The organism is Streptomyces sp. NPDC101152, assembly GCF_044768275.1.
GTDB lineage: Bacteria > Actinomycetota > Actinomycetes > Streptomycetales > Streptomycetaceae > Streptomyces.
The window spans coordinates 169,465-223,946 of record NZ_JBIWPO010000008.1 but is presented as its reverse complement, the minus strand read 5'-3'; the positions used below and the strand labels follow the sequence as shown (position 1 = coordinate 223,946).

Sequence of the window (54,482 nt, the reverse complement as noted above, 5' to 3'; positions counted from 1 at the left end):
GCGGGCCGGGCGTCGCTGCTGTTGGCGGGGGGCCCGGAGCAGCCAACCGCAGGGGACGCCCCCGTAGGGGGCGCGGGGCTGCATCACCTTGCGGCTCCTCAACACGCGGCAGACCTCGTCCGCGGTCCTTCGGACCTGATGCCGGCAGTCCGCCGCCTCCTCCACGGCATCGTCGTCGTCCCCACCCTCGAAGACGCCGAGGAACTGGTCTACTCGCGCCCCCACCTCACCGCCGTCACCGCCGAAGGCGACCTTCTCGGCGCCCACTTCGCCCACGGCGGCTCCGCAGGCGCCCCCAGCCTCCTCGAGGTACAGGCCTCCGTCGACGAGGCAGCCGCAGAACTCGAGGAACTGGCCCTCCGCTGCGAGGAGCTGACCGAGGCCCAGCACGCCGCCCAGGAGCACCGCAGGGAATGCGCCGCCCGCGTCGAGGAGCTGGCCGACCGCCGCCGAGCCGCCGACCGCGAGAAGTCGGCCGTGGCCCAGCAGCTCGGCCGCCTCGCGGGACAGGCCCGAGGAGCCGCCGGCGAGGCCGAACGTTCCGTCGCGGCAGCGACCCGCGCCCAGGAAGCCCTCGACAAGGCCCGCCAGGAGGCCGAGGAACTCGCCGAACGACTGGCCGTGGCCGAGGAGATGCCCGTCGAGGAGGAACCCGACACCTCCGTGCGCGACCGCCTCGCCGCCGACGGCGCCAACGCCCGCCAGACGGAGATGGAGGCCCGCCTCCAGGTCCGTACGCACGAGGAACGCGTCAAGGGCCTCGCCGGCCGCGCCGACTCCCTCGACCGTGCCGCCCGCGCGGAGCGCGACGCACGCGCGCGTGCCGAGCAGCGGCGGGCCCGGCTGCGCCACGAGGCGGCCGTCGCCGAAGCCGTAGCGGCCGGCGCCCGCCAACTGCTCGCGCACGTCGAGGTCTCGCTCACCCGCGCCGACGAGGAGCGCACCGCCGCCGAGGCCGCCAAGGCGCAGCGCGAGCAGGAGCTGACCGCGGCCCGCGCCGCCGGCCGCGACCTGAAGGCCGAGCTCGACAAGCTCACCGACTCCGTGCACCGCGGCGAGGTGCTCGGCGCGGAGAAGCGGATGCGGATCGAGCAACTGGAGACCAAGGCGCTGGAGGAACTGGGCGTCGAACCGGCGGGTCTCGTCTCCGAGTACGGCCCGCACCAGCTCGTACCGCCGTCGCCGCCCGCCGAGGGCGAGGAGCTGCCCGAGGACCCGGAACACCCGCGCAACCAGCCGAAGCAGTTTCACCGGGCCGAACAGGAGCGGCGGCTCAAGGCGGCCGAGCGGGCCTACCAGCAGCTCGGCAAGGTCAACCCGCTCGCGCTCGAGGAGTTCGCCGCGCTGGAGGAGCGGCACAAGTTCCTCAGCGAGCAGTTGGAGGACCTGAAGAAGACCCGCGCCGACCTGCTTCAGGTGGTGAAGGAGGTCGACGAGCGCGTCGAACAGGTCTTCACCGACGCCTACCGCGACACCGCACGCGAGTTCGAGGGCGTCTTCAGTCGCCTTTTCCCCGGCGGCGAGGGCCGGCTGATCCTGACCGACCCCGACAACATGCTCACCACGGGCGTCGACGTCGAGGCACGGCCGCCGGGCAAGAAGGTCAAGCGCCTGTCCCTGCTCTCCGGCGGCGAGCGGTCGCTGACCGCCGTGGCGCTGCTGGTGTCGATCTTCAAGGCGCGCCCGAGCCCGTTCTACGTCATGGACGAGGTCGAGGCCGCCCTCGACGACACCAACCTCCAGCGGCTCATCCGCATCATGCAGGAGCTGCAGGAGGCCTCGCAGCTGATCGTGATCACGCACCAGAAGCGCACGATGGAGGTCGCCGACGCGCTGTACGGCGTCTCCATGCAGGGCGACGGCGTGTCGAAGGTCATCAGCCAGCGGCTGCGCTGACCTCTCTCGGACTCCGCCGCGCTCTGTCAGTCAAACGGTCACGCGATCTTCAAGAAGTGAACACATTTCCCTTAATCACGTCTCAAAGGTCACACAGACGGCCCCCTTGACTTCGAAACTTGAAGGCATAGTCTCGGCAACGTTGCCTTTACCTTCAGATACCACCTATCTGGAGGCGCGGACCCGTCCGGCAGCGTTGCCGGTGCCCGAGGAGTTGAACGTGACCAGCACAGCGCAGGCACAGAAGTCAGGAGCCGGCACGGCTCATCCCGATCATCTCGGGCACGTCATCTTCATCGCGGCGGCGGCCGCGATGGGCGGTTTCCTCTTCGGCTACGACAGCTCCGTGATCAACGGCGCCGTCGAGGCCATCCGGAGCCGCTACGACGTCGGCTCCGCTGCCCTGGCCCAGGTCATCGCCATCGCCCTGATCGGCTGCGCCGTCGGCGCCGCGTACGCCGGCCGGATCGCCGACCGCATCGGCCGCATCCGGGTCATGCAGATCGCCGCCGTGCTGTTCACCGTCAGCGCCGTCGGCTCGGCGCTGCCCTTCGCGCTCTGGGACTTCGCCCTCTGGCGTGTGGTCGGCGGCTTCGCCATCGGCATGGCCTCCGTCATCGGCCCCGCCTACATCGCCGAGGTCGCCCCGCCCGCCTACCGCGGCCGCCTCGGCTCCTTCCAGCAGGCCGCGATCGTCATCGGCATCGCCATATCCCAGCTGGTCAACTGGGGCCTGCTCAACGCGGCCGGCGGCGACCAGCGCGGCAAGCTGATGGGCCTGGAGGCCTGGCAGGTCATGCTCGGCGTGATGGTCGTCCCGGCCGTGCTCTACGGCCTGCTCTCCTTCGCCATCCCCGAGTCCCCGCGCTTCCTGCTCTCCGCCGGCCGGCGGGAGCGCGCCAAGGAGATCCTCGCCGAGGTCGAGGGCGACATCGATCTGGACGCCCGCGTCGCCGAGATCGAGCAGGCGATGAGGAGCGAGCACCGGTCCACGTTCAAGGACCTGCTCGGCGGTGGGTTCTTCTTCAAGCCGATCGTCTGGATCGGCATCGGCCTGTCCGTCTTCCAGCAGTTCGTCGGCATCAACGTCGCGTTCTACTACTCCTCGACGCTGTGGCAGTCGGTCGGCGTCGACCCGACGGACTCCTTCTTCTACTCCTTCACGACGTCGATCATCAACATCCTCGGCACCGTGATCGCCATGATCTTCGTGGACCGGATCGGCCGCAAGCCGCTGGCCCTGATCGGCTCGGCCGGCATGGTCGTCGGCCTGGCACTGGAGGCCTGGGCGTTCTCGTACCACCTGGTCGACGGCAAGCTGCCGGCCGCGCAGGGCTGGACCGCGCTGATCGCCGCGCACGTCTTCGTGCTCTTCTTCGCCCTGTCCTGGGGTGTGGTCGTCTGGGTCATGCTCGGCGAGATGTTCCCGAACCGGATCCGCGCCGCCGCGCTGGGCGTGGCCGCCTCCGCCCAGTGGATCGCCAACTGGGCCATCACCGCGAGCTTCCCGTCCCTGTCCGACTGGAACCTCTCCGCGACCTACGTGATCTACACGGTCTTCGCCGCGCTCTCCATCCCGTTCGTCCTGAAGTTCGTGAAGGAGACCAAGGGCAAGGCGCTGGAGGAGATGGGCTGAGCGCCCGTACGACCCGGGGAGAGGGGCCCATCCCCCCCGCCGCCCCTCTCCCCGTGACCGTCACCGCGGGACGTACCGCCCCGGCTCACTCATCGAGCCGGGGCAGTACGTCCTCGCAGAACAACCGCAGGCTCCGCCATCCCTCCGCCACCGGCATCCCGCCCGACAGCGGATGCAGGACGAGGTTGTCGAGCCCCTGGGCCACGCACTCGTTGGGCGTGAGGATGCGGTAGACGCCCTCGGCGCGCAGTTCGTCGACGGTCGTGGCGGCCGACTTCACCGCCGAGGCGATGTCCCCGGACTGCCAGGAGGCGTAGGTGCGGGCCTCGTGCAGGAAGTGGGAGCCGTACTCGGCCCAGGCCCGGTCCGGGTCCTCGGCGATGTGCAGCAGCGGGGTCTCGGCGGTCGGCATCATGGTCCAGCCCTCGGTGCCGTACTCGACGAGCCGTTCCTTGTAGTACGCCTCCAGCTCAGGGAGGTGGGCGCTGGGGAAGAAAGGGAGGCCGAGGCGGGCGGCCCGGCGGGCGGCGGCCCGGGAGGAGCCGCCGACCAGGAGCAGGGGGTGCGGCTCGGTGAAGGGGCGCGGGGTGATACGTACGGTACGGCCGCGGTAGGTGAAGGGCTCGCCGGTCCAGGCCTTCAGGAGCGTCTCCAGCACCTCGTCCTGGATCCTCCCGCGGCGCTTCCACTCCACGTCGAACAGGGCGTACTCCTCCGGCCGGTACCCGATCCCCGCGACCGTGACCAGCCGGCCGCCGCTGAGCAGGTCCAGGACGGCGATCTCCTCCGCCAGCCGCAGCGGGTCGTGCAGCGGACCGATGATCGCGGAGACGGTCACGGCGATCCGCCGGGTCGCGCCGAAGACCGCACCCGCGAAGGCGAACGGCGAGGGCAGCCAGTTGTTGTCGACGCCGTGGTGCTCCTCGGTCTGCACCGTGGTGACGCCGTGCTCGTCGGCGTAGGCCGCCATGTCCACGGCGGCCCGGTAGCGGGCACCGAGGGTTGCGGGGGTGGCACCGGGTTCGACGAGGTTGAAACGGACGACCGTGACGGCCATGGGAGTCCCCTTCGGCGGGCGGCTGCTGCGGGGGGAGGTTAGCTGACGGTATGTCAGATCACCATGCCGAGGGGCGGGCCGATAGGGAGAGAGGGACGCCCCCGCCGGGCTTTAGGCCGACGTGAGGCCGGATCGCGGGCCGGCCCGACCCGGCGGGACCGCATCCCACGCACGAGAAACGAAGGTGCGAGGCCGGGTCACGCCATACTGGACGAGTTATGGAAACCGTCATCCTTGCTGTAGTCATCGCCGTGGTCGTGCTCGCTGCGCTCGGCGGGCTCGTCGTCGGCAGCCGCCGGAAGAAGTCGCTGCCCCCGCCGCCCCCCTCCGCGCCCGACATCACCGCCCCGCCGGCCGAGCCGCACGTCGGCGACGAGGCCGAGACCCCCCGCGACGAACCGCGCCGGACGATAGAGGAGGTGGATCTCCCGGACGGCTCGGCGCCGACCACCGTCGCGGAACCGCCGGCTCTGGAAGTCCCCGAGATCGAGGTGCCCGAGCCGACCGCCGGCCGGCTCGTCCGCCTCCGTGCCCGCCTGTCCCGCTCCCAGAACGCGCTCGGCAAGGGGCTGCTCGCGCTCCTGTCGCGCGAGCACCTCGACGAGGACACCTGGGAGGAGATCGAGGACATCCTGCTCACCGCCGACGTCGGCGTGGCCCCCACCCAGGAGCTGGTCGAGGGCCTGCGGGAACGCGTGAAGGTGCTCGGCACCCGTACCCCCGAGGAACTGCGCGGCCTGCTGCGCGAGGAGCTGCTCAAGCTGGTCGGCACCGACATGGACCGCACGGTCAGGACCGAGCCCGAGACCAGCAAGCCCGGCATCGTGATGGTCGTCGGCGTCAACGGCACCGGCAAGACCACCACCACCGGCAAGCTCGCCCGCGTCCTGGTGGCCGACGGGCGCACCGTGGTGCTGGGCGCCGCGGACACCTTCCGCGCGGCCGCCGCCGACCAGCTGCAGACCTGGGGCGAGCGGGTCGGTGCCTACACCGTGCGCGGGCCCGAGGCCGGCGACCCCGCCTCCGTCGCCTTCGACGCGGTGAAGGAGGGCAAGGAGATGGGCGTGGACGTGGTGCTCATCGACACCGCCGGGCGACTGCACACCAAGACCGGCCTCATGGACGAGCTGGGCAAGGTCAAGCGGGTCGTGGAGAAGCATGCCCCGCTGGACGAGGTGCTGCTGGTGCTGGACGCGACCACCGGGCAGAACGGCCTGGTGCAGGCCCGCGTCTTCGCCGAGGTCGTCGATATCACCGGCATCGTCCTCACCAAGCTCGACGGCACTGCCAAGGGCGGCATCGTCGTGGCGGTCCAGCGCGAGCTGGGCGTTCCGGTCAAGCTGGTGGGTCTGGGCGAGGGCGTGGACGACCTGGCGCCCTTCGAGCCGGAGGCGTTCGTGGATGCGCTTATCGGTGACTGAGCACCGGGTAGATTTACCCACTGGGTTTCGAGAAGCCCGGGCTTCAAGAAGCGCCCGCCCCAAGGTGCAGTTGGGAGCGGGCGCTTCGCTGTGTGCGCCGGGTGGGTACGGCTAGGCGCGCGAGCGGTGGGCGACGTACGCCAATGTTCCCAGCAGGAGGCGGGCGGCCGGTGGGCTGGTCGCCGAGTCCAGGGCCGGGGGGCGCAGCCAGCGGACCGGGCCGAGGCCGCCGCGGTCCGAGGGCGGGGCCGTGATGTGGGTGCCCGGGCCCAGGCCCCGCAGGTCCAGGGAGGTCGGGTCGTCCCAGCCCATGCGGTACAGGAGCTCGGGCAGTTCGGCGGCGGCGCCGGGGGCGACGAAGAAGTGGGCGCGGCCCTCGGGGGTGGCAGTGACCGGGCCGAGGGGGAGGCCCATGCGTTCGAGCCGGACGAGGGCGCGCTGCCCGGCGGGCTCGGCGACCTCGATGACGTCGAAGGCCCGGCCGACCGGCAGCATCACCGCGGCGCCGGGGAACTCGCCCCAGGCCCTGGACACTTCGTCGAGGGTGGCGCCGGCCGGCACCCGGGGCGCGAAGTCGAGGGGGTGCGCGCCCGGCGCGGGGCAGTCCCCGCGGCCGCAGGAACACGCGCCGCCCGCGGCCCGCGCGCCCGCCACCACGTCCCAGCCCCAGAGTCCGGTGTACTCGGCGACGGCGGTGCTGCACTCCGAGGAACGGCCGCGCCTGCGCGCGCCGGAGCGGATCTCCCGGATGCCGCCGATCGTGAAGCCCATGCCCCCTCCAACGTGTCCGACGCGTCGATGGTTACGACACGAATCCGGAACGTCACCCTCTGTGGTGTCGACTCACCCGCTCCGTGCGGTCCGGGCGGCGCTCCGAGGTGCCCCGGGTGGTGAACTCGGCGACGTGCGCCCCTGAGTGCATCGCTCCGCCTACTCCCGGCCGTCCTATGTCAAGTGAATCGCGTGTCGGCGACCGTGAGTTCATTCGAAGGGGTGGCGAATGGTGGCGTTTCGGGGATCGCCATGGCCGGACGCGTGATCGTAGGATTACTTTGAGTGCACGAGTCCTGGGGGCACATGCACTCGTGGGTATGCCGGAGGCAACTCGGCATCCCGTTCTAAGGGTGAGAACCGGCGGACGGGCGGCCGTATTTACCGGCATTCTGATAGGGCTTGGCGCACTCAGCGACAAGTGGTCTCAGGAATGGGGGCGTTCCAGTGAGCGGCAACGGCGGAAGCGGGGCGACCGCGACCAGCACGGACAAGCGCCCGAACGAACTGCTCGCGTCATGGTTCGTGCGCAGCGGCTGGTCGAAGGGCGAACTCGCCCGTCAAGTCAACCGCCGGGCCCGCCAGTTGGGCGCCAACCACATCTCCACGGACACCTCCCGGGTGCGCCGCTGGCTGGACGGCGAGAACCCCCGCGAACCCATCCCCAGGATCCTGTCCGAGCTGTTCTCCGAGCGCTTCGGCTGCGTGGTCTCCGTCGAGGACCTCGGCCTGCGCGCGGCACGCCAGTCACCGTCCGTGTCCGGCGTCGACCTGCCCTGGACGGGCCCGCAGACAGTGGCCCTGCTCAGCGAGTTCTCGCGCAGCGACCTCATGCTGGCGCGGCGCGGCTTCCTCGGGAGCTCGCTGGTGCTGTCGGCGGGCCCGTCCCTCATCGAGCCGATGCAGCGCTGGCTGGTGCCCGCGCCGCAGTCCACGCAGCCGGAGCCCGAGCCCGCCAGCCGCGCCCGCGGCCGGCTCTCCAAGCCCGAGCTGGAGCTCCTCGAGTCGACCACGGTGATGTTCCGACAGTGGGACGCCCAGTGCGGCGGCGGTCTGCGCCGCAAGGCGGTCGTCGGCCAGCTGCACGAGGTGACCGACCTGCTTCAGGAGCCCCAGCCCGAGCAGACCACCCGCAAGCTGTTCAAGGTCGCCGCGGAGCTCGCCGAGCTGGCCGGGTGGATGTCGTACGACGTGGGACTGCAGCCCACCGCCCAGAAGTACTTCGTACTCGCCCTGCACGCCGCCAAGGAGGCCGGCGACAAGCCGCTCGGCTCGTACGTCCTGTCCAGCATGAGCCGCCAGATGATCCACCTGGGCCGGCCCGACGACGCGCTGGAGCTGATCCACCTCGCGCAGTACGGCAGCCGGGACTGCGCGAGCCCGCGCACCCAGGCGATGCTGTATGCGATGGAGGCCCGCGCCTACGCCAACATGGGCCAGCCAGGCAAGTGCAAGCGGGCGGTCCGGATGGCCGAGGACACCTTCGCCGACGTGGACGAGTGGGACGACCCGGACCCCGACTGGATCCGCTTCTTCTCCGAGGCCGAGCTGTACGGCGAGAACAGCCACTCCTTCCGCGACCTCGCCTATGTCGCCGGCCGCAGCCCCACCTACGCCTCGCTGGCCGAGCCCCTGATGCAGCGGGCCGTCGAGCTGTTCGCCGCGGACAGCGAGCACCAGCGGTCGTACGCACTCAACCTCATCGGCATGGCCACCGTGCACCTGCTGCGGCGCGAGCCGGAGCAGAGCGCGGTGCTGGCCAAGCGGGCCATGCACATCGCGAAGAAGGTCCGCTCCGAGCGCGTCAACACTCGTATCCGAAAGACGGTCGACACGGCCGTACGCGACTTCGGGGACCTGGCCGAGGTCGTCGACCTCACCGAGAAGCTCGCCGTCGAACTCCCGGAGAACGCCGAAGCGGTCTGAAACGCCCAGGAAAACCCGCGAACCCCGGCTGCGGCCGGCCCTCCCGAACTGCCCGACTCGGCTCCCCCATGCCAGGTCGTCGGAAGGCCGCCCGCGGCCGGTTTCGGCCCCTCTGTGCGCCTGAACCGGCGCCGCTCTCGCGGACGTGGCTGATCGCCGCGGGGGTTGCTCAATCGATGGTTGCGGCCGCCGTCGCGGAGATTGCGTCACCATAACGATCGGCATGCGCAGATTCCGGCAGTTCATCTATGCGTAACACGGCAGGCGTCTTCGTCACTCCGGTGAAACAAGCAGGGGCTTCCACCGAAACCGCGCTGCGTCAATCTCATGGCGCATAACCGGCCCACCCCTCATGACCGGACCGCTCACACGCTCCGACCCGCACGGGGCCGTACAACCGACGAGGAGACGCCGATGGCATCAGCCGCCATCACGCTTGCCGCGGAGGCACCCAAGCTGTCATCCGCGAACACGGGCTTCATGCTCATCGCATCCGCCCTTGTACTGATCATGACCCCGGGTCTTGCCTTCTTCTACGGAGGCATGGTCCGCGTCAAGAGCACCCTGAACATGCTGATGATGAGCTTCATCAGCCTCGGCATCGTCACCATTCTGTGGGTGCTCTACGGTTTCTCCCTCGCCTTCGGCACGCACAACGGCCTGATCGGCTGGGACTCCGACTGGTTCGGACTGCGCAAGATCGGTCTGACGGAGCTCTGGCCCGGCTACACCATCCCGATCTTCGTGTTCATGGTCTTCCAGATGATGTTCGCGATCATCACGCCGGCCCTGATAAGCGGCGCCCTCGCGGACCGCGTCAAGTTCTCGGCCTGGTCGCTCTTCATCGCCCTGTGGCTGACGATCGTCTACGTCCCGATCGCCCACTGGGTGTGGGGCGCCGACGGCTGGGCCTTCAAGCTCGGTGTGATCGACTTCGCCGGTGGTACCGCGGTCCACATCAACGCCGGTGCCGGCGCCCTCGGCGTCATCCTGGTCATCGGCAAGCGCGTCGGCTTCAAGAAGGACCCGATGCGCCCGCACAGCCTCCCGCTGGTCATGCTCGGTGCCGCCCTGCTGTGGTTCGGCTGGTTCGGCTTCAACGCCGGCTCGTGGCTCGGCAACGACGACGGCGTCGGCGCGCTGATGTTCGTCAACACCCAGGTCGCCACCGCCGCCGCCATGCTCGCCTGGCTCGCCTACGAGAAGATCCGCCACGGCGCGTTCACCACGCTGGGCGCCGCCTCCGGCGCGGTCGCCGGTCTGGTCGCCATCACCCCGTCCGGTGGTGCGGTCTCCCCGCTCGGCGCGATCGCCGTCGGCGCCATCGCCGGTGTGGCCTGCGCCGCGGCCGTCGGACTGAAGTTCAGGTTCGGCTACGACGACTCCCTCGACGTGGTCGGCGTCCACATGGTCGGCGGCATCATCGGCTCCCTGCTCATCGGCTTCTTCGCCACCGGCAAGGGCCAGTCCACCGCGACGGGCGTCTTCTACGGCGACCACTCCTTCACCCAGCTGTGGAAGCAGTGCGCCGGTGTCGGCGCGGTCCTCGCCTACTCCCTGATCGCCTCCGCCGTCCTCGCCTTCCTCCTCGACAAGACCATCGGCATGCGGGTCACCGAGGACGAGGAGGTCTCCGGTATCGACCAGGCCGAGCACGCCGAGACCGCATACGACTACAGCGGCGCGGGTGGAGGCATCGCCGGCTCCACCACCTCGGTCCTGGCCGCCGCGACGCAGACCAAGAAGGTGGACGCATGAAGCTCATCACCGCCGTCGTCAAGCCGCACCGGCTCGACGAGATCAAGGAAGCCCTCCAGGCCTTCGGGGTCCACGGCCTGACGGTGACCGAGGCGAGCGGTTACGGTCGTCAGCGGGGCCACACCGAGGTCTACCGCGGTGCCGAGTACACCGTCGACCTGGTCCCCAAGATCCGGATCGAGGTCCTGGCCGAGGACGACGACGCCGAGCAGCTGATCGAGGTCGTCGTCAAGGCGGCCCGTACCGGCAAGATCGGTGACGGCAAGGTCTGGTCGATCCCGGTCGACACGGCGGTCCGCGTGCGGACCGGCGAGCGCGGTCCCGACGCGCTCTGACAGAAGAAGAACAGGAGCTGCTGGGTGTCGAGTACGGACGTGCACAACGAAGCAGAAGACTCGGGACCCAGCGGCTACGCGGCGGCCCGGCTGCACCTCCTCACCGAGGGGGAGCGGTCCGGGCCGCCGCGCCGTGCCGCCCTGTCCGAGCTGACGGACGACTGGCTGACGGGGCTCTTCGCCGCCGGAGCCGAGGGGCTGCGCGGCGTCTCCCTGGTCGCCGTCGGCGGATACGGCCGTGGCGAGCTGTCCCCGCGCAGCGACCTGGACCTGCTCCTGCTCCACGACGGCGGCGACACCAAGGCGGTCGCCGCCCTCGCCGACCGCATCTGGTACCCGGTCTGGGACCTCGGCCTCTCCCTCGACCACTCCGTGCGCACCCCCGCGGAGGCCCGCAAGACCGCCGGTGAGGACCTGAAGGTCCAGCTCGGCCTCCTGGACGCCCGCCACCTCGCCGGCGACCTCGGCCTGACGGCGGGCCTGCGGACGGCCATCCTCGCGGACTGGCGCAACCAGGCGCCCAAGCGCCTGCCCGAACTCCAGGAACTGTGCGTGGAGCGCGCCGAACGCCAGGGCGAGCTGCAGTATCTGCTGGAACCGGACCTCAAGGAAGCGCGCGGCGGGCTGCGCGACGCCACCGCCCTGCGCGCCGTCGCCGCCTCCTGGCTGGCCGACGCCCCGCGCGAGGGCCTCGACGACGCCCGGCGCCGCCTCCTCGACGTCCGTGACGCGCTCCACCTCACCACGGGTCGCGCGACCGACCGGCTCTCGCTCCAGGAGCAGGACCAGGTCGCCGCCGAGCTGGGCCTGCTGGACGCCGACACCCTGCTGCGCCAGGTCTACGAGGCGGCCCGGGTGATCTCGTACGCCAGTGACGTCACCTGGCGCGAGGTGGGGCGCGTGCTGAGATCGCGCGCCGTGCGGCCACGACTGCGCGCCATGCTGGGCGGCTCGAAGCCCGTCGCCGAGCGCTCCCCGCTGGCCGAGGGCGTCGTCGAGCAGGACGGCGAGGTGGTGCTCGCGCGCGCCGCGCGTCCCGAGCGCGACCCCGTGCTGCCGCTCCGCGCGGCCGCCGCCGCCGCACAGGCCGGACTCCCGCTCTCGCTGCACGCCGTACGGCGCCTGGCGGCGATCTCGCGCCCCCTGCCCACGCCCTGGCCCGCCGAGGCGCGCGAGCAACTGGTGACACTGCTCGGCTCGGGGCGCCCGACCATCGAGGTCTGGGAGGCGCTGGAGGCGGAGGGCCTGATCACCCGGCTGCTGCCGGACTGGGAGCGGGTGCGGTGCCGGCCGCAGCGCAACGCCGTGCACATCTGGACCGTCGACCGGCACCTGATCGAAACGGCCGTGCGCGCCTCCGAGTTCACCCGCCGCGTGCACCGTCCCGACCTCCTCCTGGTCGCCGCCCTCCTGCACGACATCGGCAAGGGCTGGCCCGGCGACCACTCGGTGGCCGGCGAGATCATCGCGCGCGACGTGGCGGGCCGGATCGGCTTCGACCGCGACGACGTCGCCGTGCTCGCCACCCTGGTACGCCACCACCTGCTGCTCATCGACACGGCCACCCGGCGTGACCTGGAGGACCCGGCCACCGTGCGGTCGGTCGCCGAGGCGGTCGGCTCGCAGGGCACGCTGGAGCTGCTGCACGCGCTGACCGAGGCGGACGCGCTGGCCACCGGCCCGGCCGCCTGGTCGTCCTGGCGGGGCTCGCTCGTCGCCGACCTCGTCAAACGGGTCGCCGCGGTCCTCGCCGGGGACGTCCCCGACGAGCCCGAGGCCGCCGCGCCCACCGCCGAGCAGGAACGGCTCGCCATCGAGGCCGTCGCCACCGGCAGCCCCGTCCTGTCCCTGCGCGCGCAGACCGAGCCGCCGGCCGAGGACCAGCCCTCCGGGGACCCCGAACCGCTCGGTGTGGAGCTGCTGATCGCCGTACCGGACCAGCCGGGCGTTCTGCCCGCGGTCGCCGGTGTCCTCGCCATGCACCGCCTCACCGTCCGCACGGCGGAACTGCGCGCGCTGGACCTGCCGGACGGCGTCGAGGGCTCGGTCCTGCTGCTGGACTGGCGGGTGGCCGCCGAGTACGGCTCGCTGCCGCAGGCCGCACGGCTGCGGGCGGACCTCGTACGGGCCCTGGACGGCTCCCTGGACATCGCGGGGCGCCTGGCCGAACGGGACGCCGCCTACCCGCGCCGCCGCGGTGTCGTGGCACCCCCGCCCCGCGTGACGGTCGCCCCGGCCGCCTCCCGGCACGCCACGGTGATCGAGGTACGCGCCCAGGACGCCCCCGGCCTGCTGCACCGGATCGGACGGGCGCTGGAGGACGCGGGGGTGCGGGTGCGCAGCGCCCATGTCAGCACCCTGGGCGCGAACGCGGTGGACGCCTTCTACGTCACCGGTGCCGAGGGCCTGCCGCTGCAGGGCGAAGAGGCGGCATCGATGGCCCGAAAGCTGGAGGAAGCACTGCGGGCGTGATGACTGGTGCCGGGCGGGGGCGATTGTCCTGCGGGTCCGGATACCCTTGAAGACGCTCACCCTGACCCCTACTCCGAGGACCGACGCCGCCGTGTTCGACACTCTCTCCGATCGCCTCTCAGCGACCTTCAAGAATCTGCGCGGCAAGGGGCGTCTGAGCGAGGCGGACATCGACGCCACCGCGCGCGAGATCCGTATCGCGCTGCTCGAGGCGGACGTGGCCCTGCCCGTCGTCCGGTCGTTCATCAAGAACGTCAAGGAGCGTGCTCTCGGCCCCGAGCTCGCCAACACGCGGTACCCCGCCCAGCGGGTCCTCGACATCGTCAACGAGGAGCTGGTCGGCATCCTGGGCGGCCAGACCCGCCGCCTGCGCTTCGCCAAGCAGCCGCCGACCGTGATCATGCTCGCGGGTCTGCAGGGTGCCGGTAAGACCACCCTCGCGGGCAAGCTGGCCAAGCACCTCAAGGAAGAGGGCCACTCGCCGCTCCTTGTCGCCGCCGACCTCCAGCGTCCGAACGCGGTCAACCAGCTGAGCGTCGTCGCCGAGCGCGCGGGCGTCGCCGTCTTCGCCCCCGAGCCCGGCAACGGCGTGGGCGACCCGGTCAAGGTCGCCAAGGACTCCATCCAGCACGCCAAGGCCAAGGTCCACGACATCGTCATCGTCGACACCGCCGGCCGCCTCGGCATCGACCAGGAGATGATGCAGCAGGCCGCGGACATCCGGGACGCCATCTCGCCCGACGAGATCCTCTTCGTCGTCGACGCGATGATCGGTCAGGACGCCGTCAACACGGCGGAGGCCTTCCGCGACGGCGTCGGCTTCGACGGCGTGGTCCTCTCCAAGCTCGACGGTGACGCCCGCGGTGGTGCGGCCCTGTCGATCGCCTCGGTCACCGGCAAGCCCATCATGTTCGCCTCCAACGGCGAGAAACTGGACGACTTCGACGTCTTCCACCCCGACCGGATGGCCGGCCGCATCCTCGACCTGGGTGACCTCGCCACCCTCTTCGAGATCGCGCAGAAGGAGTTCAGCGAGGAAGAGGCCGCCAAGATGGCCTCCAAGCTCACCTCCAAGAAGGGCCAGGACTTCACCCTGGACGACTTCCTGGCCCAGATGGAGCAGGTCAGGAAGATGGGCAGCATCAGCAAGCTGCTCGGCATGATGCCCGGCATGGGCCAGATCAAGGACCAGATCAACAACATCGACGAGCGGGACATCGACCGCACCGCCGCGATCATCAAGTCGATGACCCCGGCCGAGCGCCAGGAACCGACGATCATCAACGGCTCCCGCCGGGCACGTATCGCCAAGGGCTCCGGTGTCGAGGTCAGCGCGGTCAAGAGTCTGGTCGAGCGGTTCTTCGAGGCCCGCAAGATGATGTCCCGCATGGCCCAGGGCGGCGGCATGCCCGGGATGCCGGGCATCCCGGGCATGGGTGGCGGCCCCGGCCGCAGCCGGAAGCAGCCGAAGAAGGCCAAGGGCAAGCAGCGCTCCGGCAACCCGATGAAGCGCAAGCAGCAGGAGCAGGAGGAGGCGGCGCGCAGGGCCGCCGCCGCCCAGGGCGGTGCCGCGCCGGGCGGCGCCTTCGGACTGCCGGGGCAGCAGGGCGGTCAGGACTTCGAGCTGCCGGACGAGTTCAAGAAGTTCATGGGCTGATCCACGAGGACTTCATGGAACGATCGTGAAGTTCATGGTGTGACTTCACGCACTGCGCATGCCCGGGGTTGGTCGTTGTCGTAACGTCCGGTTATGACCAACCCCGCGCCGCCACGCAAGTCGCCCGACCAGCCCTGGCGTACCGAGGGCACGCCCGAGGAGCCGCAGAAGCCGCCGCCGGGCGACCGGAAGATGCGCGGCGGCTGGTGGAGCCTGATCCTCACCGCGCTGGTCGTGTACCTGATCGCGAACCTGCTGCTGTCGTTCTTCAACGAGGGCGGCGTGCCGACCATCTCGTACACCGAGTTCAGCAAGCAGGTCGACACGGGCAACGTCAGCAAGATCTACGCCAAGGGCAACGCCATCCAGGGCCAGCTCAGGACGGCGCAGAAAAAGCCCACGGGCAGCGGCAAGTACACCAAGTTCAGCACCGAGCGGCCCACCTTCGCGAACGACAGGCTCTGGGAGGACCTGACCAAGCACGACGTCACGGTCACCGCGGAACCGGTCGTCCAGCACCGCAGCTTCCTGTCCAACCTGCTGATCTCCCTGGCGCCGATGCTGGTGCTGGTCGCGGTGTGGGTCTTCATCGCCCGGCGGATGAACTCTGGGCTCGGCGGCGCGGGCGGCGTGCTCGGCCGCAAGTCACCGCCCAAGCCGGTGGAGCTGCAACCGGGCCAGCAGCGCACGACCTTCGAGGACGTGGCCGGCATCGACGAGGTCGAGGGCGAGCTCAACGACGTCGTGGACTTCCTCAAGAACCCCGACGCCTACCGCAGGATGGGCGCGAAGATGCCCAAGGGCGTGCTCCTCGCGGGCCCGCCCGGCACCGGCAAGACCCTGCTCGCGCGGGCCGTCGCGGGCGAGGCCGGGGTGCCGTTCTTCTCGGCGTCCGCCTCCGAGTTCATCGAGATGATCGTCGGCGTGGGAGCCTCCCGCGTGCGTGAACTGTTCGCCGAGGCCCGCAAGGTGGCCCCGTCGATCATCTTCATCGACGAGATCGACACCATCGGCCGGGCCCGCGGCAGCGGCTCCGGCATGGGCGGCCACGACGAGCGCGAGCAGACCCTCAACCAGATCCTCACCGAGATGGACGGCTTCTCCGGCTCGGAGGGCGTCATCGTCATCGCCGCCACCAACCGCGCCGACGTCCTCGACCCGGCCCTGACCCGCCCCGGCCGCTTCGACCGGGTCGTCCAGGTCTCGCCCCCCGACCGGGCCGGCCGCCAGGCCATCCTGGAGATCCACACCCGCGAGATCCCGCTCGCGCAGAACGTCGACCTCGCGCAGGTCGCCCGGACGACCCCGGGCATGACCGGCGCGGAACTCGCCAACCTCGCCAACGAGGCCGCCCTGCTCGCCGTCAAACGCAAGCAGGACCGGGTGACGCAGGCCGACCTCTCGGAGGCGCTGGAGAAGATCCAACTGGGCGCGGAACGGCCGCTGGTGATGCCCGAGGAGGAGCGGCGCAGGACGGCGTACCACGAGAGCGGCCACGCCCTGCTCGGCATGCTCCAGCCCGGCGCCGACCCCGTCCGCAAGATCACCATCGTGCCGCGCGGCCGCGCCCTCGGCGTCACGCTCTCGACGCCGGAGTCCGACAAGTACGCCTACACCGAGGAGTACCTGCGCGGCCGGATCATCGGCGCGCTCGGCGGGATGGCGGCGGAACAGGTCGTCTACGGCGTCATCACCACCGGCGCCGAGAACGACCTCGAACAGGTCACCGGCATCGCCCGCGGCATGGTCGCCCGCTGGGGCATGAGCGACCGCGTCGGCCGCCTCTCCGCCCTCCCGGGCGACGCCCAGCAGGCCTACGGCCTCGCCGCGGCCCCGCAGACCCTCGACGTGATCGACGGCGAGATGCGCCGCATCGTCGAAGAGTGCTACACCGAGGCCTGCCGCAAGCTCATCGACCACCGGGGCCAACTGGACGCCCTCGCCGAGGCCTTGCTGGAACGGGAGACCCTGGAGGAGGCGGACGTGTACCGCATCGCGGGCATCACCCGGCTGACGAAGAACGCCGAGGTCTAGGACCCCAGGGGCGCCCCAGGGGTGCTTCGACTCCCTAGGGCACGCGGGCGATGAGGTACCGGAACACGTTCGGCATCCACACCGTGCCGTCGCGGCGCTGGTAGGGGTGCACGGCCTCCGTCAGTTCCTTGTCCACCTGGGCCTGGTCCGTGGCGGTGATCGCCGCGTCGAAGAGGCCGGTGGACAGCAGGCCGCGAACGGCGCTGTCCGGGTCGGCGTACCCGAAGGGGCAGGCGACCCGCCCGGAGCCGTCCGGCTTCAGGCCGGCCCGCTGGGCGACCTCCTCCAGGTCGTCGCGCAGGGCGGGGCGCCAACCGCCCGCACGGTGCATGGGATCCGCCAGCTTGGCGGCCACCCGCAGCACCGACGACGTGGCGCAGCGCTCCGGCGGGCCCCAGCCGGCGAGCACCACCGGCGTCCCGCGCTCGGCCAGCGGGGTCGCCGCCCGCAGCAGCTCGCCGAGCCCCTCCGAGTCGCCCGCCAGACACCCGATGGGCTCGAAAGCCGTCACCACGGTGTACGGGGGCGTCTTCGCGCCGCCCGCGGCCGCGATGTCCCCGGGCGTGCCGGCGACAAGTCGTACGCCGTCGCGCGCACGCGTGCCCGCCTCGGGCAGCAGCCGCTCCCGCGCGAGGGCGAGCCGTTCGGGATACGAGGGGTCGACACCGGTCACCGCGGCCCCTCTGGACGCCGCCATCAACAGGGCGAGGCCGCTGCCGCAGCCGAGGCCCAGCAGCCGAGTGCCCGAGCCCACCTCCAGTCGCTCGTAGACGGCCTCGTAGAGCGGGACCAGCATCCGCTCCTGGATCTCGGACCAGTCACGCGCGCGTGCACCCGCGTCCACACGCGTGGCCGGGCCCGCGTGAGGTCGGTGCTGCCGCACGAGCGTAGGTGTCATCTAAAGCGCCCCAATCCGCCGAGAGTTGCCGCTGTGCCCTTTTCCATGGCCCCCGTGACGTGCGCTCGCACTTCCCCCGTATGCCAGGTAACTCCGCACTCGACCGTGCGTCCAGGGGTTGACGGTCCCCGGCTTGCGGCTGGAGCCCGCGGGCGAAAAGAATTCACATCCCGGCAACGTGCCCCCGTAATATCCCGGCATGGCAAAGGCACCCGTGCTCACACCCCGGGCGGACGACTTCCCCCGCTGGTACCAGGATCTGATCGCCAAGGCCGAACTGGCCGACAACGGTCCGGTGCGCGGCACCATGGTCATCCGACCGTACGGGTACGGGCTGTGGGAGCGGATGCAGGCCGAGATGGACGCCCGGATCAAGGCCACGGGCACGCAGAACGCGTACTTCCCGCTGCTGATCCCGCAGTCGTACCTCACCCGCGAGGCGGACCACGTCGAGGGTTTCGCGCCGGAGCTGGCCGTGGTCACCCACGCCGGCGGCAAGGAGCTGGAGGAGCCCGCGGTCGTCCGGCCCACCTCCGAGACGATCATCAACGAGTACTTCTCGAAGTGGGTGCAGAGCTACCGCGACCTGCCGCTGCTGATCAACCAGTGGGCGAACGTGGTGCGTTGGGAACTCAGGCCGCGGCTCTTCCTCCGCACCACCGAGTTCCTGTGGCAGGAGGGCCACACCGCGCACGCCACCTACGAGGAGGCGCACGACTTCGCCGCGCACATCCAGCGGCACGTGTACGGGGACTTCGTCGAGAACGTCCTCGCGATCGACTTCGTCTCCGGCCGCAAGACGGTCAAGGAGCGCTTCGCCGGAGCCATCAACACCCTGACCCTCGAAAGCATGATGGGCGACGGCAAGGCCCTCCAGATGGTCACCAGCCACGAGCTGGGCCAGAACTTCGCCAAGGCGTTCAACACCCGGTACCTGTCCAGGGAAGGCACCCAGGAACTCGTCTGGCAGACCTCCTGGGGCTCCACGACCCGCATGATCGGCGCCCTGGTGATGACCCACGGCGACGACGACGGCCTGCGCGTGCCCCCGCGTCTGGCGCACATCCAGGCCGTCGTGCTCGCGATCAAGGGCGACGAGGCGGTTCTGGCCAAGGTCCGCGAGATCGGCGACCGGTTGCGGTCCGCCGGGGTCCGTGTCCATGTGGACGACCGCACCGACATCCCCTTCGGGCGCCGGGCGGTCGACTGGGAGCTCAAGGGCGTGCCGGTACGCGTCGAGGTCGGCCCCCGTGACCTGGAGAACGGCACGGTGATGCTGGCGCGGCGGATCCCGGGAGGCAAGGAGGCGGTGGCGATCGACTCCCTCGTAGGACTCGTGCCGTCCGTCCTCGAGGAGGACCAGGCGCTGCTGCTGGCGCAGTCCCGCGCGCGCCGCGAGTCGCGGACCGCCGACGTCTCGACGATCGAGGAGGCCGTCGAGGCCGCCGTCGCCGGCGGCTGGGCGCGCATCCCGTGGGCGACCCTGGGCGCGGAGGGCGAGGCCAGGCTGGCCGAGCACGCGGTGACCGTACGGTGTCTGGTCGCCGCCGACGGGTCGGTGCCCGAGAGCGAGGACGCACCCGGTAACGTCGCCCTCGTCGCGCGCGCTTACTGAGAGGGCGCCCTTCCGCGGCGAGAGCGACCGAAACGTCTCTTGCGCATCCGCGGATCACAGCCGTACCGGCGCGTGGACAACGGCTACGCGCCGGTACGTAGGTCAGGCTACGTACCACCTTGGGACGAGCTGTGAGGTTTCTCCGCAGATCAGCGCACTGGCCCTCGTCTCCGCGCATCAGCGGCAACTGACGGGTACGTGCAAATTATTTGGGATGGCCCGGAATAGGAACACAGGGGCACCCCCGCTCGTTGTCATTACGTGAGCACGACACAGACACCACCTGTTCTCGCCGCAGAGCTGGCACAGGCGTGGGCCGACATCCAGCGGTACCACCCCGAGCTGCCGGACCTTGCCGCGCCAGAGTCCCTGATCGGAGAGTCGTCGTCCGCGTGCGGACACGAGCTCTCCTTCGAGCGACTGCTCCATGAGGCAGTCCATGGCATCGCCGCCGCGCGCGGCGTACGCGACACGTCCCGTGCCGGCCGGTACCACAACCGCAGATTCCTCGCGATCGCCGAGGAACTGGGCCTGGACCACCCCGAGGAGCCGCATCCCAGTAGCGGCTTCTCGCTGGTCACGCTCAATCCCGAGGCAAAGCGCCGCTACCGCCCCACCATGGAACGCCTCCAGCGCGCCCTCAAGGCGCACACGGCGGCGACCTCGGCGGACACCCCGAAGAGCTTCCGGGGCCCGGCGGCCCGGCATGGCTCCTCCGGTGGCGGGGTCCGGGTCAAGGCGGTCTGCGACTGCGGCCGCAACGTACGGGTCGTCCCGTCCGTCCTGGCCCAGGCCCCCATCGTCTGCGGCGGCTGCGGCAAGCCGTTCCGCATCCCGGAGGTCGTGGGGGCGGCGTAACCGTGGGCCCTGGAGCACCGGCATCTCGTGGCTGTCGGTATCCGGGCGTCGCACATGGGGAGCCGACCGCCGCCTGCGGGCAGTCGTGCCGCTGGGGCGGCACGGGTGGGCGCTGGGGGTCCCCCGCTCGAGCGAAGTCGAGAGTGGGGGAGGCACCCCGCACGCCGGGCTGCGCAGTGTCGTGACGGCACCGACGCGCCCGGCGCCTCAGGCATGCCCTGGAACCCTCCCCGTACCCTCGGCCAAAAGCGACCCGCAGGGTGTGGCACAATGGCTAGCTGTACTCGACAGCCGCACAGGACCCCTCTCTCCTCCGGCTGACGCGTCCATCGGGCACTCGGGTACCGCAACCCCACGCGGCCATCTCGCCGTGCCCAACCACGTCAAATCCAGGAGAACCCACTCCCGTGGCAGTCAAGATCAAGCTGAAGCGTCTGGGCAAGATCCGTTCGCCTCACTACCGCATCGTCGTCGCCGACTCCCGCACCCGTCGTGACGGCCGTGCGATCGAGGAGATCGGCCTGTACCACCCGGTGCAGAACCCCTCGCGCATCGAGGTCGACGCCGACCGCGTGGCGTACTGGCTCGGTGTCGGCGCCCAGCCGACCGAGCCCGTGCTCGCCATCCTGAAGAAGACCGGCGACTGGCAGAAGTTCAAGGGCGAGCCCGCCCCGGCGCCTCTGCTGCAGCCGGCCGCGAAGGCCGCGCGCCCGTCGTTCGAGGCCCTCGGTGGCGACGACGAGGGCAAGGGTGAGGCCATCACCCAGAAGAAGAAGGCTGAGAAGAAGGACGAGGCGCAGGCCGAGTCCTCTTCGTCTGAGTCGACCGAGGCCTGAGCATGCTCGAGGAGGCTCTCGAGCACCTCGTGAAGGGCATCGTCGACAACCCGGACGATGTGCAGGTCGCTTCCCGCAACCTGCGCCGCGGTCGCGTGCTCGAGGTCCGGGTCCACCCCGACGACCTCGGCAAGGTGATCGGTCGCAACGGCCGCACCGCACGCGCTCTGCGCACCGTCGTGGGCGCCATCGGCGGCCGTGGTGTCCGCGTCGACCTCGTCGACGTCGACCACGTCCGCTGACGCCGAACGCAGCACCGGCTCGGGCCGGGGAGGGCCACTGGGCCGTCCCCGGCCCGTAGTCGTATGTATCGGGATCAGGACGTATCCGGATCAGGAGAAGCAGGAACAGTGCAGCTGGTAGTCGCTCGCATCGGCCGTGCCCACGGCATCAAGGGCGAGGTCACCGTCGAGGTCCGCACCGACGAGCCGGAGTTGCGGCTCGCGCCCGGCGCCGTCCTGACGACGGACCCCGCCTCCACGGGTCCGCTCACCATCGAGACCGGCCGGGTGCACAGCGGCCGCCTCCTCCTGCGCTTCGAGGGTGTCACGGACCGCACCGCGGCCGAGGCCCTGCGCAACACCCTCCTGATCGCCGAGGTCGACCCCGACGAACTGCCCGAGGAGGAGGACGAGTACTACGACCACCAGCTCATCGACCTCGACGTGGTGACCGAGGACGGCGTGGCGGTCGGCCGGATCACCGAGATCTCGCACCTGCCCTCCCAGGACCTGTTCATCGTCGAGCGCCCCGACGGCAGCGAGGTGATGATCCCCTTCGTCGGGGAGATCGTCACGGAGATCGACCTCGAGGAGCAGAAGGCCGTCATCGCACCCCCGCCGGGCCTGATCGACGACCGGGCGGAGATCGCCGCCAGCCGGGACGAGTCGTAATGCGTCTCGACGTCGTCACGATCTTCCCCGAGTACCTGGAACCGCTGAACGTCTCCCTCGTCGGCAAGGCACGCGCGCGTGGTCGGCTCGACGTCCATGTGCACGACCTGCGCGCGTGGACGTACGACCGCCACAACACCGTCGACGACACCCCCTACGGCGGCGGCCCCGGCATGGTCATGAAGACCGACCCCTGGGGCGAGGCCCTGGACACCGTCCTCGCCGACGGCTACGAGACCGGCTCCCACGCGCCCGCCCTGATCGTCCCCACGCCCAGCGGCCGCCCCTTCACCCAGGAACTCGCCGTCGAGCTCTCCGAGCGCCCCTGGCTGGTCTTCACACCCGCCCGCTACGAGGGCATCGACCGGCGGGTGATCGACGAGTACGGCACCCGTATGCCCGTCCACGAGGTCTCCATCGGCGACTACGTCCTCGCCGGCGGGGAGGCGGCCGTCCTGGTCATCACGGAGGCCGTCGCCCGCCTGCTGCCCGGCGTCCTCGGCAACGCAGAGTCCCACCGCGACGACTCCTTCGCCCCCGGCGCCATGGCCAACCTGCTGGAAGGCCCCGTCTACACCAAGCCGCCCGAGTGGCGCGGGCGCGCGATCCCCGACGTGCTGCTCAGCGGCCACCACGGCAGGATCGCCCGCTGGCGCCGCGACGAGGCCCTCAGGCGCACGACGGCCAACCGGCCCGACCTCATCGAGCGCTGCGACCCCAAGGCCTTCGACAAGAAGGACCGCGAGATGCTCTCCATCCTGGGCTGGGCGCCGGACCCGGAGGGCGAGCCCTACGGCCGATTTTGGCGCAGGCCCGAGGGCATGGAAGAATAGGCCGCTGTTGTGCGTCGTCCGGCGCGCGCCCCTGCCACAGGGGGACACGACGCCCGCCCCGACACGGACAGCATCCTTCCGGAACACCCAGCTCCCGTTGATGACCTGTGGCATCAGCGAAGAAAGCAGACGAAATGTCTCACCTGCTCGACACCGTCGACTCCGCGTCGCTGCGCAGCGACATCCCGGCCTTCCGCCCGGGTGACACCGTCAACGTCCACGTGCGCGTCATCGAGGGCAACCGCTCCCGTGTGCAGCAGTTCAAGGGCGTGGTCATCCGCCGTCAGGGCAGCGGTGTCCGCGAGACCTTCACGGTCCGCAAGGTCTCCTTCTCCGTCGGCGTCGAGCGCACCTTCCCGGTGCACACCCCGATCGTGGAGAAGATCGAGCTCGTCACCCGCGGTGACGTGCGTCGCGCCAAGCTGTACTACCTGCGTGAGCTGCGCGGCAAGGCCGCGAAGATCAAGGAGAAGCGCGACAACTGAGCTCGCGCCGGGATCCACAGAAGGGCCGGATAGCATCTGGCCCCGATGGACACCGAAGCACAGCACACGGAGCGCGACCGCTCCTCCCGCCCTGGACCAGTGGCTGCGGAGGGACGGTCGCGCTTCGCGTTGGTGGCGCGGATCACGGACCGGGTGCCCGGCGGCCGGATCACCCTGACCCTGCTGGCCTGCCTGGTGTTTTTGCTGCTCCTCAACTCTTTCGTGGCGCAACCCTTCCGGATTCCCAGCGGATCCATGGAAAAGGGATTGAGGATCGGGGACCGCGTTCTCGTAAATAAGTTGGCGTACCGTTTCGGTGCCGAGCCGCGCCGCGGGGACGTGGTGGTCTTCGACGGAACCGGGTATTTCGGAAACGCGGACTACGTCAAGCGCGTCGTGGGCGTGGGGGGCGACCGCGTGGTCTGCTGCGACAGGGAGGGGAGGATCGAGGTGAACGGCCGGTCGGTCGACGAGTCGGCGTTCCTGTACCCCGGGGACACCCCGTCGACGGTGCCTTTCCGCGTCGTCGTGCCCGACGGCACCCTCTTCGTCCTCGGCGACCACCGCAGCGTCTCCAGCGACTCCCGCGACCACCTGGGCTCGCCCGGCGGCGGCATGGTCCCGGTGTCCGACGTCATCGGACGGGCCGACTGGATCGTCTGGCCCTTCGCCCACTGGACCCACCTGCACGGCTCCGCCGCCTACGCGCCCGTGCCCGCGGCGTCCACCCCGGCCGGCGGCGCCCATGGGTAACCGCGGCAGGCCGCGCCGCCCCGAACCGCACGGCGGATACGGCACCTACGGCACCTTCGGCACCGAGGACCTGCTGCCCACCGGCTCCCGGCGCACCTCCTCCGGCACCGGTCAGACCAACGGCCGTACCCGCGCCGAGCGGCGCAAGCTGCAGCGCAAGGTCAAGCGAAAGCGCAGGCGCAGCGCGGTCAAGGAGATACCCCTCCTGGTCGGTGTGGCGGTCCTCATCGCCCTGGTCCTGAAGACGTTCCTCGTCCAGGCGTTCGTGATCCCGTCGGGCTCCATGGAGCAGACGATCCGGATCGGTGACCGTGTCCTGGTCGACAAGTTCACCCCGTGGTTCGGCTCCCAGCCCAAGCGCGGGGACGTCGTCGTGTTCAAGGACCCCGGCGGCTGGCTCGCGGGCGAGCAGACCACGACGACGAAGGACGACCCCATCGTCGTCAAGCAGATCAAGGAGGGGCTCACCTTCATCGGCCTGCTGCCCTCGGCCAACGACAAGGACCTCATCAAGAGGGTCATCGGCGTGGGCGGAGACCACGTCAAGTGCTGTGACACCCAGGGAAGGGTGACCGTCAACGGCGTTCCCCTGACCGAGCAGGACTACCTGTATCCCGGCAACGCACCCTCCACGCAGCCGTTCGACATCACCGTCCCCCAGGGGCGGCTGTGGGTGATGGGCGACCACCGGGGCAACTCGGCCGACTCCCGCGCCCACATGAACACCGACTACGGCGGCACGGTCTCCCTGAACTCCGTGGTGGGCCGGGCCATGGTCATCGCCTGGCCCCTCGGGCACATGACGTCCTTGAAGGAACCTAAAACTTTCTCCTCCGTCTCCAACTCCGTGTCGGGGACGACCGCGTCCCCGTGGCTGTCGCATAGGGTTGCTACCGACGATCCGAAGTCAGCGATCCAGCTCCCGAGCCCTGCGGAACTCCCGCTCGTTATGGGAGTGGTGGGCCTGCGCCGCGCATGGGGCAGGCAGCGGCACAGAGTAAGGAGTTGGCGTGGGGGATGTGGCGGTTGGCGCACGGTCCGGACACGACGGCGAGGAGCACCGCGGGCGCCCCGCGGAGTCAGCCGTCCCGGCCGCGGACAGCGCCGTGACCTCCGGGAGTGACTCCGGCGCGGCCGAGGAGCCCGCGGCGCCCGGCGAGCAGACCAGGGCCGACGAACAGGGCCCGGGCGACTCGACCCCCAGGGTGAAGAAGCAGCGTTCCTTCTGGAAGGAGCTGCCCATCCTGATCGTCATCGCGCTCGTCCTGGCGCTGCTGATCAAGACCTTCCTGGTGCAGGCGTTCTCGATCCCGTCGGACTCGATGCAGAACACGCTCCAGCAGGGCGACCGCGTCCTGGTCGACAAGCTCACCCCGTGGTTCGGCTCGAAACCCGAGCGTGGCGAGGTGGTCGTCTTCCACGATCCGGACAACTGGCTGGCGGGCGAGCCGACTCCGAACCCCAACCCGGTGCAGAAGGTCCTCAGCTGGATCGGCCTGATGCCGTCCGCGGAGGAGAAGGACCTCATCAAGCGCGTGATCGGCGTCGGCGGCGACACGGTCTCCTGCAAGGGCAGCGGCCCGCTGAAGGTCAACGGCAAGGCGCTGAACGACGCGTCGATCGTGTACCCGGGCAACACCCCGTGCAGCGTCGACGACCAGGGCGGCCAGTTCACGGTGAAGGTGCCCAAGGGCTACATCTGGGTCATGGGCGACCACCGGCAGAACTCCCGTGACTCCCGGTACAACCAGAGCGACAAGCACAACGGCATGGTCCCGGTCGACAAGGTCGTGGGCCGCGCCATCGTCATCGCCTGGCCGATCAACCGCTGGAGCACCCTGCCCGTCCCGGACACCTTCGACCAGCCCGGCATCGGCGACCACTCCTCGGCGTCCGCCGCCCTGACGGCCGCGCCGAACGCCCTCGCGCTTGCCGGTGCACTGCCGGTGGTGCTGTGGCGGCGCCGGAGGATCGCGTCCGCCGCGACCCGCTGACCGGTCCGCGCACCCGGCCTTGGTGAAAGCCTGGTGCAGCTGTGACCCCGGGGGGCCGTGAAGGGCTGACCGGGTCTGGTACCGCCGGGTAGGGTGCGGACCCATGGGTGGCGAGAGCACGACACGTACGGCCCCGCGCAGCGGCGGCAAGAGCACGGGCCCGGTGGGCAGCAGGACCGGGCAGCGGCTGTCCGGGGTGGCGGTCGCACTGGGCATTGTGCTGTTCCTCGGCGGATTCGGCTGGGGAGCACTGGTCTACCGGCCGTACACCGTGCCGACGACCTCGATGACGCCGACGATCGACGCCGGCGACCGGGTGCTGGCCCAGCGCGTCGACGGCAGTCGGATACACCGGGGTGACGTCGTCGTCTTCAACGACAAGACCTGGGTGACCAACGCCCCCGTGGTCAAGCGCGTGGTCGCGGTCGGCGGGGACACGGTCTCCTGCTGCACCGACGGCAAGCTGACCGTCAACGGCAAGCAGATCGACGAGGGCTACCTCAAGGGCGGCGCGGTCGAGGACAAGACCATCCCCACCGTGAAGGTCCCCGCGGGCCGCCTGTTCCTGCTCGGCGACGAACGCCAGGGCTCCCTGGACTCCTCCGCCCACCTCACGGACGCGGCCCAGGGTACGGTCGCCGAGTCCGCCGTGACGGCTCGGGTGGACGCCGTGGTCTGGCCGGTGAAGGGCATGCTGCAGCGCCCCACCGGCTTCGAGACGCTGGGCGCACTGTCCCAGCCGGGCCCCCTGCGCGTGATCGTCGGTCTGATCATCGCCGGTGCCGTCCTCGTCCTCGGCGGCGGTGCGTACGGTCCGGTCGCGGGACTCCTGGGCCGACGGCGTTCGAGGACGCGGACGGAGCCCGTGGGTGCCCGCTGAGGCCGAGGGCGCGGCCGAGGACTCCTCCTCGGGCGGCCTGCGCAAGGTGGCCCGGGTGATCCTGCTCGACCCGCACGACCGGATCCTGCTCCTGCACGGCCACGAGCCGGACGATCCGTCCGACGACTGGTGGTTCACCCCGGGCGGGGGCCTGGAGGGCGCGGAGAGTCGTGAAGAGGCCGCGCTGCGGGAACTCGCCGAGGAGACCGGCATCACCGACGTGGAACTCGGCCCGGTGCTGTGGCGGCGGATGTGCTCCTTCCCGTTCGCGGGGCGCCGGTGGGACCAGGACGAGTGGTACTACCTGGCCCGTACGACCCAGACGGCCACCGAGGCCAGGGGCCTCACGGAGCTGGAGCGGCGCACCGTCGCGGGAGCGCGCTGGTGGACGTGTGCGGAACTTGCCCGGGCACATGAGACGGTGTATCCGACCAGACTCGCCGAGCTGCTGCGCAGGCTGCTCGACGAAGGTCCCCCGGCCGGGCCCGTGACCCTTGACGTGGAAATCGTCTAGGGGCTGACGGGACTGGCGCACAATGGGGGGACCGCACGGCTGAAGGGGAACATGCCATGAGCGCCGAGGACCTCGAGAAGTACGAGACCGAGATGGAGCTGAAGCTCTACCGGGAGTACCGCGATGTCGTCGGTCTGTTCAAATACGTGATCGAGACCGAGCGGCGTTTCTACCTCACCAACGACTACGAGATGCAGGTGCACTCGGTCCAGGGCGAGGTGTTCTTCGAGGTGTCGATGGCGGACGCGTGGGTCTGGGACATGTACCGGCCGGCTCGGTTCGTGAAGCAGGTCCGGGTGCTCACGTTCAAGGACGTGAACATTGAGGAGCTCAACAAGAGCGACCTGGAACTGCCGAGCGGGTGATCTCCGCTCGTGCGGGTGACGGAGTTGTCCACAACCGGTGAGTAGCCCACCAAGATCGATTCGGTGGGAGCGGATGCGTGACGGTTGGCACCGGAGGTGGTGCCGACATGAACGCACGAAGCGCACTCGGCAGGTACGGCGAGGACCTGGCCGCACGGCGGCTGGTCGAGGCCGGAATGACGGTCCTGGAGCGCAACTGGCGCTGTGGCAGGACGGGTGAGATCGACATCGTGGCCCGGGACGGGGACGTCCTGGTCGTCTGCGAGGTGAAGACCCGCAGGACGGGTGCCTACGAGCACCCGATGGCCGCGGTCCCGCCCGAGAAGGCGCGACGCCTGCGGGACCTCGCGGAACGCTGGATCCACGCCCATGGCGGCGCCCCACCGGGAGGCGTCCGCATCGACCTCGTCGGGGTCGTCCTCCCCGACCGCGGCGCGCCCCTGGTAGAGCACGTGCGGGGGGTGGCCTGAGATGGGGTTCGCACGGACGTGCTCGGTGGCGCTGGTGGGCGTCGAGGGCGTGGTGGTCGAGGTCCAGGCGGACCTGGAGCCCGGGGTGGCGGCGTTCACCCTGGTGGGCCTGCCGGACAAGAGCCTGAGCGAGAGCCGGGACCGGGTCCGGGCGGCGGTGGTGAACTCGGGCGGCGAGTGGCCGCAGAAGAAGCTCACGGTGGGACTCAGCCCGGCATCGGTGCCCAAGGCGGGTTCCGGCTTCGACCTGTCAAGGGTGGCGAAGAGACACTTTTACGCTCTACTCTCAGCCCATGACCGACTCCACCTCAACCGGCCGCCGCATGGTCGTCTACACCCGGATCTCCGACGACCGCGAAGGCCGGCAGAACGGCACCGACCGGCAAGAACGCCAGTGCCGCGCCCTCGCCGACAAGAACGGCGACGAGGTCGCCGCCGTCTACACCGACGACGACCGCTCCGCGTATTCCGGCAAGCCGCGCCCCGGCTATCAGCGGATGCTCGCCTTCCTCCGCGCCGGCCACGCTGACGGCGCCCTGGCCCTCGCACCCACCCGCTTCTACCGTCGCCTCGACGACGGTCTTGAGTTCTTCAAGCTCATCGCCGAGAAGGGCCTCGAGGTCGAGACGGTCAAACAGGGCCGCTATGACTTGTCCACCGCGGACGGACGCCGGGACGCCCTCCGGGCCGCCGTCGACGCCCAGCACGAGGCCGAGCAGATCTCGGAGCGCGTCCGCGACGCCAAGGCCGACAACCTCGCCAAGGGGGAGTACCGGGGCGGCCCTCGCCCGTTCGGCTACGAATCCGACGGCGTCACCATCCGCGAGGAAGAGGCCGTCCACCTCCGGGCCGCGGTCGACGCCATCATCGCCGGGGACTCGCTGCGCTCCGTGAGCCGCGACTGGGCCACGAAGGGCGTGCGGACCGTGGCGCGCCGGTTCAAGCAGCCCGACGGCACCCGCGGCGAACCCGAATCCCGCGAGTGGACGCCCACCGAGCTGCGCAAACTGCTGCTGCGCGCCCGTAACGCCGGGCTCATCGAGCACAAGGGCGAGGTCGTCGGCGAGGCCACCTGGCCGGGCATCGTGCCCGAGGAGAAGTGGCGTGCCTGCAAGGCGGTACTCGAGCGCCCAGAGCGGAAGATCACGACCGGGAACGCCCGGGTGTGGCTCGGCTCGGGCCTGTACCGGTGCGGCAGCCCAGGATGCACGGAGACGCTGCGCTGCTCCACGGCCGGCAAGGGATCGGGGAACACGCACGTGCCCGCGTACCGGTGCCGCACCGGCAAGCACGTGACACGGGTCGCGGCACCGCTCGACCAGCACGTCACGAACCTGATCCTGGTCCGGCTATCCCGGCCGGACGCCGTAGCCGTCCTCCTGCCGCCCTCCCGCCCGTCGGAGAACCGCGAGGACCTCGCCGCCGCGGCGAACGCCCTACGCGGCAAGCTGGACGCACTCGCCGCCGACTACGCCAACGACCTCATCACCCGGCAGCAGCTGCTCGACGGGACCGCCCTCGCCCGCAAGCGGCTGGAGAAGCTGGAAGACCAGATGTCAGCGCAGGCGCAGAACAACGTGCTGGCCGGTCTGCCGCTCGGTACTGCGAGAGTGGTGGAGGAGTGGCCTGGCTATCACTTGGATAAGAAGCGGGCGATCCTCGACGCGCTGATGACGGTCACGGTGCTGCCCGCGCGCCGCGGTCGGCCGCCGGGCTTTCAGCCGGGCGTGACACAGACGTACTTCAACCCGGAGGCCGTCAAGGTCGACTGGAAGCATCCCGGGTGAACGCCGAAGCCCCGCCGCGGGCATCACTCCGGGCGGGGCATCCGAGCATCGGCGCGAGCAGCCAGCAGACGCAGATGTGTTGGTCACAACGCTACGACTGGCCACTGACAACGGGTCGTTGAGCGTTGAGCGCGGTTCCGTTGATTCGGAGGGGACAATGGAGTCAGTACCTGCGAATCGGCACCCGTGGAGTCTGAGATGGTCGTGATTCGACAGAGGCGCACACCGCCCGAGGGAGTCGGCCCGATGCTGCGCCGTGCGCGCGACCGGGCTGGCCTGTCGCAGTCGGAGCTGGCTGTGCGCGTCGGCGTGCGGCGGCCCTACATCAACAAGCTCGAGCACTCCGCGCGGTGCCCGTCCCTGCTCGTCGCCCAGGCGCTCGCCGACGTCTTGGCGCTCGACGAGGACGAGACTGCAGTGCTATACGGGTGCGCGGTGGACGACGCCGGCCACAACCACCCGGCCCGCGTAGCAGCGTGACGAAGCCCCGCCGCTGGGCGGGGCTCGTCGATGCGGTGGCTACTCGGGGCAGTCCGCGGGCTGGCCGGGCACGTCGATGTGCTTGACGTTCTTCGGCTGATCGCCGGGGCGCGACGCATCGTAGGTGATGGTGCGGCCGCAGCGGTCGCAGATGGTTGTGATCATTTGATGTTCCTTCCGGGTGTTCTTTCACCCGTTAGGTCAGCACGGCCGCCGTGGACAGCACGGCTCTACAGGGTTGTTCGGAGTGTCGCAGCGTGCGGACCTCACAGCCCCATGACGGGGTTGTCCTCCCACGGGTCGCCCTCGTCGAAGTACCGGGCCAGAGATGTCGAGTTGTCCGTCCATCCGCCTTGCCTGGCGATACGGACCATCGGCGCCCCTCCGCGCTGCGCCGCGGTCGCGAACCCTCGGCGCAAGGAGTGGCCGCGCCAACGGCCCTCGAAACCAGCGGCCTCCGCCAGGCGCTCGACGACGTCCGATGCCGCGTCGGCAGTGAGCCGGCCGGACGGGTCGCCGATCGGCTTGCCGCGCCGCATCATCGGCGGGGCGATACGGCCGTGCCGGTCGATGCGCACGAACAGCGGCCCCTCGGTACGGCCCGCCTCCCGCATGGCGACGATCAGGGCGCGGAGCGCGCGTACAGGGCAGGTCGCCGGGCTCTTCCCGTAGGGGATGGCCGACTCGGTGAACTTTTTCATCTTTACTCGGTAGATCGACACGAGATAGCCCTCGTCGCACTCGGCGGGCTCACCGATGTCGATGCTGACCAGTTCCGAGGACCGGGTCGCTGCTGAGTATCCGAGCAGCAGCATGGCCGCATCCCTCTTGCCGATGAGTGTGTCCCGGTCGAGGGTGTCGAGCATCTTCCGCAGTGCGGGCGGCAGCGCAGCGTTCACCTGTCGCTGCTTGCCCCCAGGCTTCTTGTCGACGGCCAGCTGGTGTTTGTACCCGGCGATGACGGTACGGGCGCCCTTCGTCTCCGGCTTGGGCAGGCTGAGTTCGGCGTGCATGGTCGTGATGGCGGACAGAGTGCGCTCGAGGGAGCTCGGCGCCGAGGGCCTGCCCGTGCGAGGGCGGGGCGTGCGCGTCAGGTGCGTGACGTACTCGACGAGTAGTTCCTGCGTCGCGGGCAGCGGCTGTTCGCCGCGCTCCTTGCACCATGCGAGGAACGCGGCGCGGTCTTCGCGGTACGCCCGGCGGGTGGAGTCGGCGCGGCCGGCGGCGAGCGCGGCTTGCGCCTCGGGCGACAGCTGCCGGGTCGCGGGCGGGGCCGTAGGTTCGCGGCGCTCCAACTCGGTCATGAACTCCCCCTCGGCACAGCCCCGTTCTGATTCCAGAGAATAAACATTATCAGGAGCCAGACACGATCCCTAGGGATCCCCTCGACGGGAACGGGAAAGGGCCCGCACCATGATGGTGCGGGCCCTGAATTATCGGGTCTGTTCCTACTGGTCCGCCGAGTCATCCTTGACGGGAATCCCCGGATGGACGATGTCCGGACCGGTTGGCCGGTTGAGGAAGTCTTGCATCGGCATCCACTTCTCAGGGGCGTCGAGGCGGCGCCACACAGGATTGGCGGGGACGTCATCCGACGAGGGCGCGTCGAGCTTGGCCTCGGCCTGACTCGCCGACTGCGGGCCGCCAACTGGAGGCAGTAGTCCGCGTTCGCGAGCAGCTCGGATATCCCGGGCCGCAGTCGCGCGCGAGTAGTGCATCGCCTCCGCTACGGCCTCGGCGGGCGCCCGGTTGCCAGACGCGAGTGCCTGCTTGTAGACCTCGGCTGCCCGCGCGATCCGATCCTTCGGTACCTCTCGACCACGGCCGGCCCCGGGTTGTGGGCTTACCCATGCTTGCGATTCCGGATCACCTGGCATCTGGAAGGCGTCCGGATGGATGTCTGGGCGGGCGATTGCCTTCCTGGTCACGTTCTCTAGCGATGCCCGCAGCAGCCGTTCCAAGGGGATCTTGCGGAGCATCCGCGTCGTCACGGTCGCGCTGAAGTCCCTGGGGGAGACGGCAAATTCCCGCACTAGAGCACGTCCCCCTGATCCGACAGTGATCGTCATCGCGATCGTGAGATCAGGGTCGGCCAGATCGATGCGCACGTCGAAGCGTGACGGTACGGCGGTATCCGGCCCGGTCTTGACCCACGTGAAGTCCTTCAGTGGGACAGGCCAGATCGCCAAGACATTGAGGTCGTCGCGCTTCTCACTCACGTCGCCACGATATGGACGTGTCACTGACACGGCAAGCCTGTCACGCCATGTGATGCGTAGATGACAGGGCGACAGGTCTATCAAGTGCGTGACATCAAGTGGACTTACCAGAATGGTGACAGGGCTGTGCCACGTTGATAGAGTCATCGGCATGACGCAGCAGTCCACAGTGGACCGCATCGCCGAGGTATGCGACTGGATCCTGAGCGGCTACGCCCGGGAACTGAGGGAGAGCAACAAGCTCTCTCAGGCCGAGGTCGCACGTGATGTCGGTGTCACGCACGTAGCCGTAATGCGGTGGGAAAAGGGCGAACGGCGCCCGCGCGGGAACAACGCGCTGGCCTATCACCGTGTGTTGTCCATCCTGGCCGCCCGCCGCCGGGAGGCGGCGTGAACGCCGGCGACCTGGCAGCCGAGGCCGCAGCCCGAGGCGACAAGGCCGGAGAGGCGTACTGGCTCCATGTACAGGAGGTCGTCGACCAGGCCCCGCCCCTGAGCCCGGAGCAGATCAGCAAGCTCAGGGTTCTCATCTGGTCCGACTCCGAGCCGTGCGCAACGGCCGCATGAGACGGCCCGGCCGTCGGTGTGTCCAGCACCAGCGACCGGGCCTTGACGCAGAACCCGACCAACAGCGAAGCCCCGGGCTCAATCGCTCGCCAGCGACCCGGGGCAACGCATCGAAGAAAGGCACCACGCCTGATGACAAGACTGCCATATCCCACGCAGCAGGATGAAGCGCTGCGCCGCGCCCGTGTCGCGGACCGGGACCCGTACAGCTACCAGGGCCGTGACCGGACCGCCGAGGCCGCCGTCGACACTGCGGCCCGCGACGGTGTCCGGCGCTGCCAGTGCCCGCACTGCTCCCAGGCTCGCGCCCGCTACCCGCTCGCTGCCGGAACCCGCGAGTGACCTCCCGCGCCGGCCTCCGTCACCGCCTGGTCCACGCGACCGGGCGGGGCGACGGCGCGGCGCACGCACAGACGCTGACACATCCGTCTCGCGAGGCGCGGCCTAACGGCACACCCTCAACGCGCCCGCCTTCGCGACAAGGCAAGGACATGAGCACGAAGAACACCTCTACGGGATCCGCTGGTGCGGCACGGGCCCGCTCGGCGCAGCACTCCACCGCATCGACCACCGGGCTGGATTTGGAAGCGGCGCTCTCCCGCATCGCGGGCCTGGACGACGAGCAGCTGCAGGACCTCGTCCACGACTTGGATTCCGCCCTGGCCGAGTGCCGAGGCCACTTGGTGAGCGGCACCGACATGGACCTCGTCTCCGTGGCCGCCAGCGCCCGTGTCGCGCTGCGCCGCCGCAGGGCCGCAGCCGCCCGGAGTCGGGCAATCTGCCGCATCCGCCAATTGACCTGCACGGAGACCACCGAGTGAACGACGAGCAGCAGGTGGCGGAGTCGGTGACGGCCGAGGGGGCCGTCCGGCTCGCTGAGCGCGGGTTCGCCGTGTTCTCCGCCGATCACCCGTCGCTTCCCCAGTGCTCCGGTATCGGCAAATGGCACGACCCTGCTACGTGCGAGCAGCGGGGCAAGCACCCCTCGGTGAAGTTCACCACCGAGTACACCACCGACCCGGACGAGATCCGCCGCCAACTCACCCGGCGTCCGCAGAACTACGGCGTCTACGTCGGAGCCTGCCGCGGTCCTGCCAACGCGCGTCTCTTCGTTGTCGACAGCGACCGCCCCGGCGCGATCGAGGACGTCGCCAAGGCGCGGGGCGAGACGTGGCTGACCACGATGCGAGTGTTGACCGCCAAGGGCTACCACGACTATGTGTGGGGCCCGGCGGACCTGGACTTGGGCAACGGGCTCGGCGCGCTGAAGGGCGAGTTCGACGGGGACGTGCGCGCCGGAAATGCGTACGTCATCGGTCCCGGCTCCGTTCACCAGACGGGCGTCATCTACACGTTGGAGAACCCCGAGCAGGCGCCCGTACACGCGCCTGCCTGGCTGCTGGACGCGCTCACCGCACGGCCGAAAGCGACGTTCGTACCGGTCGCCGGGATCACCGTCTCGATGGACCGGCTCGACGCCTACACCCGCAAGGTCGTGCAGGACGAGTGCGACGCAATCACCTACGCGCCGGACGGCGACCAGAACAACACGATCAACACGGCCGCGTTCAACCTCGGGACCCTCGTCGGCGCGGGCGCGATCTCCGAGGGCGAGGCCCGGCAGCACCTCCTCGCTGCGGCTCGTGCGGGAAACCACCCCGAGGGACGTGCCGCTGGCGCCGTCGCCTCCGGGCTCGGCGCGGGTATGGCGCAGCCCCGGCACCCATGGCCACCAGTGGGCCGTGCGAAAGACATCAGCGACCACTTCGCGGCTGGCCGGACCCTTGACGACCCTGTGTTCGCAACCGCACCCGAGGCGGCGCAGGAGCCCGAGGCCGAACACGGCCAGGCCCCGGACCTCCGCACCGAGGAGGAGCGCGAGGAGTACGACCGAGCCCCGAAGATCGTGTTCCGCAAGGCGTCCTCGTTCACGCTGAAGAAGACCGAGTGGCTGTGGGACACGACCAAGCCCGGCGCTATCCCGCACACCGAAGGCCGCATCCCAAAGGCGATGCTGTCTGTTGCCGCAGGGCTCCCCGGCACAGGCAAGTCGCAGTACGCGATTTGGCTGACCTCGCAGATCACGCGGGGAACCCTCCCCGGTTGCTTCTACGGCCAGCCGAAGAACGTCATCTACGCGGCCACCGAGGACGACTGGGAGCGCACCATAGCCCCGAGGCTCGTTGCGGCCGGCGCCGACCTTGATTGCGTCCTGTGCGTGGCTGTCCGAACCATCGAGTCCGGCAACATCAAGCTGAATGTCGCCGTTCACCACGATGCGCTCGGCAAGTTCGCCATGGACAACGATGTGGCGCTCGCCGTGTTCGACCCGCTGCTCTCCCACATCGGCGGCGACATCAACCCGAACGCCGAGTCCGAAGTACGGGCGGCCCTCGAACCGCTCGTGAAGACGGCCGCCAAGGCCGGGTTGACCGTCCTCGGGCTGTCCCACTTCAACAAGGGCAGCAGCACCGACCCGATGGAGCGGCTCATGGGATCCCGCGGGTTCTCAGCCCTGCTGCGCGCACTGATCGTGTTCAGCCGCGACAAAGACGCGGAAGAAGAGGGTCCCGCGCGGTTCGTCCTCAGCCAGGCCAAGAGCAATCTCGGACGAACCGACATCCCGTCGTACTCATACACCCTGGCCAACACCGTCGTGCAGCTGGAGGACGGCGACGAGACACACGTGCCCAGGTTCGTACTGGGTCCGGAGTCCGGCACGTCGGTGGAGAAGCAGCTTGAGCAGGTCGGCCAGACCAGCATCGACGTTGAAATCGGCAAGGACTGCGTGAAGTGGCTCCGCGCCTACCTGATGAACGCTGGCGGCGAAGCCGACCTTGCGGACATCAAGAAGGCGTACAAGTCCCTGGACTTCTCCCAACCGGCTGTTTACCGCGCTCGCAAGGCTCTGGGGATCAAGGGTGAAACGACCGGCCTGGCGGGTCACCAGGTGACCGTGTGGCGACTCCCGGAGGAACTGAAGTGAGAACGGCCGATTCTCAGCCGAAGCGCCGAGCCTCGCGCGCGCGTAGCCACACCGTGAGAACGCGAGAACGCGAGAAACCAGGCCCTGACCTGCGCTGATAGCGAGAACGGGGGTGAGAATCAGTGAGAACCGTTGAGGCTTGCACCGATTCTCACCAACTCGTGGATTCTCACGGATTCTCACTCAGATTCTCGCTATCAGCGCAGGTCAGGACATGGATTCTCACTTTTGAAGGATTCTCAGCCGCTGGGCATCGCGCGCGAGACGAGCACTGACCGCCTGCTGTCCACCCGAACCGAGGAAACCTCATGACCAACCTGATCCCCGCTGAAGCCGGCCACGTTGCTGTCTTCACCCGCACCAGGTCCAACGGCACCGACTATGCGGTCCGTAAGCCCGTCATTGCATGGGACGCCAACGGCAACGCCTACGTCCACGACGACGACTTCGGAGGACTCGCTGAAGCAGGCACGCAGCGTGGATACAAGAAGACGGAGATCACTGACGAACCCGTTGTAGCTGCTGCGCCCGCTACCGGCTGGACCGCGGAGTTCATCGCCAGCGAGACGACCACGACCTTCCGTCCGGTCGTCGCATGGGCCGTCCGCCGCAACGGCGACACGTTTCCGATCGCCGTGGACACGGGCGGCGAAGGCTTCAACCCACTTGGCGATCCCGACTTCATCCGCCTCGTCGGCCCCGGGGACGCCGCGTGATCCCGCACCCGTTCCGGCACAAGGGCGGCGCTCCCCAGCTCGGTGCCCACCGCCCCGGCGAGTCCGGCCCGTTCGGCCGCCGGCCGGACCCCGACCTCGACGAGGACGACGACCAGGACGACGAGCCCGACGAGACCAGCACCAACTGACCAGACTCCGGCCGCCAACCCGAGCGGCCGGCCAACCCGAACAGGGAGAACCGCAATGAAGATCGCCACCGACAGCATCATCAGCCTCGCCCCCACCGGGCCCGATTGGGTCGTCGCGTTCGACCTGGGCGGCGAGACCGGAGAGGTCGTGTGCCCGGTCATCGGATGGGCCACCGTCGTGCAGGCCCACATGCAGGACGGCAGCGTCGTGACCGAGATCAAGCCCGCGTTCCTGTGGGGCGACCTGGTGTGGATCGAGAACGAGCTGCGCGACCACACGCCGGATCTCGGCTACGTCGAGGTCCGCGCCCGCGAGATCACCCGCGTCTGACCCCGCTCGTACGACGGCCGGGCCCGCACGAATCGGGCCCGGCCACCCACCCAGCAGACCACGAAGGAGGACCTGGTGACCACCACGGACGACCCGCCGCTGATTATGTGGGGGCGCTGCCGGTCCGGCCGCCGCCGCTGGTTTTGGACCACCCGCCTCGTCGGTGACCCCGCACAGGACGTGCATGGGTGGGCCGACAGCCCCGACCAGGCCTCCCGCGAGGCCAACACGGCCGCCCTCCGCCTGGGTGATGGCCGGTACGCCCACGTGCACGTCCGCCACTCCGTGGCCACCGACAAGCTGAGGCACCTGAACGCGGCGAAGCGGACGGCCAAGGCGCCCAAGGCGAACCCCTCGAAGGTGATGACCCCGCCCGCCGAGCCGATCGGCTGGTTGTACGCGGTCGAGCCCGGCCGGTACGACCTCGACGACCAGACGTGGCTTCCCGGGAAGGTCGTCAGCTTCCCCATCACCCGCAAGACCAGTCGCCGGGTCTACTACCTGCGCCCCCGCGGTCCGTTCGAGTGGGAGGCCGGCTACGTCGACCGGCAGGAACTCGAACGCGACGGCTCAGTGCCGGTCGCCCGCTGGCTGGTGTTGTTCGCCGAGCCGCCCGAGATCCCCAAGCCGGTGGTGCCGCCTGGTCTGAAGGAGTTGAAGGCCGCCATGGCCGCCAGCCACCCCGACCGGGGCGGAAGCGCGGCGGAGTTCATCAAGGCCCGCGCCGAGTACGTGAAGGCCCGCGACCGGGCCAAGACCAGCCCCCGCTACTGACCCACCAGTCAGCACAGGAAGGAGTACCAGCCCATGACCGAGTCCCATGTCGATGCCGCAGTCAGAGCCCGCATCGAGGCCGCGCGCCGGCGGGAAGCCGAACGCCGGCAGCAGCGCGAGGAACTCGCCGCCGCCCGCACCGCGGGTGTCGCCCGCAGGCACGCGGCCAAGCTCGCCCGCCAGGCCCAGACCACAGAAGGGACCCCGATGCCCAACAGCCCGTTTCGTAGCCTCCCGTGCCCCGGATGCCGCGCTCAGCGCACCGTCCGGAAGGTCGGCAAGGTCACCGTCTCCAGGGTGGCGTTCGACGTCGTCCGCTGCCCGCAGGCCGGCTGTGAGCTGCTGTGGCTCGCCCTGCCCGAGCGTCCTGGGCAGGTGGCGGCGTGATCCCGGAGAGCGGCGTCTCTAATGGGCGGCATTCGGAGGTCACATTCCGGGATGAACCGTCCCGTCCCGAGGGGGCTGCGGCGGGCGGGTTTTCTCGCCGGCCGGGTGTCCGGTGTTGTCGTCCCAGGGAGGGCGAAGTGTTGCCGGAGCCGGGCACGGTCATGACGCTGCCCGGGGGCGTCGCGGTCGTGTACGTGGGTGACGTGCCGGGTGCGGTCGAGGTGGAGGCTCTCGCTCCTCGGCTGCTGGAAGCCTGTGAGGTCGTGGTCGTCGGCGCCATGTGGTCGGTGGCGAAGCCGTTCAAGGACGCGCTGTTCGGCGCGTGGTCGGAGGCCGGCCGCCGGGCGCGCGCCGTCTCGAGGCCTCCGGTGCCGGAGCCGGTACGGGAGCGGTGCGGGCGACCGCGCCGGGATGGCCGGCCGTGCCGCCGGTGGGCGGGCGCCGGTACGGACACCCCGGGTGTCGGCCCGTGCGCGAACCATGGCGGTTCTACGGCCGTGAGAGACGCCGAGAAGCGCCGTCTCGCCGGGCAGGCCGAGACGTTCGCGACGCTCGCTCGGAAGGCCACCACGATGCCACTGACGCCCCGGGAGCGCCTTGAGGGCCTGGAGGCGCTCCGCGACGTCGTGGCGGCCCGTACAAGACGCCGGCCGAGCACCTCACCCCCGTCCCCGTAGACACCCTTTGGAACCCCTGTGAAGACCGTGATCCCCGAGGTGGCTGCGAGGCCCCTCGTCACCGCCGGCCGCCTGCAGCTGCTCGTCGACTGCCCGCACTGCCACGCGGTCCACCGCCACCTCGAGGCCGGCGAACGCCGCGGACCCTGCGGCAGCCGGTACGCCATCGTCGCGCCCCGAGAGGACGAGCAGTGACGGCCCGCCATCGGTGCGCCGTATGCGACCGACCGCTCAAAGCCGGCACGAGCAAGCCATGCGTCCGCGGCTGCGGCGCCCGGCTCTGCCGCAGACCACACATCCCCCGATGCACGGACGTGCACGGCGCCGGATGCCCCCACCACCACATCCCCGAGGAGACGAACCCATGAGCTACACCCCCGACCCCGCCCACCGTGCTCTCTGGCGTGCCGCCCGCACCCTCGACGACCTCGGCGAACTCACCGCCCAGTGGCTCGAAGGTCGTATCTCCTACGTTCTGGGCTACGGCACGGCCGCCCCCGACGAGGAGACCATCCCGCTCGTGCCCGTCCTCGCCGACCTCAATCGTCACGGCTACGTCACCGCCTTCTCGCAGCCTGGCGTACCCCTCGACGAGGACGGCGACGGGCAGCGGGCCGCGGTCAGTGGCTTCTGCACGGAGCAGACCGCCCAACGCATCAAGGCTTCTCTGCTCAGGACTGAACTCGTGGTCGTCGCCTATCCGGGCGGCAGCGACGTCGCCCCGTCGATCGTCGCCACGGTGTACGGGGGAGAGAACGTCTGGGTCGGAGGCGCCACCTCCCCCTCCGATCTTGCGGACGAGTACGGGGAAGGCCTCGGGCTGGCCGGCCTCGACGCCCTCTGTAACGCCTGGCAGGTCGACATCCTCGATCCCGTGTGGGGCCGCACTGGCCTGCTTTGGGAGCGGCTGTCCGCGGTGTGGGTGGGGGAGCGTTCATGACCATCGGGGAAGGCACGGGTCTCCATGACCTGGCGAAGTGCGGTGCGAAGAAGCGGCAGGGGCCCGGGTTCTGTGAGAAGCCGGCGGGGTGGGGAACGTCGCATGTCGGTGAGGGGCGGTGTCGTCTGCATGGTGGGGCGACGCGTACTCAGTCGTCTGGTGCGGTTCGTGCGTTGGCGCGGCGTGAGGCTGCGGACGCGGTGCGCCGGTTGGGGTTTGAGCCGGTTGAGAATCCGTATCGGGAGTTGCAGCGGCTGGCTGGTGAGCTGGTGGCGGTGAAGGACTGGCTCCGTGGCGGGGTGGAGCGGCTGGAGGCGGTGCGCTATCAGGGCGGGTCGGGTGAGCAGATCCGCGGGGAGCTGTCTGCGTATCAGGCGGCGTTGCGGGATACGGCGTCGGTTCTTGCGACGATGGCGCGGCTGCGGATTGATGAGCGGCTGGTGGAGTTGTCGGAGGCGCAGGCGCGGCTTGTCGTTGCGGCGTTCACGGCGGGGTTGCGGGCTGCGGGGATTTCTGGGGATCAGGCGATCCTGGCCCGCCGAGAGGTGGCGCGGCAGTTGCGTCTGCTGCCTGCCGAGGAGCGCGAGGAGGCCGGATGGTGACGGCCCGGTGCAGGCGGTGTCATCGGCCTCTGTCCGGGCGTGAGGCGGTGGCGGCGGGGATCGGGGCCCGGTGTGCGCTGCTGGCGTTCTTGGAGGCTGTGAGCGGCCCGCAGGCGGGCGCGGTTGGTCCGTCGGCAGCTCAGAGTGCTGTGGCGTTGGTGGCGGCTTTCTACGAGCACCAGGACGATCAGGTGGGGCCGCTGCTCGACGAGGCGGATGTGCGGAATGTGGCCGGGTTGTTGGCGGCGGCGACGGCGCGGCAGTTGGCGGACGTCCCGGACGGTGTCGAGCGGCTGCGCCGTGTCGGTCTGGCGGTGGCGCGGGGGGAGGTGCGGTAGTGGCGTGCCGTCTGCCTCCGGGTGTTCATCTGTCGGCGCGTGATTGCGCGGTGTTGGACGGAGTCTTGGTGCGGGCGCTGCGGGACATGAAGTTGCGGGACGGCGGGGCGCCGCAGTCCCTGTTGGAGGTGGTTGCTCCGATTCACCGGGCAGCGATCGAGTTCCGTGAAGAAATGCAGGTCAGCGCTGGTTCCGGAACCGGAGAGGACGGAAACGGTTCCGGGACGCGATCTTCGGTCGTGACAGAACGGCTGACCACGCAAGAGGCAGCACAGCTGACCGGTCTGACGGATGGCTACTGGCGAAGGCTGGCCCGCAGAGGTGACGTTACGGCGTCGCGGTCGGGTCGCAGAGGCGAGTGGGTTCTCGACGGCAGCAGTGTTGCGGCATGGGTGGCCGATCGGAGGGACCGACACCGAGAGGCTGCCTGAGATGGGCCAGATCACTCCTGAGATGCGGGCGAAGTACCCGCGGATCATCGACTACTTCACCGCCGATGTCGTCGGCAAGTTGGACCAGGCGGAAGTCCTGGACCGCTGCGACGAAGCCCAGCGGCTGTACGAGAAGGCGTTCGCGGACAGTACGCCTCGTGAGTTGGTCTGGGGCCACCTTGAGCGGGCGCAGGCTGTCTGTAAGGCCGCGCCGCGGGATGAGACCGAGCTTGCCGTGCAGGAGTGGACGGCGAAGGCGCAGACGGCCCATACGAACATCGGCGCGTCCGCCTATCTGGAGAAGGCCGACGAGATCCGGCGGGCGAACCCGCAGGCTCCGCGCATGGTGCGGCCGAGGGAGAAGACCGCGGCCGAGGTGGAGGCCGAGCAGAACATGCTGCTCCTGAAGGCTGATGTGGCGAAGGCCGCCGTTCTGGAGAAGGCGCGGCAGGCGGCGGCGGACGCGCTGTACAAGGAGCAGCTCGCGGGCCGCGCGCAGTGGACGGTGGGCGCCGAACTGCGCTGGCGCCGGGAGCAGGGACCGGCTTCCTGACCCGGCCTGTCAGTTGCAGCTCTGAGAGAGGTTGAGTGCGATGCCCGGTGAGACGATCAGTGTCCGCGCGCTGCAGGCGGCGGTGGCGCTGGTGACGGCGCAGGCGGCCGGGATCGTCGTGTCGCAGGAGCAGTTGATCGGCGACGTTCCGGCGGATGAGGTGGTCGTGGTGCTGACGGCGCTGTGCGCGGCGAGTCTCGGCGCTGCAGTGCCGTCTGCCGACCCGGGGGCGCTGTTGCGTACGACTGGGGTCATGGCGGCCCGGCTGGAGGCCGATCAGCTGTGACTCGACCGGCTGGCGGCGATGACCGTCCGGGCCCCACCGTGTTGCATGACGGGCTGGTGGTGCCGGGCGTGTTGTGTGCCGAGTTGGCGGCGGCGTTGTTGACGTTGGAGGCGTTTTTGAACGGGACTCCGCCGCCGGTGTCGGCGCGGGCGCCTCGCCTGTCGCGGGCAGTGTTGGCGGTGCGGGTCGCGGCGCAGGAGGCGGCGGTGACGTATCAGCGGCGGGAGACGCAACGCCGTGCTTTCGCAGCCACAAACGCCTCACAGGCAACAGTTCTTACGGCTGCGCATGTTCCGTCACCTTCTGATCCAGGCGATGAGATCACGACCGAGCAGGCCGCGACGATCGCCGGGGTCTCCCAAGCCCGCGTCAGGCAGTTGGCCGGCGCGGGAACGATCCGGGGCCGTAAGGCGGCCCGGGACGTGTGGCTGGTCGACCTCGGCGACGTGCGTGCCTACGCGGCGCGTCGGACGAGGAGGAGCACCCACCATGGCGGCACCATTGCAGGAGAAGCTGGCCGAGGCCCGGAAGGAAGCGCAGGCGCTGCGTGAACGGCTGGAGGGCGCCGAGTTCGAACTGAACAAGGCGCTCGAGGCGAAGGACTACGTGACGGCGGACCGGCACAAGAAGGCCGCGGACGAGGTCCGTGAACCCCTCCTGGTCGCCGACGCCCACGTGAAGGCCCTCCTGGCCGGGGTGCAGGAACTCGACCAGCACCGCCAGGCGGAGCAGCGGGCCGCGCAGGAACGGCAGCGGCGGGAGCAGGCGCAGCGCCAGTTCGAGGAGGCTTCCGCCGTAGAGGCGGAGGCGATGGACGAGATGGACGCGCGGATCGCCGAGGCCCGTGCCGCGTATGCGGCGCTGCGGCAGACGATGGCGGATGCGATGGCGGCGCAGCAGCGTGCCGGGCAGGCCCGTCTCGAGGCGCACGACTGGGGCAAGGCGGCTGGGTATTGGGCGCCGGATGCGGCGCGGCCGGCGCTCCCGAACCGGGCGACGGTCCTCGTCGAGCACAACCAGGTTCTGTCCCTGGTGTGGCGTACCCCTGATCTTCCCGCCTGACGGGTGGCGTCCCGGTATGGGCGTCAAAGTCACCCGAAGCGTTTTTGAGAGCGGCGCTGTCGGGATCCAAGGTCGCGAGCGGGCTTGCTCCTATTCACCGCGTTGACCGGCCTGCGCCACCGGGGCGCCAACACCCTCGAACGCCCTCACGTCCCCCACCCTGTTCGAGCGGCTGAGGAGCCGATCATGTCTAAGACTTCAGGCCCGCTGGTGCGGGACCCGTGGGCGCAGGCCCGCCGTATCGCCGCCGAGTGGGAGGCGGCCGGCCGCGGTGTCGACCGGCGGACGCAGGTGGCCCGTGTGCGGGAGGCACGTGCCCGCCGGGCGGACGCCATAACGGAGGCGCGGATCCGCAACGCCGTCGACAAGGCGGTCACGGAGGCCCTCGCCAAGCTGTCGACGGGCGCCCCGGTCACGGAGTCCGCCCCGCCGGCCCCCGACCCCGTCACGGAGGTGGCGCCGCCGTCGAAGCCACTGTGGGAGATGTCGTCGGAGGAGTGGCAGCAGCACACGGCACAGCACTGGGCGGGCCGTCTGCAGCCGAGGCCCCGCCCGATGACGATCAGCGAGCTGATCGCCGGCCGCTACGACACAGACGAGGCGTAGCCAGTGGCTTTCAGCCTTTGATGACTCCGGCCGTGATGGTCCGGCCGGGCCCGACCAGTGCCCTGTCCGCGCCTCCAATCCAGCGGGCGGCGTACGTCGGGCGGTCGCGGGGTCGGCGGCGTGGGTGCTCCCGCCGCCGGTCCCGCCGATCCGGCCATCACCTTCGGAACGGGATCGAGGAGAGTCTCATGCAGCAGCAGATAGCCGCAGGCGTCTGGGCCGGCCTCACCGCGGGCGGCACCAGCGCAACGTTCGGGGTGCAGTCGCCCGGCACGGTGTTCGTGTCGTCCATCGTCACCTCGGTCGCGGGCACGTCGCCGAGCCTTCAGGTGTTCCTCGACGTGATGGACGTGTCGGGGGCGTGGATTCAGGTCGCCGCGCTGACCGCGCAGACCGGCACCGGTACGCAGACCGCTACGGTCACACCCCCCACGGTGGCGTCGAACCTGACGGACAACGGGCGGCTGCGGTGGACGGTGAGCGGCACGGGCGCGAACTTCGGTGCGGCCCTCGCCGTGATCTCGGCGTAGCAGCGGCCGGCGCGGCCTCAACGGCCTTGGTTCGGAGGCGACTGCGACCCGGCCCAATCCATTTGCGGTCGCGCGGCTCGTCACGGTCCGGCAACACGCGGTCCCGTGCCGGAAAGGCGGTGACACTGTGTCCACACGCACCTACGCACCATCAGGGGGACTCCGTGCGCCGTACCGTCCTGCCCATCGCCGCCATCCTGCTGACCGCCGCCTGCAGCAGCGGCACGCCCACACCGACGCTCACCGCCCACGACCCGGGGGGCAAGCTCAAGAGCAGCCACCCCTCGACCACGCCCGCGAGCAGCACGCCCCAGCAGGTCAAGGCGTCCCCGTCGCACACGGCCAAGCCGAAGCCGTCCGCGACCACGGATCCGTGCCCGCCCACGCGGGACGTCGTCATCTGGATGAAGGTGCCCGGCATCCCCGACAGTGCGCAGGTGGTGGGGAACTACGACCAGGCGCACTGCGAGCCCACGTTCAAGAACCTCACGCACACTTCGCCGACCGGGCCCGGGTACTGCACAGAAGCGGCGTGGGCGTCCGACAATCCGGGGTACAACGCCGACGCCACGCCCGCGAAGCGGCTCAAGAAGGTGCAAGTGGTCGTCGGCCCGGCCTGCTGAGACTGGCAGCGGTTACGCTGCCGCCGTCCCGCCCAGGGGTGTTCGGGACTGCCGGGCCTCCCGATGGGGCCCGGCTCCAACACGACCGCCCGCAGGTCCTACTTTCTCTTCCGGGGGAGTTCGATACCGCGCCACCTGCATAGGGCGTCGATCGATGCCACACAGCCCGTGAAGGTAAGGATGGCGGTCACGACTGCTTCGGCGAATCCAGCGGCCTCCCATGCGGCCCACGTGGCCGCACCAGTAGCGCCGAAATTCGCCAACGCGCAGACGGTGTCGGACTCCAGACAGACGTCGAGCAACCACCCCATGCGGGAGCGCACGGCTGCCCACGCCCATCCAGTGATCGTGAACGCAGTGCGTACCGGGCGCCGAGACTCCTCAGGACGCCGGGTGAGTAGCGCTGGCCACTCCTCACGCCAGGCCGCATCATCCGGGCTTGCGACGTATGCAAGTCCCTTCGCTACGGCGCGAATGGGGTGCTTCCATGCAGATTCTGGTGGGAGTACCTCATCGAGGAGGTACCACCACAGGATGGGTGAGAAGAGACTGACAACACCGGTGGCGACGACGTTCACGATCGGATTGCCGCCCAGGGACTTGTCTGGCGTGCCACTGAGTAGGTCGTACAAAAGGACCCAGAACAAGGCCATAAAGCCGGTGGTCCCGACGGTCAGCAGCAGATGCAAGGGATGAGGTGTGATCTTCTCTGTGTTGCCGACCGCTGCGGCTGCAGCTTCTCGCTCCCTCATGATCTCGACTGCACGGCGATGGCGGGTTCGTCGACTCATGAGGCGCTCCCGGGCTGAACGATTCCAGGCCTGTACTGCGCTTTGGACTGACGGGCTTGTGCCAGCGCTGCCTTGCCCGCGCCGGTGATCTCGTAGTAGCGGCGGCGGGGCCGCCATTCCTTGTCGGAAGCTTCCTGCCAGGTCTGGTCGTCTTCCCAGCGGGCTGAGACCATGCCGGCCTTTTCGAGCCGGGACAACATGGGGTAGACGGTGCCGGTGCCAAGGTGGGCTCGGCTGCCGATCTCCAGCCCGTGGATGTCTTCCCCCGCAGCGTTGGCGAGCACATCCAAGACCGTGATCGTCGGAAGCGTCATGCGGACGCGCTTCGGTTGACTGGTCATGGAGCAAGCGTACCGCGATGTATCCCTAAGAACGAGGTACGTCGATTAAGGCTCGCAGGGCTGCCGTAGTGGGCTGAGGAGAAACGTCGACGGCCCGCCACCCGGGGCGAGGGGGCAGCGGGTCGTCAGAGGCGGCTGGAAGGGGCCGCGCGAGGGTGAGGGCAGCGTACGCCGCCACGGTGAGGGTGCAGGGCCCGTGAGGGGGCGCCCGGTCAGGGCCCGGCACGTGGTTGCTCGGCGCGGCGGCGCGCTTCCCAACGGTCCGGCCGCGACGAGCGTCTTGGGCCCGCCCGCCCCCTGGCGCATGGGATGCGGGAGCGGGCGGGCGTTCGTGGGGGCGGCCGGCGGACGCACCTACGCACAGCCGCCCACGTCCCCGAGGCCGGCGTCACCGGGCGCCAGCCCCGGGGGGTCTACTGGCGGGTGCCGAAAGCGATCCGGTCGTTGCCCGCGAGACGACAGAGGGCCCGTTGCATGATCATCAGACGGCGTTCGTCGAGCGACTCGACCGCCGTCAACGGCGTGGCGCCGATGCCCACCATGGACAGCACCAGGCCGAGGAACGCGCGCTGCTGCTCGTCCAGGCCGAGCGTGTACAGGCGTCCCATGAGGCCCTCCCACCGGGCCGTCATCCGGCCGCCGTCCTTCACGACGAGGGCCGTGCGCACGCCGCGGTGGGCGAGGAGGGTTTCATCCTCGGCGAGCGCCTGGGCTGCGGTCCGGTCGCGGCCGGGCTGGGCGGACTGCACGAGCAGCTCGCCGAGCGCCGGCACGTCCACCTCGTCGGCCGGTGTTGTGGTCGTCGTCATGATGTTGCCTCCGCAGAAGGTCGGTACCCGCCAGGGCCGAACGCGGCGGCGAGCACAGCAGGATCAGTGAGCCGGCCGGAACCGTCAGGGCGGTTCAGCCAGAAGCGGCCCTCGAGGCTCCAGCCCGTCGGCGGGCAGTGCAGCACCCACTCCGTCGGACGCACGGTCAGGTGTCGTACGTCCGCCAGGTCTGCGGCGGCGGTCACGGGGACGAGCCACCATGCTTTGTCGCACGTCGGATCGGCGAGGACAGGGCCGCGGTGCTCGGACCGGATGCGGTCGAGGGCGTACATCGTGTCGACGAGGCGGCCTTCGACGGCGAGCCATGCCTTGCCGGTGGGTATCGGGGCGAGGTCCTCGATGCCCCAGACCAGGCGGACGAGGTCCGGGTGCGCGGAGCAGTCGGCGAGCCACGCGTCCCCGGCCTCGTACACGGCGGCGAACCGCATCTTCGGATGAGCCATGCCCGGGACCGTAGGACGGCTGATTCCGGGCGTGCGCGCCGATTGCGCGCGATTGCGCCGTTACTTGGAGGGTTGGGCCCGATTGCTCAATTCAGGTCGAGAGAGGCCCGCGCACGGCCGATCAGCCGCCGCGCCTGCTCCCCGGAAACCGCCGATTCGTTGAGACGTTCCCACACCCGCCCGTACAGGGCGATGTCCTCCTCGGACTCCAGCGTGAACTCCGTGTTGATCGTCTCGACGACAACCCGCTCCTCGTCGAAGATCCAGAACCCGTGCTTCGGGGTGAGCTTCAGCCGGGCACCGAACGGGACGATCCCGAGCTCCACCTGACTCAGGCCGATCAGCCCGACGAGCCGGTCAAGCTGGCCGGCCATCACCTCGTTGGGGCAGACAAGGGCATGCAGGGCGCCCTCCCACAGCAGGACACGGAACTTCTTCCCGCCCTGGTACAGCACCTCTTGGCGGCGCATTCGGGCGTTCACGGCCTCTTCGGTGTCGCGGGGCGACTGCATCAACTCGGCGTTCTGCGCGAGCAGATGCCGGGCGTAGTCGGGCGTCTGGAACAGGCCCGGGACGACGGTGGCCTCGTAGCCGCGGACGGTCGCGGTGCGCCGGTACTCGGCGACGTACCGGTCCTGCACCGCCCGGTGGCCGGTGGCGAGCTGTCGGCGCCAGGAACGCTGCTGCGACTCCAGCCCCCGCAACCGGCTGTGAAGGTCGGGGACCTCGCCGGGCGCGTTGACGGCTTGCGCCCAGGCCTCGAGGTCGGTGGCCGATGCGGTCTGCTTTCCGTTCTCCAGCCGGGACACCTTGGAGCGCTGCCAGCCGAGCCGCTCGGCAAGGTCCTTGCCCTGCAGGCCGGCCTCGGCGCGCAGCTCACGCAGCCGCACACCGAGGGCCTCACGGCCAGACTGGTAATCGGTGCTCACCTGGCAGACGGTACCTGCGCCTGGAACTGCCTGGTAGGGACGGCGAAGTGCACAGCAGCGTCCCGAGCCTGGCAGGCGCGGACGACGCTCTCGGCGTCCTCGAGGACGTACACCCCGACCGTCACATCGTTCTCGTCGATGACGAACTTCACGAGGACGCGGGAGTCGAACAGCCAGAAGTCGAAGTCGGGCAGACCGAGGCTTACGGCGTCCGCGCGCCACAGGTTGCGGATGTCCTCGCCCGCGGCGACGTTGCCGAGCCCGGTGGCGAGCAGGAAACGCTGCCCCTCGGTCGGCGGGTCGTCGACGATGCGCACCCGCCCGATCCGCTTCCCGGCCTCCGTCTGCTTGCGGACGTCGGCATGCCAGGGGCTGCCCGGGTCGTAGTTGAACGTCTCGCCGTTCTGGAAGCGTGCCCAGTTGGGGCTGACCCGGTCGGTGGCGTAGCCGCCCCGGGTCTCCAGCCGCCAGGCGGTGTGTTCGAAGTCGGTGAACAGGTGGGTGATCTCGTCGAACGGGATCAGGTCCGGCACGCGGTCTACTCCTTGGTCTGCGGCTCGTCGGCGGGCTCGCCATCCCGGGGTGCGAAGCGGGTCAGCAGCTCGCGCGGGATGACGACGAACGTCTCGTGTTCGCCGACGTCGCGCAGCTGCTGGAGGTGTTCGGGGTCGGTGAGCCGGTCGCCCTGGACGACGATGTCCCCGGTCTCTACGACCTCGTAGAGGGTGGGGCAGTTGCCGTTCTCGGATGTGGTGCCGATGAACCTGAGCGTCATGTCGCCCTCCATCTGCGCTGGTTGAACGTCCAGCATGGTGGGGTTGCCGCTGGCGCGCTGGTGGATTGCGGGAGATTGCGCTTGATGGTGGGTGATCACTCGCCTGTCTGCAACGGCAGCGCAATGCGCGCGCTTGGCGGTCGCTTGCGGTGCCATCATCGGCGAATGCTTGTCACACCACTTCCTGGCGCGAACCGCAGCAACGTCCTTGACGTCCTTCGAACGGTCCACAATGACGTCTCCAACCTGCATACGTCTGGCTCCCGCGGCGCCTATTCCCGGCTGATGGAGTATCTCGACTGGACCAGCGATGCGGTTCGCATGCTTCGCGGCCAGATCAGGGCCACAGACATCGACCGGCTCGTACTGACGCGTCGGCAGGCTGCGCTCCTCGATGGCGTGGGCAGGCTGAACAGCCCCGAGCACGAAAAGCTCGTCAACAACCTTGTCTCACTGGAGCTTGACGAGCGCGTCCAGGCGTTCGGCGCGGCGATACAGCAGTTGGCGGACCTGACGCAGCGCTGGCGCCCGTCGCTTCGACTCCTCGTCCCAGACAGTTCCTTGTTCATCCAGCACCCTGCCAAGTTCGAAGAGACCGACTTTGCCGCTCTCTTGGGAGGCGGTCCTGAGCCCGTTCACGTCCTCGTGCCGATGGCCGTCATCGACGAGTTGGACGCCCTGAAGGAGACAAAGAAGCCAAACGCACGTTGGAGAGCGGGGTACACCCTCGCGGTCATCGATCGGTTGCTTCAGGACTTCTCTCCCGGACGGCTACGTCCAGTGGCGATGCGTCCTGGCTCGGACAATCCACCGCGCGGCGAGGTAACTCTCGAAATCCTCTTCGACCCTCCCGGGCACACGCGGCTACCAAACAGCGATGACGAGATCATCGATCGTGCAGTCGTCGCGCAGGCCCTGGCAGGAACGCCAGTGACCCTCGTGACCTACGACACGGGGCAGTCGACTAGGGGCCGCGCCGCCGGTCTGAAGGTGAACAAGCTCCGAAACGACGCAGGGACCGGTCCGGAACCGGTGAACAGCTGACCCTAGACACGACGAAAGGCCCCCTGCGCGGTCGCCAGGACCGTCCAGGGGGCCTTGTGGTGTTCAGACGGTGGCGGTCTTCGCCCAGTCCGCGAACGCCCGCCAGGCGGGCGCCGAGACGGGCACACGGGCGCGGGGCCTGTCCTTCGTGTCCCGTACGAGGGCGCCGCCCGCCGCGGGGCGTGCCCATTCCAGACAGTTGACGCTGCCCGTGTAGCTCGACGTCCGCCAGGTCAACGGCTCGTCTTCCACCTGCGGCACAAGGCCTCCTTCACGCTCTCGATGAGATCCATCGACTCCCGTGCAGGCAGCGCCAGTCCGGTGAGCCGATCCCAGGCAGCACGGTATGCGGCGATGTCCTCCGGGCGGGTGCTGATCGCCGAGCCCGTCAGGGACTCGACGAACACGGCGCGTTGCGCGCCCGACCGGTACAGGCTGAACGCTCCGGCCAGGCCGGGGTGCAAGTCGCTGCCTTGCGGCAGGACGCGGATCTCCAAGACCGGCTGGAGGGCGTCGAGAGCCAGTAGGTGGTCCAGTTGGTCGACGAGCGTCGCGTAGCCGCCCACGGGGCGGTGCAAGGCGCTCTCCTCGACGACGGCGGTGAGCTTGCGGGCGCCGGGTCGGCCGAGCTGGTCGAAGCGACGGCAGCGGGCGTCCGCGCGCTCACCGACCACCTCGAGGGGGAGGGCGGGCGTGGTCGCTTGGATCGCCGCCGCGGCGTAGCCGAAGGTCTGCAGCAGCCCGGGGATCAGCAGCGGCTCCCACGTACACACGGTGTCGGCGGCGGCCTCGATGGCGGCAAGCCGTGCGATGTGCTCGCCGAGCGACTGTGCCGGCGAGTCGAAAAGGGCGGTCACGATGTCCTTCCAGGGTGGGGGGAGGGAGGCGGCGAAGGGGAGGACGGCACCCCGTTTCCGGGGGGTGCGCCGTATCTCCGGGGCTGCCTCCCTTGCCTCCCTGACTGGCCATTTCCGCAGGTCATGTACAGGGAGGCAGGGTAGGGAGGCGGGTAGGGAGAACTCCCTCAGTCTTCGGTGCCTCCCTCGTCGTCGAGGTCGTCGCCGCGGGCTGAAATGGCCTCCATGATCCGGTCGAGGCTGACGTGCATCTTGCCGCCGTTGGTCTTGTACTCGCCGTGGCCGGCGTCGTCGAGGACGGCCTTCAGGTCACGGGGCGACCATGAGCCGTACTCGATGGGGTTGCGGTCCTTGAGACCGTGCAGCACGTCCAAGGTGAGCATCTTCGGCTCGTGTCCGAGCACGGCAGCGATGTCCGCGAGGTGGTCGACGGGGGCGAACGTGGGGGTGTCCATTGGGCTGGTTCCCTCGCGAAGCGCCATGGCCCGCTCGACGACCGGCGTCACCTCGTCGATGCCGGCCTCTTTCCGCACGTAGTAGGAGCGGATCAGCCCAGGGGTCTTTCCGAAGCCTGCGGCCATGGCTGTGCCGACGTCTTCACCTGCGACGAGGGTGGTCGCCGAGTAGCCGTTTTTGTGCATGCCGGTGCCGAGGATGGCGTCGTTGCCCTGGTGGTCGTTGATGGCGAACGCGACCCGGTGGGACACGGTCTTGGAGATCCCGCGCGGCAGGCTCGCCGCATCCGCGTCCGGGGTGATCCACAGCAGCATGATGGCCGTCTTCCTGGCCTTCTTCGTGACCTTCAACGCCAGTTCCTTGGCTTCCTTGCCGTACTCCTTGTGGGAAAACAGCTCGTGGACCTCGTCGAACACGACGATCCGGGGCCGCATGGACGGGTCGCGTTCCGCCATCTCGCGGGTGACCTTGGTGTCCGTGCCGATGCGCTCTAGCTCCTGGCCGCGGCGGGACACCTCGCCGGCCAGGGCGCGCAGCGTGTCCATGGCGGCGACTACGTGCTCGTCGTCGTCGCCTTTGACCAGGGACCGCAGGCGGGGGCGCATCGGGTCGTAGTCGGAGTTGTACGCGAGGACGTGCACGTCGATCTCGACCAGCGGGTCGAGCATCGCACCGAGCAGCAGGGCAACGACCAGCGATGATTTACCGGATCCCATGATTCCGGCGATCAGGTAGTTCGAGGCCATCAGTCGGCCGATGATCTGCTCGCCGCGGGCGTTGAGCGCGACGGGTACCCCGCGGAAGAAGTCCGTCGTCCCCTCGGTGAGGAGCGGCCAGGGCGGTACCGGCTTGGTGAGGACACCCGGGTCGGCAACCCACAGGTCGAGAACGCCGGCCTGGTCGCGCGGCTCGGTCGGCCAGACTTCGATCGGCTTGCGCATCAGGTTGTGCGCCAGCGTCGACTTCTTGTCGGCGATCATCTCGACGGGCACGCCCTCCGGGAGTTGCAGCTGCGCGTGCCAGCCGTTCCCGGACCGGGTCGACGGCTGCACCCAACGCGGCTTCCAGCCCTCCTTGAGGGCCGCGTTCAGCGGGGCGATGCCAAGCTTGCCCAGGGCCCGCATGATGGCGTTCTCGTCCGGGACGACGTCCCGCTCGTCACCGTCGACGGGCAGCGCCCAGGTGGGCGCGGTGCGCTGGTTACGGCCGACCGCCCACACGGCCATGAGGGCGAGCAGCGGCATGGAGTACAGCAGCGGCCCCCAGATCACCGACGCCAGGAACGCGACCCAGCCGACGAACTCGACGACCGCGTTCAACGGGGCCAGCACATCGTGCACGTCGTGGGTGTTCCAGGCGAGCAGGATGCCCAGCATCAGCAGCACACCTGTACCGGCCACGGCCGTCGTGAACACGGCTTTGGGCAGGTTGATGGCCATCTGCAGCAGATCCATGCGCCGCTTGTGACGGGCGAACCGGTAGGCGTACGCCCGCTGCTCCCACTTGGTGACCAGCTCTTCGTTGCCGGCGGCCTCGGCGATCCGCATCATGCGGTGGTGCATCGCCGTGGTGCGTGCCTCCCAGGCGCGGCGGGCGAGGACGCGGGTACCGCCGGCCAGGTAGGCGCCGTGGCGTACGAGGACGCGGTAGGTGCCGTTTTGGCGGGTGTCGACGAGCACCCGGCGCAGTGCGTCGACGCGTACTCGGCGGCGCGGCCGGGGAGTGTCCGTCTCCTCGACCACGGCGGCGGGCGCCGGGGCCTGTCCGGGCTGGAACTTGAGCAGGGAGACCTTCGGTTCGGCGTGCCCGTTGACCCGCACAGGGGCCGTATCGGTCATGCTCGTACTTCCTTCTCTCTCGTGAGGGTTGGAGGCCCGGGGGCGGCCGGCGTCTTGGCGGATGGAGGCCGCCCCCGGGCTGGCTACTTGCTCTTGCCGAGGCGCTTTCGGGCCCTGGCGTAGACGGCCTCGACGGCACGGTCTACGTCGGGCTGCTTCGTGATTCCGGCGGCGGCACGGCGTACACCGCGGGCCTCCGCCCGGACGATCGCCGCCTTCTCACCCCAGGTCAGGTCACGCCATTCGAGCTTCTTGTCAGGCATCGGCCGACTCCGTCTCCGTGTCCGTCTCGGGCATGGCGGCGGCGATCGCGGCATGCGTACGCGCGACGTCCGCCCACAGGGCGCCGGCCTGGGCGTACCTCTCCACCTGGGTGTAGCGGTTGGGGTCGTGGCTGGTGACGTACCGTTCGGCGTCCCCGGCGAGCCGTTCGGCGCGGGTTACGGCGGCGTCTGCCAGAGCAAGGTGCTTGGCGCGGTCCATAAATGTCCTCTCGGGTTGGCGGCCGGCTTGTCCGGCCCCACCGCGCCCCCGCAGGTGTCTGGATTCCGGACACCTGGCGGAGGACGGAAGGGCAGGTCAGCGGCCTTTTCGCTGCATGTCGCGCCACATGTCCCGCAGGACCAGGACGACGATCGCGGCGACCCCACCGAGGATGGCCAGCGCTAGCGACGCGAACGCGATCCCGACGCCGCCGACGCACACGGCGCAGGCGATACCGATCCACTCGCCCGCGCTGCGACGGGTCTTGTGCTGGTCGTGCTGGCACTGCGGCGC

67 protein-coding genes and 1 pseudogene (2 of these 68 only partly in view) are annotated in these 54,482 nt (G+C 69.8%); 49 read left to right on the top strand and 19 right to left on the bottom strand.

Annotated features, from left to right (window positions below; translation table 11 throughout):
- Together smc and ACIRVK_RS13910 are read left to right on the top strand one after the other, a co-directional pair.
- A protein-coding gene (gene smc / locus ACIRVK_RS13915) for a chromosome segregation protein SMC (RefSeq protein ID WP_404246543.1) crosses the window boundary here: on the top strand, nt 1-1,896 show its 3' portion. It extends 1,686 nt beyond the left edge of the window; 1,896 of the gene's 3,582 nt are visible here — the last part of the coding sequence; its start codon lies beyond the left edge, outside the window; it ends in the stop codon at nt 1,894-1,896.
- Between the two features lie 220 nt (nt 1,897-2,116).
- On the top strand, nt 2,117-3,532 hold the full coding sequence (locus ACIRVK_RS13910; RefSeq protein WP_404246541.1) for a sugar porter family MFS transporter: 1,416 nt from the start codon (nt 2,117-2,119) through the stop codon (nt 3,530-3,532).
- Between the two features lie 85 nt (nt 3,533-3,617).
- Here ACIRVK_RS13910 and ACIRVK_RS13905 read toward each other — a convergent pair whose 3' ends face one another.
- Nucleotides 3,618-4,589, bottom strand: a complete 972-nt coding sequence (locus ACIRVK_RS13905) for an LLM class flavin-dependent oxidoreductase (RefSeq protein WP_404246539.1) — start codon at nt 4,587-4,589, stop codon at nt 3,618-3,620.
- Nucleotides 4,590-4,807: 218 nt separating this feature from the next.
- On the opposite strand from ACIRVK_RS13905, the gene ftsY reads away from it, so the two are divergent.
- On the top strand, nt 4,808-6,010 hold the full coding sequence (gene ftsY, locus ACIRVK_RS13900) for a signal recognition particle-docking protein FtsY (protein WP_404246537.1): 1,203 nt from the start codon (nt 4,808-4,810) through the stop codon (nt 6,008-6,010).
- Between the two features lie 111 nt (nt 6,011-6,121).
- Here the strand turns inward: ftsY and ACIRVK_RS13895 are convergent, their stop codons facing one another.
- Nucleotides 6,122-6,781: a bifunctional DNA primase/polymerase gene (locus ACIRVK_RS13895; RefSeq protein ID WP_404246535.1), complete on the bottom strand. Its 660-nt coding sequence runs from the start codon at nt 6,779-6,781 to the stop codon at nt 6,122-6,124.
- Nucleotides 6,782-7,228: 447 nt separating this feature from the next.
- On the opposite strand from ACIRVK_RS13895, the gene ACIRVK_RS13890 reads away from it, so the two are divergent.
- From ACIRVK_RS13890 to ftsH, 6 genes are all read left to right on the top strand, one after another.
- Nucleotides 7,229-8,707, top strand: a complete 1,479-nt coding sequence (locus ACIRVK_RS13890; protein WP_404246534.1) for a hypothetical protein — start codon at nt 7,229-7,231, stop codon at nt 8,705-8,707.
- Between the two features lie 414 nt (nt 8,708-9,121).
- Entirely contained in the window at nt 9,122-10,465 is a 1,344-nt protein-coding gene (locus ACIRVK_RS13885; protein ID WP_404246532.1) for an ammonium transporter, read from the top strand.
- The gene (locus tag ACIRVK_RS13880) at nt 10,462-10,800 is read left to right on the top strand and encodes a P-II family nitrogen regulator (protein WP_028802442.1); all 339 of its coding nucleotides are present in this window, start codon (nt 10,462-10,464) and stop codon (nt 10,798-10,800) included. Before ACIRVK_RS13885 ends, ACIRVK_RS13880 begins: the two co-directional genes overlap by 4 nt.
- Before the next feature lie 24 nt (nt 10,801-10,824).
- On the top strand, nt 10,825-13,272 hold the full coding sequence (locus tag ACIRVK_RS13875) for a [protein-PII] uridylyltransferase (RefSeq protein WP_404246530.1): 2,448 nt from the start codon (nt 10,825-10,827) through the stop codon (nt 13,270-13,272).
- A 91-nt stretch (nt 13,273-13,363) separates the two neighbouring features.
- Nucleotides 13,364-14,929, top strand: coding sequence for a signal recognition particle protein (gene ffh / locus ACIRVK_RS13870; RefSeq protein ID WP_404246528.1), 1,566 nt, complete (start codon nt 13,364-13,366; stop codon nt 14,927-14,929).
- 93 nt (nt 14,930-15,022) lie between these two features.
- On the top strand, nt 15,023-16,963 hold the full coding sequence (ftsH, locus tag ACIRVK_RS13865; RefSeq protein WP_404246526.1) for an ATP-dependent zinc metalloprotease FtsH: 1,941 nt from the start codon (nt 15,023-15,025) through the stop codon (nt 16,961-16,963).
- Between the two features lie 34 nt (nt 16,964-16,997).
- On the opposite strand, the gene ACIRVK_RS13860 is transcribed toward ftsH, so the two are convergent.
- Entirely contained in the window at nt 16,998-17,861 is an 864-nt protein-coding gene (locus ACIRVK_RS13860; protein WP_404246525.1) for an SAM-dependent methyltransferase, read from the bottom strand.
- Between the two features lie 199 nt (nt 17,862-18,060).
- Here ACIRVK_RS13860 and proS point away from each other — a divergent pair, with 199 nt between their 5' ends.
- The 17 genes and pseudogenes from proS to ACIRVK_RS13775 all read left to right on the top strand — a co-directional run bounded on the left by proS (nt 18,061) and on the right by ACIRVK_RS13775 (nt 30,624).
- Nucleotides 18,061-19,476, top strand: a complete 1,416-nt coding sequence (proS, locus tag ACIRVK_RS13855; RefSeq protein ID WP_404246523.1) for a proline--tRNA ligase — start codon at nt 18,061-18,063, stop codon at nt 19,474-19,476.
- Between the two features lie 261 nt (nt 19,477-19,737).
- On the top strand, nt 19,738-20,334 hold the full coding sequence (locus ACIRVK_RS13850; RefSeq protein WP_133046790.1) for a hypothetical protein: 597 nt from the start codon (nt 19,738-19,740) through the stop codon (nt 20,332-20,334).
- Between the two features lie 407 nt (nt 20,335-20,741).
- On the top strand, nt 20,742-21,170 hold the full coding sequence (gene rpsP, locus ACIRVK_RS13845) for a 30S ribosomal protein S16 (RefSeq protein ID WP_404246521.1): 429 nt from the start codon (nt 20,742-20,744) through the stop codon (nt 21,168-21,170).
- A gap of 2 nt (nt 21,171-21,172) precedes the next feature.
- Nucleotides 21,173-21,412 (top strand): RNA-binding protein, encoded by a 240-nt coding sequence (locus tag ACIRVK_RS13840; RefSeq protein WP_003973401.1) that lies wholly within the window; start codon nt 21,173-21,175, stop codon nt 21,410-21,412.
- Nucleotides 21,413-21,520: 108 nt separating this feature from the next.
- Complete coding sequence (rimM, locus tag ACIRVK_RS13835; protein ID WP_404246519.1) at nt 21,521-22,063, top strand: ribosome maturation factor RimM; 543 nt, start codon at nt 21,521-21,523, stop codon at nt 22,061-22,063.
- On the top strand, nt 22,063-22,896 hold the full coding sequence (trmD, locus tag ACIRVK_RS13830; protein WP_404246517.1) for a tRNA (guanosine(37)-N1)-methyltransferase TrmD: 834 nt from the start codon (nt 22,063-22,065) through the stop codon (nt 22,894-22,896). The genes rimM and trmD overlap by 1 nt, the downstream gene beginning before the upstream one ends.
- 134 nt (nt 22,897-23,030) lie before the next feature.
- Entirely contained in the window at nt 23,031-23,381 is a 351-nt protein-coding gene (gene rplS / locus ACIRVK_RS13825) for a 50S ribosomal protein L19 (RefSeq protein ID WP_360958476.1), read from the top strand.
- Between the two features lie 45 nt (nt 23,382-23,426).
- Complete coding sequence (gene lepB, locus ACIRVK_RS13820) at nt 23,427-24,134, top strand: signal peptidase I (RefSeq protein WP_404246515.1); 708 nt, start codon at nt 23,427-23,429, stop codon at nt 24,132-24,134.
- Entirely contained in the window at nt 24,127-25,257 is a 1,131-nt protein-coding gene (gene lepB / locus ACIRVK_RS13815; protein ID WP_404246513.1) for a signal peptidase I, read from the top strand. The genes lepB (ACIRVK_RS13820) and lepB (ACIRVK_RS13815) overlap by 8 nt, the downstream gene beginning before the upstream one ends.
- A complete protein-coding gene (gene lepB, locus ACIRVK_RS13810) occupies nt 25,145-26,128 on the top strand; it encodes a signal peptidase I (RefSeq protein ID WP_404246511.1) in 984 nt (327 codons plus the stop codon). The genes lepB (ACIRVK_RS13815) and lepB (ACIRVK_RS13810) overlap by 113 nt, the downstream gene beginning before the upstream one ends.
- Nucleotides 26,129-26,231: 103 nt before the next feature.
- Nucleotides 26,232-27,008 carry a signal peptidase I gene (gene lepB / locus ACIRVK_RS13805; protein ID WP_404246509.1) on the top strand — a complete coding sequence of 259 codons (777 nt, stop codon included), beginning with the start codon at nt 26,232-26,234 and terminating at the stop codon, nt 27,006-27,008.
- A complete protein-coding gene (locus ACIRVK_RS13800; RefSeq protein ID WP_404246507.1) occupies nt 26,998-27,522 on the top strand; it encodes an NUDIX hydrolase in 525 nt (174 codons plus the stop codon). Before lepB (ACIRVK_RS13805) ends, ACIRVK_RS13800 begins: the two co-directional genes overlap by 11 nt.
- 56 nt (nt 27,523-27,578) lie before the next feature.
- Complete coding sequence (locus ACIRVK_RS13795) at nt 27,579-27,887, top strand: DUF2469 domain-containing protein (protein WP_003993268.1); 309 nt, start codon at nt 27,579-27,581, stop codon at nt 27,885-27,887.
- A gap of 107 nt (nt 27,888-27,994) precedes the next feature.
- Nucleotides 27,995-28,357, top strand: coding sequence for a YraN family protein (locus tag ACIRVK_RS13790; protein WP_404246505.1), 363 nt, complete (start codon nt 27,995-27,997; stop codon nt 28,355-28,357).
- 1 nt (nt 28,358) lies between these two features.
- Nucleotides 28,359-28,661 (top strand): annotated as a pseudogene (locus ACIRVK_RS13785) (magnesium chelatase domain-containing protein); the annotation flags it as partial.
- Entirely contained in the window at nt 28,651-30,144 is a 1,494-nt protein-coding gene (locus tag ACIRVK_RS13780; protein ID WP_404246503.1) for a recombinase family protein, read from the top strand. The pseudogene ACIRVK_RS13785 and the gene ACIRVK_RS13780, both read left to right, overlap by 11 nt.
- A gap of 204 nt (nt 30,145-30,348) precedes the next feature.
- Complete coding sequence (locus tag ACIRVK_RS13775; protein WP_404246501.1) at nt 30,349-30,624, top strand: helix-turn-helix domain-containing protein; 276 nt, start codon at nt 30,349-30,351, stop codon at nt 30,622-30,624.
- Between the two features lie 39 nt (nt 30,625-30,663).
- Here the strand turns inward: ACIRVK_RS13775 and ACIRVK_RS13770 are convergent, their stop codons facing one another.
- The 3 genes from ACIRVK_RS13770 to ACIRVK_RS13760 all read right to left on the bottom strand — a co-directional run bounded on the left by ACIRVK_RS13770 (nt 30,664) and on the right by ACIRVK_RS13760 (nt 32,843).
- A complete protein-coding gene (locus ACIRVK_RS13770; protein WP_404246499.1) occupies nt 30,664-30,789 on the bottom strand; it encodes a hypothetical protein in 126 nt (41 codons plus the stop codon).
- Nucleotides 30,790-30,890: 101 nt separating this feature from the next.
- Nucleotides 30,891-31,928: a tyrosine-type recombinase/integrase gene (locus ACIRVK_RS13765; protein WP_404246497.1), complete on the bottom strand. Its 1,038-nt coding sequence runs from the start codon at nt 31,926-31,928 to the stop codon at nt 30,891-30,893.
- A gap of 144 nt (nt 31,929-32,072) precedes the next feature.
- On the bottom strand, nt 32,073-32,843 hold the full coding sequence (locus ACIRVK_RS13760) for a hypothetical protein (RefSeq protein ID WP_404246495.1): 771 nt from the start codon (nt 32,841-32,843) through the stop codon (nt 32,073-32,075).
- A 151-nt stretch (nt 32,844-32,994) separates the two neighbouring features.
- Between ACIRVK_RS13760 and ACIRVK_RS13755 the strand changes: the two genes are divergently transcribed.
- The 22 genes from ACIRVK_RS13755 (at nt 32,995) to ACIRVK_RS13650 (ending at nt 45,401) form a co-directional block, all read left to right on the top strand.
- Nucleotides 32,995-33,237, top strand: a complete 243-nt coding sequence (locus ACIRVK_RS13755) for a helix-turn-helix domain-containing protein (RefSeq protein ID WP_404246493.1) — start codon at nt 32,995-32,997, stop codon at nt 33,235-33,237.
- Nucleotides 33,234-33,410: a hypothetical protein gene (locus tag ACIRVK_RS13750; RefSeq protein WP_404246491.1), complete on the top strand. Its 177-nt coding sequence runs from the start codon at nt 33,234-33,236 to the stop codon at nt 33,408-33,410. Before ACIRVK_RS13755 ends, ACIRVK_RS13750 begins: the two co-directional genes overlap by 4 nt.
- Nucleotides 33,411-33,542: 132 nt before the next feature.
- Nucleotides 33,543-33,752, top strand: coding sequence for a hypothetical protein (locus ACIRVK_RS13745; protein ID WP_404246489.1), 210 nt, complete (start codon nt 33,543-33,545; stop codon nt 33,750-33,752).
- Between the two features lie 149 nt (nt 33,753-33,901).
- On the top strand, nt 33,902-34,231 hold the full coding sequence (locus ACIRVK_RS13740) for a hypothetical protein (RefSeq protein ID WP_404246487.1): 330 nt from the start codon (nt 33,902-33,904) through the stop codon (nt 34,229-34,231).
- Complete coding sequence (locus ACIRVK_RS13735; RefSeq protein ID WP_404246485.1) at nt 34,228-36,396, top strand: bifunctional DNA primase/polymerase; 2,169 nt, start codon at nt 34,228-34,230, stop codon at nt 36,394-36,396. Before ACIRVK_RS13740 ends, ACIRVK_RS13735 begins: the two co-directional genes overlap by 4 nt.
- A gap of 308 nt (nt 36,397-36,704) precedes the next feature.
- Nucleotides 36,705-37,112 (top strand): hypothetical protein, encoded by a 408-nt coding sequence (locus tag ACIRVK_RS13730; protein WP_404246483.1) that lies wholly within the window; start codon nt 36,705-36,707, stop codon nt 37,110-37,112.
- Nucleotides 37,109-37,261 (top strand): hypothetical protein, encoded by a 153-nt coding sequence (locus ACIRVK_RS13725; RefSeq protein WP_404246481.1) that lies wholly within the window; start codon nt 37,109-37,111, stop codon nt 37,259-37,261. Before ACIRVK_RS13730 ends, ACIRVK_RS13725 begins: the two co-directional genes overlap by 4 nt.
- A gap of 55 nt (nt 37,262-37,316) precedes the next feature.
- On the top strand, nt 37,317-37,592 hold the full coding sequence (locus ACIRVK_RS13720; protein ID WP_404246479.1) for a hypothetical protein: 276 nt from the start codon (nt 37,317-37,319) through the stop codon (nt 37,590-37,592).
- A 75-nt stretch (nt 37,593-37,667) separates the two neighbouring features.
- Nucleotides 37,668-38,366, top strand: a complete 699-nt coding sequence (locus ACIRVK_RS13715) for a hypothetical protein (RefSeq protein WP_404246478.1) — start codon at nt 37,668-37,670, stop codon at nt 38,364-38,366.
- A 33-nt stretch (nt 38,367-38,399) separates the two neighbouring features.
- Entirely contained in the window at nt 38,400-38,753 is a 354-nt protein-coding gene (locus tag ACIRVK_RS13710; RefSeq protein ID WP_404246476.1) for a hypothetical protein, read from the top strand.
- Between the two features lie 137 nt (nt 38,754-38,890).
- A complete protein-coding gene (locus ACIRVK_RS13705; RefSeq protein WP_404246474.1) occupies nt 38,891-39,430 on the top strand; it encodes a hypothetical protein in 540 nt (179 codons plus the stop codon).
- 18 nt (nt 39,431-39,448) lie between these two features.
- Complete coding sequence (locus ACIRVK_RS13700; protein WP_404246472.1) at nt 39,449-39,625, top strand: hypothetical protein; 177 nt, start codon at nt 39,449-39,451, stop codon at nt 39,623-39,625.
- A 169-nt stretch (nt 39,626-39,794) separates the two neighbouring features.
- Nucleotides 39,795-40,370 carry a DUF6919 domain-containing protein gene (locus tag ACIRVK_RS13695; protein WP_404246470.1) on the top strand — a complete coding sequence of 192 codons (576 nt, stop codon included), beginning with the start codon at nt 39,795-39,797 and terminating at the stop codon, nt 40,368-40,370.
- Complete coding sequence (locus ACIRVK_RS13690; RefSeq protein WP_404246468.1) at nt 40,367-40,972, top strand: hypothetical protein; 606 nt, start codon at nt 40,367-40,369, stop codon at nt 40,970-40,972. The genes ACIRVK_RS13695 and ACIRVK_RS13690 overlap by 4 nt, the downstream gene beginning before the upstream one ends.
- 158 nt (nt 40,973-41,130) lie before the next feature.
- Nucleotides 41,131-41,310: a hypothetical protein gene (locus tag ACIRVK_RS13685; RefSeq protein ID WP_404246466.1), complete on the top strand. Its 180-nt coding sequence runs from the start codon at nt 41,131-41,133 to the stop codon at nt 41,308-41,310.
- Between the two features lie 86 nt (nt 41,311-41,396).
- A complete protein-coding gene (locus tag ACIRVK_RS13680) occupies nt 41,397-41,741 on the top strand; it encodes a helix-turn-helix domain-containing protein (protein ID WP_404246464.1) in 345 nt (114 codons plus the stop codon).
- A gap of 1 nt (nt 41,742) precedes the next feature.
- Nucleotides 41,743-42,294, top strand: a complete 552-nt coding sequence (locus ACIRVK_RS13675; RefSeq protein ID WP_404246462.1) for a hypothetical protein — start codon at nt 41,743-41,745, stop codon at nt 42,292-42,294.
- Nucleotides 42,295-42,334: 40 nt separating this feature from the next.
- Complete coding sequence (locus ACIRVK_RS13670) at nt 42,335-42,580, top strand: hypothetical protein (protein WP_404246460.1); 246 nt, start codon at nt 42,335-42,337, stop codon at nt 42,578-42,580.
- Between the two features lie 489 nt (nt 42,581-43,069).
- Nucleotides 43,070-43,642 carry a hypothetical protein gene (locus ACIRVK_RS13665; protein ID WP_404246458.1) on the top strand — a complete coding sequence of 191 codons (573 nt, stop codon included), beginning with the start codon at nt 43,070-43,072 and terminating at the stop codon, nt 43,640-43,642.
- 186 nt (nt 43,643-43,828) lie between these two features.
- On the top strand, nt 43,829-44,248 hold the full coding sequence (locus tag ACIRVK_RS13660; RefSeq protein ID WP_404246456.1) for a hypothetical protein: 420 nt from the start codon (nt 43,829-43,831) through the stop codon (nt 44,246-44,248).
- A gap of 188 nt (nt 44,249-44,436) precedes the next feature.
- Entirely contained in the window at nt 44,437-44,778 is a 342-nt protein-coding gene (locus ACIRVK_RS13655) for a hypothetical protein (protein WP_404246454.1), read from the top strand.
- Nucleotides 44,779-44,942: 164 nt separating this feature from the next.
- Nucleotides 44,943-45,401 (top strand): hypothetical protein, encoded by a 459-nt coding sequence (locus tag ACIRVK_RS13650; RefSeq protein ID WP_404246452.1) that lies wholly within the window; start codon nt 44,943-44,945, stop codon nt 45,399-45,401.
- Nucleotides 45,402-45,499: 98 nt separating this feature from the next.
- Here ACIRVK_RS13650 and ACIRVK_RS13645 read toward each other — a convergent pair whose 3' ends face one another.
- The 7 genes from ACIRVK_RS13645 to ACIRVK_RS13615 all read right to left on the bottom strand — a co-directional run bounded on the left by ACIRVK_RS13645 (nt 45,500) and on the right by ACIRVK_RS13615 (nt 49,510).
- Nucleotides 45,500-46,153 carry a hypothetical protein gene (locus tag ACIRVK_RS13645; protein ID WP_404246451.1) on the bottom strand — a complete coding sequence of 218 codons (654 nt, stop codon included), beginning with the start codon at nt 46,151-46,153 and terminating at the stop codon, nt 45,500-45,502.
- A 35-nt stretch (nt 46,154-46,188) separates the two neighbouring features.
- Nucleotides 46,189-46,533: a PadR family transcriptional regulator gene (locus ACIRVK_RS13640; protein WP_404246449.1), complete on the bottom strand. Its 345-nt coding sequence runs from the start codon at nt 46,531-46,533 to the stop codon at nt 46,189-46,191.
- A gap of 413 nt (nt 46,534-46,946) precedes the next feature.
- Complete coding sequence (locus ACIRVK_RS13635; RefSeq protein WP_404246447.1) at nt 46,947-47,342, bottom strand: hypothetical protein; 396 nt, start codon at nt 47,340-47,342, stop codon at nt 46,947-46,949.
- On the bottom strand, nt 47,339-47,806 hold the full coding sequence (locus ACIRVK_RS13630) for a hypothetical protein (RefSeq protein WP_404246445.1): 468 nt from the start codon (nt 47,804-47,806) through the stop codon (nt 47,339-47,341). Before ACIRVK_RS13630 ends, ACIRVK_RS13635 begins: the two co-directional genes overlap by 4 nt.
- An 86-nt stretch (nt 47,807-47,892) precedes the next feature.
- Nucleotides 47,893-48,735, bottom strand: coding sequence for a helix-turn-helix domain-containing protein (locus tag ACIRVK_RS13625; RefSeq protein WP_404246443.1), 843 nt, complete (start codon nt 48,733-48,735; stop codon nt 47,893-47,895).
- The gene (locus ACIRVK_RS13620; protein ID WP_404246441.1) at nt 48,732-49,268 is read right to left on the bottom strand and encodes a DUF6879 family protein; all 537 of its coding nucleotides are present in this window, start codon (nt 49,266-49,268) and stop codon (nt 48,732-48,734) included. Before ACIRVK_RS13620 ends, ACIRVK_RS13625 begins: the two co-directional genes overlap by 4 nt.
- Before the next feature lie 5 nt (nt 49,269-49,273).
- A complete protein-coding gene (locus ACIRVK_RS13615; protein ID WP_404246438.1) occupies nt 49,274-49,510 on the bottom strand; it encodes a hypothetical protein in 237 nt (78 codons plus the stop codon).
- 285 nt (nt 49,511-49,795) lie between these two features.
- Here ACIRVK_RS13615 and ACIRVK_RS13610 point away from each other — a divergent pair, with 285 nt between their 5' ends.
- The gene (locus tag ACIRVK_RS13610) at nt 49,796-50,554 is read left to right on the top strand and encodes a PIN domain-containing protein (protein WP_404246436.1); all 759 of its coding nucleotides are present in this window, start codon (nt 49,796-49,798) and stop codon (nt 50,552-50,554) included.
- 63 nt (nt 50,555-50,617) lie between these two features.
- Here the strand turns inward: ACIRVK_RS13610 and ACIRVK_RS13605 are convergent, their stop codons facing one another.
- The 6 genes from ACIRVK_RS13605 to ACIRVK_RS13580 form a co-directional block, all read right to left on the bottom strand.
- Nucleotides 50,618-50,815 (bottom strand): DUF397 domain-containing protein, encoded by a 198-nt coding sequence (locus tag ACIRVK_RS13605; RefSeq protein ID WP_404246434.1) that lies wholly within the window; start codon nt 50,813-50,815, stop codon nt 50,618-50,620.
- On the bottom strand, nt 50,788-51,411 hold the full coding sequence (locus ACIRVK_RS13600; RefSeq protein WP_404246431.1) for a DUF5753 domain-containing protein: 624 nt from the start codon (nt 51,409-51,411) through the stop codon (nt 50,788-50,790). The genes ACIRVK_RS13605 and ACIRVK_RS13600 overlap by 28 nt, the downstream gene beginning before the upstream one ends.
- A gap of 167 nt (nt 51,412-51,578) precedes the next feature.
- Entirely contained in the window at nt 51,579-53,705 is a 2,127-nt protein-coding gene (locus ACIRVK_RS13595) for a cell division protein FtsK (protein WP_404246429.1), read from the bottom strand.
- 83 nt (nt 53,706-53,788) lie between these two features.
- Nucleotides 53,789-53,968: a hypothetical protein gene (locus ACIRVK_RS13590; RefSeq protein WP_404246427.1), complete on the bottom strand. Its 180-nt coding sequence runs from the start codon at nt 53,966-53,968 to the stop codon at nt 53,789-53,791.
- Nucleotides 53,961-54,188, bottom strand: coding sequence for a hypothetical protein (locus ACIRVK_RS13585; protein WP_404246425.1), 228 nt, complete (start codon nt 54,186-54,188; stop codon nt 53,961-53,963). The genes ACIRVK_RS13590 and ACIRVK_RS13585 overlap by 8 nt, the downstream gene beginning before the upstream one ends.
- 96 nt (nt 54,189-54,284) lie before the next feature.
- Nucleotides 54,285-54,482, bottom strand: the 3' portion of a protein-coding gene (locus tag ACIRVK_RS13580) for a hypothetical protein (RefSeq protein WP_404246423.1). Its footprint extends 129 nt past the window's final position; the window shows 198 of its 327 coding nt (coding positions 130-327); its start codon lies off the right edge, out of view; the stop codon is at nt 54,285-54,287.

Coding starts and splice junctions, on each gene's coding strand:
- ACIRVK_RS13905 (WP_404246539.1), bottom strand. CDS start 4,589: ATGGCCGTCACGGTCGTCCGTTTCAACCTCGTCGAACCCGGTGCCACC.
- ftsY (WP_404246537.1), top strand. CDS start 4,808: ATGGAAACCGTCATCCTTGCTGTAGTCATCGCCGTGGTCGTGCTCGCT.
- ACIRVK_RS13895 (WP_404246535.1), bottom strand. CDS start 6,781: ATGGGCTTCACGATCGGCGGCATCCGGGAGATCCGCTCCGGCGCGCGC.
- ACIRVK_RS13885 (WP_404246532.1), top strand. CDS start 9,122: ATGGCATCAGCCGCCATCACGCTTGCCGCGGAGGCACCCAAGCTGTCA.
- ACIRVK_RS13880 (WP_028802442.1), top strand. CDS start 10,462: ATGAAGCTCATCACCGCCGTCGTCAAGCCGCACCGGCTCGACGAGATC.
- ftsH (WP_404246526.1), top strand. CDS start 15,023: ATGACCAACCCCGCGCCGCCACGCAAGTCGCCCGACCAGCCCTGGCGT.
- ACIRVK_RS13860 (WP_404246525.1), bottom strand. CDS start 17,861: ATGACACCTACGCTCGTGCGGCAGCACCGACCTCACGCGGGCCCGGCC.
- proS (WP_404246523.1), top strand. CDS start 18,061: ATGGCAAAGGCACCCGTGCTCACACCCCGGGCGGACGACTTCCCCCGC.
- ACIRVK_RS13840 (WP_003973401.1), top strand. CDS start 21,173: ATGCTCGAGGAGGCTCTCGAGCACCTCGTGAAGGGCATCGTCGACAAC.
- trmD (WP_404246517.1), top strand. CDS start 22,063: ATGCGTCTCGACGTCGTCACGATCTTCCCCGAGTACCTGGAACCGCTG.
- rplS (WP_360958476.1), top strand. CDS start 23,031: ATGTCTCACCTGCTCGACACCGTCGACTCCGCGTCGCTGCGCAGCGAC.
- lepB (WP_404246515.1), top strand. CDS start 23,427: ATGGACACCGAAGCACAGCACACGGAGCGCGACCGCTCCTCCCGCCCT.
- lepB (WP_404246513.1), top strand. CDS start 24,127: ATGGGTAACCGCGGCAGGCCGCGCCGCCCCGAACCGCACGGCGGATAC.
- lepB (WP_404246509.1), top strand. CDS start 26,232: ATGGGTGGCGAGAGCACGACACGTACGGCCCCGCGCAGCGGCGGCAAG.
- ACIRVK_RS13795 (WP_003993268.1), top strand. CDS start 27,579: ATGAGCGCCGAGGACCTCGAGAAGTACGAGACCGAGATGGAGCTGAAG.
- ACIRVK_RS13790 (WP_404246505.1), top strand. CDS start 27,995: ATGAACGCACGAAGCGCACTCGGCAGGTACGGCGAGGACCTGGCCGCA.
- ACIRVK_RS13780 (WP_404246503.1), top strand. CDS start 28,651: ATGACCGACTCCACCTCAACCGGCCGCCGCATGGTCGTCTACACCCGG.
- ACIRVK_RS13770 (WP_404246499.1), bottom strand. CDS start 30,789: ATGATCACAACCATCTGCGACCGCTGCGGCCGCACCATCACCTACGAT.
- ACIRVK_RS13765 (WP_404246497.1), bottom strand. CDS start 31,928: ATGACCGAGTTGGAGCGCCGCGAACCTACGGCCCCGCCCGCGACCCGG.
- ACIRVK_RS13755 (WP_404246493.1), top strand. CDS start 32,995: ATGACGCAGCAGTCCACAGTGGACCGCATCGCCGAGGTATGCGACTGG.
- ACIRVK_RS13745 (WP_404246489.1), top strand. CDS start 33,543: ATGACAAGACTGCCATATCCCACGCAGCAGGATGAAGCGCTGCGCCGC.
- ACIRVK_RS13740 (WP_404246487.1), top strand. CDS start 33,902: ATGAGCACGAAGAACACCTCTACGGGATCCGCTGGTGCGGCACGGGCC.
- ACIRVK_RS13730 (WP_404246483.1), top strand. CDS start 36,705: ATGACCAACCTGATCCCCGCTGAAGCCGGCCACGTTGCTGTCTTCACC.
- ACIRVK_RS13720 (WP_404246479.1), top strand. CDS start 37,317: ATGAAGATCGCCACCGACAGCATCATCAGCCTCGCCCCCACCGGGCCC.
- ACIRVK_RS13710 (WP_404246476.1), top strand. CDS start 38,400: ATGACCGAGTCCCATGTCGATGCCGCAGTCAGAGCCCGCATCGAGGCC.
- ACIRVK_RS13695 (WP_404246470.1), top strand. CDS start 39,795: ATGAGCTACACCCCCGACCCCGCCCACCGTGCTCTCTGGCGTGCCGCC.
- ACIRVK_RS13690 (WP_404246468.1), top strand. CDS start 40,367: ATGACCATCGGGGAAGGCACGGGTCTCCATGACCTGGCGAAGTGCGGT.
- ACIRVK_RS13680 (WP_404246464.1), top strand. CDS start 41,397: ATGAAGTTGCGGGACGGCGGGGCGCCGCAGTCCCTGTTGGAGGTGGTT.
- ACIRVK_RS13675 (WP_404246462.1), top strand. CDS start 41,743: ATGGGCCAGATCACTCCTGAGATGCGGGCGAAGTACCCGCGGATCATC.
- ACIRVK_RS13670 (WP_404246460.1), top strand. CDS start 42,335: ATGCCCGGTGAGACGATCAGTGTCCGCGCGCTGCAGGCGGCGGTGGCG.
- ACIRVK_RS13665 (WP_404246458.1), top strand. CDS start 43,070: ATGGCGGCACCATTGCAGGAGAAGCTGGCCGAGGCCCGGAAGGAAGCG.
- ACIRVK_RS13660 (WP_404246456.1), top strand. CDS start 43,829: ATGTCTAAGACTTCAGGCCCGCTGGTGCGGGACCCGTGGGCGCAGGCC.
- ACIRVK_RS13655 (WP_404246454.1), top strand. CDS start 44,437: ATGCAGCAGCAGATAGCCGCAGGCGTCTGGGCCGGCCTCACCGCGGGC.
- ACIRVK_RS13645 (WP_404246451.1), bottom strand. CDS start 46,153: ATGAGGGAGCGAGAAGCTGCAGCCGCAGCGGTCGGCAACACAGAGAAG.
- ACIRVK_RS13640 (WP_404246449.1), bottom strand. CDS start 46,533: ATGACCAGTCAACCGAAGCGCGTCCGCATGACGCTTCCGACGATCACG.
- ACIRVK_RS13635 (WP_404246447.1), bottom strand. CDS start 47,342: ATGACGACGACCACAACACCGGCCGACGAGGTGGACGTGCCGGCGCTC.
- ACIRVK_RS13630 (WP_404246445.1), bottom strand. CDS start 47,806: ATGGCTCATCCGAAGATGCGGTTCGCCGCCGTGTACGAGGCCGGGGAC.
- ACIRVK_RS13615 (WP_404246438.1), bottom strand. CDS start 49,510: ATGACGCTCAGGTTCATCGGCACCACATCCGAGAACGGCAACTGCCCC.
- ACIRVK_RS13610 (WP_404246436.1), top strand. CDS start 49,796: ATGGAGTATCTCGACTGGACCAGCGATGCGGTTCGCATGCTTCGCGGC.
- ACIRVK_RS13595 (WP_404246429.1), bottom strand. CDS start 53,705: ATGACCGATACGGCCCCTGTGCGGGTCAACGGGCACGCCGAACCGAAG.
- ACIRVK_RS13590 (WP_404246427.1), bottom strand. CDS start 53,968: ATGCCTGACAAGAAGCTCGAATGGCGTGACCTGACCTGGGGTGAGAAG.
- ACIRVK_RS13585 (WP_404246425.1), bottom strand. CDS start 54,188: ATGGACCGCGCCAAGCACCTTGCTCTGGCAGACGCCGCCGTAACCCGC.